The organism is Pseudomonas sp. GV071 (genome assembly GCF_003050835.1).
Classification (GTDB): Bacteria; Pseudomonadota; Gammaproteobacteria; order Pseudomonadales; family Pseudomonadaceae; genus Aquipseudomonas.
The window spans coordinates 1-57,671 of sequence record NZ_QAOJ01000002.1 but is presented as its reverse complement, the minus strand read 5'-3'; the positions used below and the strand labels follow the sequence as shown (position 1 = coordinate 57,671).

Annotated in this window: 44 protein-coding genes (1 of these 44 running past the window's edge); 23 read left to right on the top strand and 21 right to left on the bottom strand. The window is 62.5% G+C overall.

The annotated features are described in order from the left end of the window. Together yccS and C8K61_RS04175 are read right to left on the bottom strand one after the other, a co-directional pair. Positions 1-1,198, bottom strand: the 5' portion of a protein-coding gene (yccS, locus tag C8K61_RS04180) for a YccS family putative transporter (RefSeq protein WP_108094944.1). 998 nt of this gene lie to the left of the window's left edge; 1,198 of the gene's 2,196 nt are visible here — the first part of the coding sequence; it begins with the start codon at positions 1,196-1,198; its stop codon lies beyond the left edge, outside the window. A gap of 164 nt (positions 1,199-1,362) precedes the next feature. Then, entirely contained in the window at positions 1,363-2,559 is a 1,197-nt protein-coding gene (locus C8K61_RS04175; RefSeq protein WP_371919966.1) for an NAD(P)/FAD-dependent oxidoreductase, read from the bottom strand. Positions 2,560-2,696: 137 nt separating this feature from the next. On the opposite strand from C8K61_RS04175, the gene C8K61_RS04170 reads away from it, so the two are divergent. Then, positions 2,697-3,488 carry an ABC transporter substrate-binding protein gene (locus C8K61_RS04170; RefSeq protein ID WP_108094942.1) on the top strand — a complete coding sequence of 264 codons (792 nt, stop codon included), beginning with the start codon at positions 2,697-2,699 and terminating at the stop codon, positions 3,486-3,488. Here the strand turns inward: C8K61_RS04170 and C8K61_RS04165 are convergent, their stop codons facing one another. Further along, the gene (locus C8K61_RS04165; protein ID WP_108094941.1) at positions 3,489-4,724 is read right to left on the bottom strand and encodes a diguanylate cyclase; all 1,236 of its coding nucleotides are present in this window, start codon (positions 4,722-4,724) and stop codon (positions 3,489-3,491) included. A 172-nt stretch (positions 4,725-4,896) separates the two neighbouring features. Further along, on the bottom strand, positions 4,897-6,276 hold the full coding sequence (gene dbpA / locus C8K61_RS04160; protein ID WP_178086420.1) for an ATP-dependent RNA helicase DbpA: 1,380 nt from the start codon (positions 6,274-6,276) through the stop codon (positions 4,897-4,899). Between the two features lie 225 nt (positions 6,277-6,501). On the opposite strand from dbpA, the gene C8K61_RS04155 reads away from it, so the two are divergent. Further along, positions 6,502-7,758, top strand: coding sequence for an HD-GYP domain-containing protein (locus C8K61_RS04155; RefSeq protein WP_108095385.1), 1,257 nt, complete (start codon positions 6,502-6,504; stop codon positions 7,756-7,758). Positions 7,759-7,884: 126 nt separating this feature from the next. On the opposite strand, the gene mdtD is transcribed toward C8K61_RS04155, so the two are convergent. After that, on the bottom strand, positions 7,885-9,312 hold the full coding sequence (gene mdtD / locus C8K61_RS04150; protein ID WP_108094939.1) for a multidrug transporter subunit MdtD: 1,428 nt from the start codon (positions 9,310-9,312) through the stop codon (positions 7,885-7,887). Positions 9,313-9,468: 156 nt separating this feature from the next. Here mdtD and torT (C8K61_RS04145) point away from each other — a divergent pair, with 156 nt between their 5' ends. Together torT (C8K61_RS04145) and torT (C8K61_RS04140) are read left to right on the top strand one after the other, a co-directional pair. Beyond that, positions 9,469-10,500 carry a TMAO reductase system periplasmic protein TorT gene (torT, locus tag C8K61_RS04145; RefSeq protein WP_108094938.1) on the top strand — a complete coding sequence of 344 codons (1,032 nt, stop codon included), beginning with the start codon at positions 9,469-9,471 and terminating at the stop codon, positions 10,498-10,500. Positions 10,501-10,612: 112 nt separating this feature from the next. Continuing rightward, the gene (gene torT, locus C8K61_RS04140; protein ID WP_108094937.1) at positions 10,613-11,644 is read left to right on the top strand and encodes a TMAO reductase system periplasmic protein TorT; all 1,032 of its coding nucleotides are present in this window, start codon (positions 10,613-10,615) and stop codon (positions 11,642-11,644) included. Between the two features lie 395 nt (positions 11,645-12,039). Here torT (C8K61_RS04140) and betA read toward each other — a convergent pair whose 3' ends face one another. From betA to C8K61_RS04105, 7 genes are all read right to left on the bottom strand, one after another. Next, entirely contained in the window at positions 12,040-13,722 is a 1,683-nt protein-coding gene (betA, locus tag C8K61_RS04135) for a choline dehydrogenase (RefSeq protein ID WP_108094936.1), read from the bottom strand. A gap of 156 nt (positions 13,723-13,878) precedes the next feature. Next, positions 13,879-15,351: a betaine-aldehyde dehydrogenase gene (gene betB, locus C8K61_RS04130; RefSeq protein ID WP_108094935.1), complete on the bottom strand. Its 1,473-nt coding sequence runs from the start codon at positions 15,349-15,351 to the stop codon at positions 13,879-13,881. 38 nt (positions 15,352-15,389) lie between these two features. Continuing rightward, complete coding sequence (gene betI, locus C8K61_RS04125; RefSeq protein WP_108094934.1) at positions 15,390-15,980, bottom strand: transcriptional regulator BetI; 591 nt, start codon at positions 15,978-15,980, stop codon at positions 15,390-15,392. A 241-nt stretch (positions 15,981-16,221) separates the two neighbouring features. Then, positions 16,222-17,400, bottom strand: coding sequence for a choline ABC transporter ATP-binding protein (choV, locus tag C8K61_RS04120; RefSeq protein WP_108094933.1), 1,179 nt, complete (start codon positions 17,398-17,400; stop codon positions 16,222-16,224). Continuing rightward, entirely contained in the window at positions 17,397-18,242 is an 846-nt protein-coding gene (gene choW / locus C8K61_RS04115; protein WP_108094932.1) for a choline ABC transporter permease subunit, read from the bottom strand. Before choW ends, choV begins: the two co-directional genes overlap by 4 nt. A 102-nt stretch (positions 18,243-18,344) precedes the next feature. Further along, positions 18,345-19,286, bottom strand: a complete 942-nt coding sequence (locus C8K61_RS04110; RefSeq protein WP_108094931.1) for a choline ABC transporter substrate-binding protein — start codon at positions 19,284-19,286, stop codon at positions 18,345-18,347. Between the two features lie 265 nt (positions 19,287-19,551). Continuing rightward, positions 19,552-20,490, bottom strand: coding sequence for a choline ABC transporter substrate-binding protein (locus tag C8K61_RS04105; RefSeq protein ID WP_108094930.1), 939 nt, complete (start codon positions 20,488-20,490; stop codon positions 19,552-19,554). A 284-nt stretch (positions 20,491-20,774) separates the two neighbouring features. Here C8K61_RS04105 and C8K61_RS04100 point away from each other — a divergent pair, with 284 nt between their 5' ends. Both C8K61_RS04100 and C8K61_RS04095 read left to right on the top strand, forming a co-directional pair. Next, entirely contained in the window at positions 20,775-22,151 is a 1,377-nt protein-coding gene (locus tag C8K61_RS04100) for an L-serine ammonia-lyase (protein ID WP_108094929.1), read from the top strand. Positions 22,152-22,616: 465 nt separating this feature from the next. Continuing rightward, entirely contained in the window at positions 22,617-23,720 is a 1,104-nt protein-coding gene (locus C8K61_RS04095; RefSeq protein WP_108094928.1) for a GlxA family transcriptional regulator, read from the top strand. A 75-nt stretch (positions 23,721-23,795) separates the two neighbouring features. Here C8K61_RS04095 and C8K61_RS04090 read toward each other — a convergent pair whose 3' ends face one another. From C8K61_RS04090 to choX, 5 genes are all read right to left on the bottom strand, one after another. Further along, positions 23,796-24,059 (bottom strand): hypothetical protein, encoded by a 264-nt coding sequence (locus tag C8K61_RS04090; RefSeq protein WP_108094927.1) that lies wholly within the window; start codon positions 24,057-24,059, stop codon positions 23,796-23,798. A 689-nt stretch (positions 24,060-24,748) separates the two neighbouring features. Then, entirely contained in the window at positions 24,749-25,216 is a 468-nt protein-coding gene (locus tag C8K61_RS04085) for a thioesterase family protein (RefSeq protein ID WP_108094926.1), read from the bottom strand. A gap of 10 nt (positions 25,217-25,226) precedes the next feature. Continuing rightward, positions 25,227-26,192: an L-carnitine dehydrogenase gene (locus C8K61_RS04080; RefSeq protein ID WP_108094925.1), complete on the bottom strand. Its 966-nt coding sequence runs from the start codon at positions 26,190-26,192 to the stop codon at positions 25,227-25,229. Positions 26,193-26,205: 13 nt separating this feature from the next. Further along, positions 26,206-27,093, bottom strand: a complete 888-nt coding sequence (locus C8K61_RS04075) for a 3-keto-5-aminohexanoate cleavage protein (RefSeq protein ID WP_108094924.1) — start codon at positions 27,091-27,093, stop codon at positions 26,206-26,208. A 73-nt stretch (positions 27,094-27,166) separates the two neighbouring features. Next, complete coding sequence (choX, locus tag C8K61_RS04070) at positions 27,167-28,099, bottom strand: choline ABC transporter substrate-binding protein (RefSeq protein WP_108094923.1); 933 nt, start codon at positions 28,097-28,099, stop codon at positions 27,167-27,169. 227 nt (positions 28,100-28,326) lie between these two features. Here choX and C8K61_RS04065 point away from each other — a divergent pair, with 227 nt between their 5' ends. The 9 genes from C8K61_RS04065 to C8K61_RS04025 all read left to right on the top strand — a co-directional run bounded on the left by C8K61_RS04065 (position 28,327) and on the right by C8K61_RS04025 (position 41,154). After that, positions 28,327-29,295: a GlxA family transcriptional regulator gene (locus C8K61_RS04065; RefSeq protein ID WP_108094922.1), complete on the top strand. Its 969-nt coding sequence runs from the start codon at positions 28,327-28,329 to the stop codon at positions 29,293-29,295. A gap of 208 nt (positions 29,296-29,503) precedes the next feature. Continuing rightward, positions 29,504-30,481, top strand: a complete 978-nt coding sequence (locus C8K61_RS04060) for a dipeptidase (RefSeq protein ID WP_108094921.1) — start codon at positions 29,504-29,506, stop codon at positions 30,479-30,481. A gap of 158 nt (positions 30,482-30,639) precedes the next feature. Beyond that, positions 30,640-31,170, top strand: a complete 531-nt coding sequence (locus C8K61_RS04055) for a DUF5943 domain-containing protein (RefSeq protein WP_108094920.1) — start codon at positions 30,640-30,642, stop codon at positions 31,168-31,170. 61 nt (positions 31,171-31,231) lie between these two features. Next, positions 31,232-33,292, top strand: a complete 2,061-nt coding sequence (gene dgcA / locus C8K61_RS04050; RefSeq protein ID WP_108094919.1) for a dimethylglycine demethylation protein DgcA — start codon at positions 31,232-31,234, stop codon at positions 33,290-33,292. Between the two features lie 138 nt (positions 33,293-33,430). Next, positions 33,431-35,368, top strand: coding sequence for a dimethylglycine demethylation protein DgcB (gene dgcB / locus C8K61_RS04045; protein ID WP_108094918.1), 1,938 nt, complete (start codon positions 33,431-33,433; stop codon positions 35,366-35,368). A 144-nt stretch (positions 35,369-35,512) separates the two neighbouring features. Then, positions 35,513-36,736, top strand: coding sequence for an electron transfer flavoprotein subunit alpha/FixB family protein (locus C8K61_RS04040; RefSeq protein WP_108094917.1), 1,224 nt, complete (start codon positions 35,513-35,515; stop codon positions 36,734-36,736). Next, a complete protein-coding gene (locus C8K61_RS04035; RefSeq protein WP_108094916.1) occupies positions 36,726-37,505 on the top strand; it encodes an electron transfer flavoprotein subunit beta in 780 nt (259 codons plus the stop codon). The genes C8K61_RS04040 and C8K61_RS04035 overlap by 11 nt, the downstream gene beginning before the upstream one ends. Before the next feature lie 204 nt (positions 37,506-37,709). Next, positions 37,710-39,332, top strand: a complete 1,623-nt coding sequence (locus C8K61_RS04030; RefSeq protein ID WP_108094915.1) for a methyl-accepting chemotaxis protein — start codon at positions 37,710-37,712, stop codon at positions 39,330-39,332. A gap of 196 nt (positions 39,333-39,528) precedes the next feature. After that, entirely contained in the window at positions 39,529-41,154 is a 1,626-nt protein-coding gene (locus C8K61_RS04025) for a methyl-accepting chemotaxis protein (protein WP_108094914.1), read from the top strand. Between the two features lie 138 nt (positions 41,155-41,292). Here the strand turns inward: C8K61_RS04025 and gbcA are convergent, their stop codons facing one another. Next, entirely contained in the window at positions 41,293-42,582 is a 1,290-nt protein-coding gene (gbcA, locus tag C8K61_RS04020; RefSeq protein ID WP_108094913.1) for a glycine-betaine demethylase subunit GbcA, read from the bottom strand. Between the two features lie 310 nt (positions 42,583-42,892). Between gbcA and gbcB the strand changes: the two genes are divergently transcribed. Next, on the top strand, positions 42,893-43,993 hold the full coding sequence (gene gbcB, locus C8K61_RS04010) for a glycine-betaine demethylase subunit GbcB (protein ID WP_108094912.1): 1,101 nt from the start codon (positions 42,893-42,895) through the stop codon (positions 43,991-43,993). Positions 43,994-44,076: 83 nt separating this feature from the next. Here the strand turns inward: gbcB and C8K61_RS04005 are convergent, their stop codons facing one another. The 3 genes from C8K61_RS04005 to C8K61_RS03995 all read right to left on the bottom strand — a co-directional run bounded on the left by C8K61_RS04005 (position 44,077) and on the right by C8K61_RS03995 (position 47,944). Beyond that, positions 44,077-44,706: a glutathione S-transferase family protein gene (locus C8K61_RS04005; protein WP_108094911.1), complete on the bottom strand. Its 630-nt coding sequence runs from the start codon at positions 44,704-44,706 to the stop codon at positions 44,077-44,079. A gap of 140 nt (positions 44,707-44,846) precedes the next feature. Beyond that, positions 44,847-46,757, bottom strand: a complete 1,911-nt coding sequence (locus C8K61_RS04000) for a ferredoxin (RefSeq protein ID WP_108094910.1) — start codon at positions 46,755-46,757, stop codon at positions 44,847-44,849. Between the two features lie 146 nt (positions 46,758-46,903). Then, positions 46,904-47,944 carry a low specificity L-threonine aldolase gene (locus tag C8K61_RS03995; protein WP_108094909.1) on the bottom strand — a complete coding sequence of 347 codons (1,041 nt, stop codon included), beginning with the start codon at positions 47,942-47,944 and terminating at the stop codon, positions 46,904-46,906. A 281-nt stretch (positions 47,945-48,225) separates the two neighbouring features. On the opposite strand from C8K61_RS03995, the gene glyA reads away from it, so the two are divergent. From glyA to fdhA, 7 genes are all read left to right on the top strand, one after another. Continuing rightward, complete coding sequence (glyA, locus tag C8K61_RS03990; RefSeq protein WP_108094908.1) at positions 48,226-49,479, top strand: serine hydroxymethyltransferase; 1,254 nt, start codon at positions 48,226-48,228, stop codon at positions 49,477-49,479. Between the two features lie 60 nt (positions 49,480-49,539). Beyond that, positions 49,540-50,790 carry a sarcosine oxidase subunit beta family protein gene (locus C8K61_RS03985; RefSeq protein ID WP_108094907.1) on the top strand — a complete coding sequence of 417 codons (1,251 nt, stop codon included), beginning with the start codon at positions 49,540-49,542 and terminating at the stop codon, positions 50,788-50,790. Positions 50,791-50,947: 157 nt separating this feature from the next. Continuing rightward, a complete protein-coding gene (locus C8K61_RS03980) occupies positions 50,948-51,262 on the top strand; it encodes a sarcosine oxidase subunit delta (protein ID WP_108094906.1) in 315 nt (104 codons plus the stop codon). Next, positions 51,259-54,276, top strand: a complete 3,018-nt coding sequence (locus tag C8K61_RS03975) for a sarcosine oxidase subunit alpha (RefSeq protein WP_108094905.1) — start codon at positions 51,259-51,261, stop codon at positions 54,274-54,276. Before C8K61_RS03980 ends, C8K61_RS03975 begins: the two co-directional genes overlap by 4 nt. Before the next feature lie 36 nt (positions 54,277-54,312). Next, positions 54,313-54,942: a sarcosine oxidase subunit gamma gene (locus C8K61_RS03970; protein ID WP_108094904.1), complete on the top strand. Its 630-nt coding sequence runs from the start codon at positions 54,313-54,315 to the stop codon at positions 54,940-54,942. Positions 54,943-55,055: 113 nt separating this feature from the next. Further along, a complete protein-coding gene (purU, locus tag C8K61_RS03965) occupies positions 55,056-55,913 on the top strand; it encodes a formyltetrahydrofolate deformylase (protein ID WP_108094903.1) in 858 nt (285 codons plus the stop codon). Between the two features lie 226 nt (positions 55,914-56,139). Beyond that, a complete protein-coding gene (gene fdhA, locus C8K61_RS03960) occupies positions 56,140-57,339 on the top strand; it encodes a formaldehyde dehydrogenase, glutathione-independent (RefSeq protein WP_108094902.1) in 1,200 nt (399 codons plus the stop codon). Positions 57,340-57,671 lie beyond the last annotated feature (332 nt).

The window sequence follows — 57,671 nt, the reverse complement described above, 5'->3', positions numbered from 1 at the left end:
GGCGGAACAGCAACGAGGTCGGCGTCAGTTGCAGGCGAATGCGCCCGACGATGTCTTTGAACGAGCGCGGCGAGCGGTCGAGCAAGCTGCTGTCCTGCTCTTCGGCGAGGGCGTCGGGGTTGTTGGCGTTGCACAGCAGGTTGTTCAGGGTGCCGAGGTTGTTCGCCAGCGCCCGCAGCGAGCGCAGCAGGCTGCGCCAGGCCGGGTTGCTTTGAATGCGCAGGTGTTCCAGCGAGGCTTGCAGGTCGGTGAGGGCCTGGGCGGAGTGGCCGCCGTAGTCGAAGCTCTGGCGCAGCTGAATGGCCTCGCCCAGTTGCTGGCAGGCCCAGCCTTGCTGGCGCAGCAGGCGCTGGCAACGGAACAGCACGTCGCTGTGGAAAAACGCTTCGGCCAGTTCGTTGTACGGGTAGTGCGAGGAGCTGGCGCGTTCGTGGATGTCTTGCGCCATGAAGTACAGCTTCAGGTAGCGGCTGATTTTCTGCCCTGGGCGGGCGCTGTCCACGCGGTTGAGGATCATCTCTTTGCTGGCGTTGAGCGCCGCCACCACTTTGCCGTTCTGCTTGGCCAGGGCCAGGCGTTTGTCCTCCAGGTCGACGCCGCGAATCGGCTCGAACAGCGCTGACTTCAGCTTGAGGAACCGCCCCAGTTCACGGAACAGCACCGCCAGGCTCTGCTGCACCGGCTGGTGAGCGAACAGTGCCTGCCAGATCACCGACAGCAGGCCATACCAGGCAGCGCCGGCCACCAGCAGCATCGGCTCGTGCCAGAAGCTGACCTGGGCGCCGTCGCGCTGGTCCACGCCGATCATGGTGTACACCGAGAGAATCAACGTGGCCTGGGCAATTCGCGCATACCGTTCGCCCAAGGCGCCGAGCATGGTCAGGCAGAAACTCGCCAACGCCATCGAGGCGGCAAACACCCACGGCATCGGAAACAGCAACTCCACCGCCACCGAAGCCACGCTGAAACAGGCCAGGGTCACCAGCAGGGCATTGAGGCGACCCTGCCAACTGTCGTCGGTTTCGGCCAGGGCACTGGCAATAACCCCGAGGAACAGCGGGATCAGCTGGTGCATGGCGTCCTGCGTCCAGCACAGCGCCATGATCCCGGTGAGGGCGATAAACGCCCGCAGGCTGTAGCTGAATTTATCCAGCGCCCAAAGGCGACGCAGGGTTTGGCGAATGGTGGGAGCTGGCATCGGGGGCAGACAACCTGACTGGCGATACGTTGATTAGAGCGGATATGCCGCGTACTGCGAACCGCTGCCGTACAGTTTTAACAAAAACCGTGGGCGATCAGCGCGCGGCGCTTGGCGATTCAAGCCAGGTTGGACTGTCGCCGCGCCACTAAGTCACGTCGCGCTTACACGTATTGCGCCGCCGCATAGGCCGAGGCCCAGGCCCATTGGAAGTTGAAGCCGCCGAGGTGGCCGGTGACGTCCAGCACCTCGCCGACAAAATACAGCCCCGGCGATTTCAGCGACTCCATGGTTTTTGACGACACCTCTTTGGTGTCGACGCCGCCCAGGGTCACTTCTGCCGTGCGATAGCCTTCGGTGCCGGCCGGCACCAGCTGCCAGTTGGCCAACTGCTCGGCGATCTGCGCGAGCTCCGCCGGGGTGTACTGTTTCATCGGTTTGGAGACGAACCAGTGCTCGGCCAGCAGGTTGGCCATCTTCTTGGTGAACAGCTCACCCAGCAGGGTTTTCAGTTCGCTATTGGGGCGCTCGGCCTGTTGCTCGGCAAGCCAGGTCGGCACGTCGTGGTCGGGCAGCAGGTTGATCGACACGGCCTGGCCGGGCAGCCAGTACGAGGAAATCTGCAGAATCGCCGGGCCGCTCAGGCCGCGGTGGGTGAACAGAATGTTCTCGCGAAAACTCTCGTCGTTGCAGCTCACCAGGCAATCCACCGAAGTGCCCGACAGCTCGGTGCACAGCGCCTTGAGCTGGTCGGTGATGGTGAACGGCACCAGGCCCGCGCGGGTCGGCAGCACGCTGTGGCCGAACTGCTTGGCCACCTGGTAACCGAAGCCGGTGGCGCCCAAGGTGGGAATCGACAGACCGCCAGTGGCGATCACCAGCGAAGTGCAACTGAGCGCGCCAATGCCGGTTTGCAGCTGATAGCCGGCCTCGGTTTTGTCGATCTGGGTGACGGCGGTGTTCAGGTGCAGCTTTACCCCCGCCTGGTCACACTCGGTGAGGAGCATCTCGAGAATGTCGCTGGCCTTGTTATCGCAAAACAGCTGGCCGAGTTTTTTCTCGTGGTAGGGCACCGCGTGTTTGCTCACCAGTTCGATAAAGTCCCACTGGGTGTAGCGCGCCAGCGCCGATTTGCAGAAGTGCGGGTTTTGCGAAAGAAAGTTGGCGGGCTCCGTGTACATATTGGTGAAGTTGCAGCGGCCACCACCGGACATCAGGATTTTTTTCCCGGCCTTGTTGGCGTGATCCAGCAGCAATACCTGGCGGCCGCGCCCGGCGGCTTGCAGTGCACACATCAAACCGGCGGCGCCTGCGCCAATAATCACCACATCCGAACCTTGCACCGCACACCTCTGAGCCATTGAGCCGATCTTCCGGGGCGGCAGTTTAGCGCAGCCGTGTGCAAAACTTGGCGTTTCCCATCATCGGCTCTGGTGTTGTGGGCGCAGGCCTGACTAAGCTGTTTTATCCCGGAGCCGGATTTAAGAAGACGCCAGGCATGAAGTTTCTTCCGCGCCTTATGTTGTGGCTGGTCCTAGCCTGTAGTGCCTCGGTGCCTGCCGAGACATTGCGCCTGGTGGCCAACACCTGGCCGCCGTTCAACGATGTCAATTTGCTCAACAACGGCCTTTCCAGCGACCTGGTGATCACCGCGCTGAAGCGCGCCGGTTACTCCAGTTCGTACTTTCAGGTGCCCTGGGCGCGGGTGCTGTATGGCGTGCAGGTGGGCGACTACGACATCGTGGTCAGCGCCTGGTACGACGCCGAACGCGCCACCTATGGGGTGTTCTCCCAGCCGTACCTGATCAACCGCATTCGTTTTCTGCGACGCAAAGGCACCGACACCCAGTTCCGCAGCCTGAGCGACCTGGGCCCCGCCAGCATCGCCGTGGTCCGCGGTTATTCGTATCAGCCGGCATTCGATGCCGACCAACAGCTGCTCAAGGTCCCCGTGGTGGATTTCGCCATGGGCGCGCGCATGCTTGCCGCCGGGCGGGTGCAATTGACCCTCGAAGATGAGCTGGTGGCCCGCCATTACTTCCAGTACGAGCTGCAGGGCATTGAGCCACAGCTGGAGTTCCTGCCCAAGCCGCTAAGCGAAAACGGCCTGCACATTCTGGTGCGCAACAGCCACCCGCAGGCCAAGGAGATTGTTGAGCGCTTCAACCGGGCCATGCAGGCCATGCGTGACGACGGCACCTACGAAAAAATCTTCGCCGCCCATGGCTTTGCATCCGCCACTGAAGTCAGCGGGCCGACCGGGCAAGACCCTGGCCAGATCCCTGACTAGCTAGTTGCTGACAGTACGCCCGCGGCCCTGGTGCTTGGCCTGGTACAGGCGGGTGTCGGCCTGGTGCAGCAGGCTTTCCAGGTCTTCCGGTGCACCCTGGAACACCCCGGCACTGAAGTTCAGCGGCGGCGCATCGATGGCGTAGCGCAGGCCGGCAGACACCTGGCGCAGTTGTTCCAGCGCACCTTGCAGCGCCGGCGCGTCCTGACGGCTGAGCAGAGCAAACTCTTCCCCGCCCAAGCGGCCGAGCAAGGCATCCGGGAACACCTGCAACAGGGCGCGGGCGAACAGCACCAGGGCGGTGTCGCCGCTGGCGTGGCCGAACTCATCGTTGATGCTCTTGAAGAAATCCAGGTCGAGCATCGCCACGCTAAGGTCATGGCCACCACGTTGCGCCAGCTTGCACATCTGCGTGCCTTGCTCATAGAAAGCGCGGCGGTTGTACAGGTTGGTCAGCGAGTCGAACAAGGCCGCCTGCTTGAGCGCCTGCATCAGGTCGCGGCGCTCCAGGGTCGACATCACTCGGCAGTTGAGCTCTTCCGGGCAGAACGGTTTGCGCAGGAAGTCGTCGGCGCCGTGCTTGATGAACAGGGCGCTGAGCGAGCCCTTGGTGTCGGCGGAGAGGCCAAGAATGATCAGGTCGCTGCGCTTCATCTTTTGCCGCAGCAGCTTGACCAGGTCGAAGCCGCTGATGCCCGGCATGCTGTGGTCCACCAGCAGCAGATCGATGTCGGGCTGCTCCTTGAGAATCTGCAGTGCCTGGTTGCCGTCCACCGCGTCGATGATCTGGTACAGGTGCGAGGTGAGGATGCGGCGGATGAAGTGGCGGGTGGCGTCGGAGTCTTCGGCCACCAGAATCTTCACCTGGCTGTTGCTCTCCAGGCGGTGCAGCAGGCGGAAGGCGTATTCGTAAGAGTGCTGGCTTTCCTTGAGCACGTAATCGACCACGCCCTTGAGCAGCAACTCGTCGCGGCGCTGCTCGTTGTACGAGCCGCTGAGCACGATGCACGGCAGGCTGAAGCCGAGCACCAGGTCGACGATCTCACCGTCCATGGCATCGGGCAGATTGAGGTCGACGATGGCAGCGAAGAACAACCCGGCCGAGGTTTCCAGCATCACCTGGGCTTCACCGAGGGAGGCGCAGAACACCGGTTGCAGGTTGGGCTCCTGGCGGAACAGGTGCTCGAGGATTTTCAGAACGAGAGGGCTGTCCTCGACGACCAGGATGTTTTTCACCTACGTCTCCTTGTAACTGCGGTGCCTACGTCTCTTTTGGGCTGTGTGCGGCGGATAGATCGTTACTCAGCTTCACGACTCTGGACCCCAGCCTGCGCTGGGGAGACGGGGGCTTAACAACACCTCCGTCATCCCAGCGCAGGCTGGCAGAATCGCAAGGGCGAATGCGGGTTTAAAGCATCCGCACGCGAATCGACTTGCCTTTGATCTTGCCGCTATTCAAACGATTCAACGCCTGATTGACCACATTACGATCCACCGCCACATAAGCCTGGTAATCGAAAATAGCGATCTTGCCGACCTTGTCGCCAGCGATGCCAGCGTCGCCGGTCAGTGCGCCGAGGATATCGCCTGGGCGCACTTTGTCTTTACGTCCGGCCCCAATGCACAGGGTCACCATCGGTGGCTGCAGCGGGCCACCGGGCTGCGCCTTGAGATTGTCGATCTGGTCCCAGTGCAGGGGGGCCTGCTGGCGGGTTTCGATGGCCTGGGCGCGTTGGCCTTCGGCAGGCGCTACCAGGCTCACGGCCAGGCCTTTTTCGCCGGCACGACCGGTGCGGCCGACACGGTGAATGTGGATTTCCGAATCGCGCGCCAATTCGACGTTGATCACCATGTCCAGGGCGTCGATATCCAGCCCGCGCGCGGCCACGTCGGTGGCTACCAGAACGCTGCAGCTACGGTTGGCGAACATCGCCAGCACCTGGTCGCGGTCGCGTTGTTCCAGGTCGCCGTTGAGGGCCTGGGCGGAGAAGCCTTTGGCAATCAGGTGATCGACCACTTCCTGGCATTGCTGCTTGGTGAAGCAGAAGGCCACGCACGATTGCGGGCGGAAATGCGCCAACACCTTGGTGACGGCCTGCAGACGCTGGTCCGGGTCGATTTCGTAGAAGCGCTGTTCAATCTGGTTGTCAGCGTGAAGGTGCTCGGCACGCACCTGCTGCGGGTCGCGCATGATCGCGGCGGACAACTGCTTGATACCGCTCGGGTAGGTGGCGGAGAACAACAGGGTCTGCCGCCTGGCCGGGGTGTGGCTGATGATGTCGGTGATGGCGTCGTTAAAGCCCATGTCGAGCATACGGTCGGCTTCATCGAGCACCAAGGTGTTGAGGCCGTCGAGCTTCAGGGTGCCTTTGCGCAGGTGTTCCTGAATCCGCCCCGGGGTGCCGACGATGATGTGTGCGCCGTGCTCCAGCGAGCCGATCTGCGGCCCGAACGGCACGCCGCCACACAGGGTCAGTACTTTGATGTTGTCGGCGCTGCGCGCCAGCCGGCGGATTTCCTTGGCCACCTGGTCGGCGAGCTCCCGGGTGGGGCAGAGCACCAGCGCCTGGCAACCAAAGTAGCGCGGGTTGAGCGGGTTGAGCAGGCCGATGCCGAAGGCCGCGGTCTTGCCGCTACCAGTCTTGGCCTGGGCAATCAGGTCCATGCCCTTGAGAATCACCGGCAGGCTTTGTGCCTGAATCGGCGTCATTTCGGCGTAACCCAGGGACTCCAGGTTGGCCAACATGGCGGCGGACAGGGGCAACGAATTGAACGCGGTGGAAGTCACGGGGGCAGGCCTGCTAAACGGAAATGGCGTGCAGTGTAACAGGGGCACCCGCCGGCACGGCATGGACAGTGCAAGGGAGCGACGGGCTGCGGGTAGATTTATGCGCTGCCGCCGACGGATTGCGCGTAAACCGCTGCGCAAAAGTGGCTATTTGCTGGTATTACTTTCTTCACAGGTCGGCGCGTTCTCGCCTGACCGTATCCGCTGAATTTGCCGGGTTCTGCCGTGCTGAAACGAATCGCTGTTACTGACCTCTGTCTGGGCATGTTCATCCACGAATTTTGTGGTTCGTGGATGGAACACCCGTTCTGGAAAACCAAGTTTCTGCTCAACACTGCCAAAGACCTGCAGCGCATTCTCGACAGCGGCATCGAAGAGGTGTGGATCGACCCCACTAAAGGCCTTGATGTGCCCGATGGCAGCATCGCGCTCAGCGCGGCGGAGGTGGCGGCTGAGGTCGAGCAGTTATTGGTGGCAGAGGTCGCGATCGAGGTGCCGCATAAACCGATCAGCGTTGCCTTGGAAGAGGAAGTGAAACGCGCCCAGCAACTGTGCGCGCGGTCCAAGGATGCAGTGGTCGCCATGTTCGGCGAAGTGCGCATGGGCCAGGCCATCGACGCCGCACGAGTGACCGAACTGGTGGAGGAAATCACCGAGTCGGTGATCCGCAACCCCGATGCGATGATCAGCCTGGCGCGGCTGAAAACCTCTGACGAATACACCTACATGCACTCGGTGGCGGTGTGCGCGCTGATGATCGCCCTCGCACGCCAGCTCGGCTTGAGTGAGGACATGGTGCGCGATGCGGGGGTGGCCGGGCTGCTGCATGACATCGGCAAGATGATGATCCCCGATGCGATCCTGAACAAACCCGGCAAACTCACCGACGCCGAGTTCACCACCATGCGCGACCACCCGATGGCCGGGTTGAAGTTGCTTAAAGACAACCGCGACATCAACGCCATCGTCCTCGACGTGTGCTTGCACCACCACGAAAAGATCGACGGCAGCGGCTACCCGCACCGCCTGGCAGGCGACCAGATCAGCCTGTTCGCGAAGATGGGCGCGGTGTGTGACGTGTATGACGCGATCACCTCCAACCGCCCGTACAAGAGTGGCTGGGACCCGGCCGAGTCGATTCGCAAGATGGCCGAATGGAGCAAAGGCCATTTCGACCAGGTGATCTTCCAGGCCTTCGTCAAATCGGTTGGCATCTACCCCACGGGTTCGCTGGTGCGCTTGGAAAGCGGGCGCCTGGGCATCGTCATGGACCAGCACGCAACCTCATTGCTGACGCCACGGGTGAAAGTGTTCTTCATGGCCAAATCGAAAACGCCGATTCAGCAGCAGGTGATTGATCTGGCGAAGCTGGTCGGGCGCGAGAAGATCATTGGTCGTGAAGCGCCGGAGGATTGGAATTTTCCGCGGCTGGAAGAATTGTGGAGTGGGTTGCCTTCGAAAAACGGCAGCTATTTCGGCTGATAGCCCCATTCAATTCGGCACCTTCGTTCCCGGCGATATTCTGGGTCCCAGCCTGCGCTGGGACGACGGTGGTCTTATCAAAACCTCCGTCATCCCGGCGCAAGCCGGGATCCAGAATGCCGCGCCTTACTCCTGAATCTCTGTCGGCACCCGCTTCGCCGACCGCCCATCCTCACGCGACAGCTGCAAAAAGATCGCCGCCGCCAATAGCGTCAGCACGCCCACGCACAGAAACGTCAGCTGGAACGCGCCCAACACGCTGTCGATCTCGCCGCTGCCGATCTCGCTGGTAAACCCGCCCAGCAGCGCCGCGCCCGAGGCGATGCCCAGGCTGATCGCCAACTGCACCACCACCGACAGCAGGCTGTTGCCGCTGCTGGCGCTGCTGTCATCGAGGTCGATCAGGGTGACGGTGTTCATCGCCGTGAACTGCATCGAGTTGACCGCCCCCAACAACCCCAGTTGTACGAGCAGCATGGCGTATGGGGTGGTCGCGGTGACCAGGCCCAGGCTCGCCAGCAGGCCACCGAGCAACAGGGTGTTGCCCGTCAGCACGGTGCGGTAACCAAAACGGTCGATGATCGACTTGGCCAAGGGTTTGACCGCCATCGCCGCCAGCGCCAGGGGAATCATGCTCATGCCCGCCTCGGCCGGTGAATAACCCAGGGCCACCTGCAACAGCAGTGGCACCAGAAACGGCAACGAGCCGCTGCCCAGGCGCGCGAACAGGTTGCCTAGAATGCCCACGGCAAAGGTGCGGGTGCGAAACAGGCGCGGCGCGAACAGCGGTTCGGCCACTTGCCCGGCGCGCAGCCAGTACGCAGCCAGACAGGCCAGGCCGCCGAGCAACAGCAGCATCACGCGCATATGCGCCAGGTGCAGTTCGCCCAGGCCCTCAAGGGCGATGGTAATCAGCACCATGGCGCCACCAAACAGGATGAACCCCAGGGTGTCGAAGCGGCTGCGCTGCGGACCGCGCAGGTCGGGCATCACCCGGTACACGGCAATGCAGCCGATCAGGCCCACCGGAATATTGATCAGGAAGATCCAGTGCCAGCTGGCGTATTCCACCAGCCAGCCGCCCAGGGTCGGGCCAATCAGTGGGCCGAGCAGGCCGGGCAGGGTGATGAAACTCATGATCCGCACCAGCTCGGTTCGCGGGTAGGCCCGCAACACCACCAGGCGGCCAACCGGCATCATCAGTGCGCCGCCCAGGCCCTGCACGATGCGTGCGCCCACCAGTTGCGGCAGCGTGGTGCTGATGGCGCAGAGCAGCGAGCCGCAACTGAACAGCAGAATCGCGCCGAAGAAAATCCGCCGGGTGCCGAAGCGGTCGGCAATCCAGCCCGAAGCCGGAATCAGCAGTGCCACGGTGAGCATGTAAGCGATCACCACCGACTGCATGCGCAGCGGGTCTTCCAGCAGTTCGCGGGCCATCGCCGGCAAGGCGGTGTTGAGGATGGTGCCGTCCAGGGTCTGCATGAAGAAGGCAATGGCCACGATCCAGGGCAGCAGGCGGGCGGTGCGGGCGTCCAACGCGGGTTGTATCGGCATGAAAACTCTCTGGAACGGGCAATGGCCCCACGGACTTTAGGCTTCTGGCCGCCGCGTTGCCAACCTTGCCGGGCATTTGTAGCCGGCGATTGGCAAAAGCGCAGCGGCGCTGCCACGCTGTGGGGCGATGTGCACAACTGTCGAAGGCGCCGCTCCATGCGTGTGATCTGTCTGACCTTGCTCGCTCTCTGCGGTTGCCTGCCGGTGTACGGCGCTGACTGGTTTCCGACCGCCGTGGTCAGCGACGGCAACTTGCTTGATTACCAACCACAACCCAAAGCCAGCCAACCCTGGCGGGTCTGCGCGCTGCTGCCGCAAGGCAAGGACCGCTACTGGTGGGGCGTGTCCTGGGGATTGGCCGAGGAGGCCACGCGCCAGGGTATTCAACTGGGGATCTACGAAGCCGGCGGCTACCAGTACGCCGACGTGCAGGTGGCCCAATTGCAGCGCTGCATACAGCGCGGTGCCGACGCCGTGGTGATCGCCAGCATCAACACCACGGACCTCTGCCCGCAGATCGAAGCACTGCGCAACACCGCGGTGCCGGTGATCGACCTGGTCAACCGCCTGGAGTGTGCCGGAGTCACGGCCCACTCGCGGGTGGATTTCGCCGAGATGGCCAAGGTGACCGTGGCCTATATTCTCGATCGCCACCCAGGCAAACCCGCGCGCGTCGGCTGGTTGCCGGGGCCGCAGAACGCCGGCTGGGTGGCGGATGCCGAACGCGGGGTGCAGCAGGCGGTAGCCGGCTCCACGCTGAGCCTGATCAGCGGTGGTTATGGCCCGCCGGACCGCGCCAGCCAGGCCAAGCTGGTGCGCGACCTGCTGCAGCGCGAACCCGACCTCGACTACTTGCTCGGCAACGCCGAGGCGGCGGCGTTCGCTGCCCAACTCAAGCGCACCACCGGCACGCGTTACCACTACCAGGTGCTGTCCTTCTATGCCACCGAGCAACTGCTGGCGCTGATCAACAAAGGCGAGGTGCTGGCCGCACCCACCGATGCGCCGGTGATCCAGGCGCGCATCGCCATTGATCTGGCTGTGCGCGCGCTGGAGAAACAGCCGCTGCCCGAACGCATCGGCCCGCGCATCCGCATGCTCGACAAGGCCAGCCTGCAACGCTTCGACATGAGCCTGCTGATGCCGCCCAACGGCCAATGGATGATCCGCCAGGAAATGCCGGATTGAACCGCACAACAGCGGGAACTTTGTGCCGATCCTAGTGGCAATACTCTGAGCGGGCTGGCACGCTTTGCACTCGCGTACCGAATCGTTCCTGACATTGCATAAGGCCTTGCCGATGCGGGTGACTTTCCTCGTTGTGTTGTGCGTGTGTGTCTGTCCGTTGCTCCAGGCGCAGGAGTGGTTTCCGGTGCCGGTGGTGAGCGATGGCCAGGCGCTGGACTACCAACCCCAGGCCCGGGCCAGCAAGCCCTGGCGGATCTGCGCGGTGTTGCCGCAGGGGTTGGGCCGCTACTGGTGGGCGATGTCCTGGGGGCTGTCGCAGGAAGCCGAGCGCCAGGGTGTGCGCCTGGGCATTTATGACGCTGGCGGCTACCAGAACGCAGCGGTGCAGAGCGAGCAGTTCCAGCACTGCGCCGCGCATGGGGCGGACGCCTTTATCGTCGGTGGCATCAGCACCAATGGCCTGTGCCCGCAGATTCAGGCGGTGGCTGCGCGTGGCGTTCCGGTGATCGACCTGGCCAACCGCCTGGATTGCCCCGGCGTCAGCGCCCATGCACGGGTGGACTTTGCCGAGATGACCAAAGAGGCGGTGGGCTATTTGCTCAAGCATGCGCACGGCCGTGCGGTGCGTGTTGGCTGGTTTCCCGGGCCTGCGGGCGCGGGCTGGCTGAAGGATGCCGAGGCGGGTTTGCAGGAGGCGCTCGAGGGCAGTTCGGTGACCCTGATCCATGGCGGTTATGGCGCTGCCGATATCTCCGGGCAGGCTCCGTTGGTGCGCGCCCTGCTGGAGCGTGAACCCAATCTGGATTATGTGTTGGGCAATGCCGAGGCGGCGGCGTTTGCTTCGCGGCTGCGGCACAACAGTGCGCCGCGGTATCACTTTGAGGTGATTTCGTTTTATGCCAATGAGCGGTTGCTGGCGCCGATTGCCGATGGCCAGGTGTTGGCGGCGCCGACCGATTCGCCGGTGGTGCAGGCGCGGATAGCGGTGGATCTGGCGGTGCGGTTGTTGGAGAAACAGCCGGTGGCGAAGATGGTCAGTCCGCAGATCATCATGCTCGATCGGAGCAACGTGGGGCGGTTGAATGTGAGTTTGTTGGTGCCGCCGGATGGGCAGTGGATGATTCGGCAGAATCTGCCGGATTAGCGCGGTTTGCTTTTGTAGGGTGTGCTATGCGCACCAAGCGATCTACTGGCGGACGGTTTTCTTCTTCATTGACGCGTGTGCTGGAGGTTTTTGTTTCGCGCCTTACGCGCGAGTCACTTTGCCAGTCGCCGCAAAGTAACCAAAGGGCTTGCCCCTACCTCGGCCTTACGCTGCGCTTCAGGTCCCCTCACTCCGTCGTTGCTCCAGGGGCCGGCGCGACGGGCCATCCATGGCCCTTCGCGCCTCTCGCGGCTCCCGGCCGCTCGACCCCTTGCGCAACGACTCCGTTCGGCCTTCGCCCAAGGGGCGGGTAGATCAAGATCAAAAGCCAGATCCAGAGCAGATGCGCGTTCTCCTGTAAGAGCGGCTTCAGCCGCGATGCTTTTGATCTTTGCTTAACGCAGTGGTTTGACTCTCACCGGTGCGCCGTTGGCCACGTAATACGGTGCGGTGCTTTTGGGTAGTGGTGCCCGGCCGCGGATTTTGTCGGCGATTTTCTCGGCGATCATGATGGTCGGGGCGTTGAGGTTGCCGGTGGTGATCAGCGGCATGATCGAGGCGTCCACCACGCGCAAACCTTGCACGCCATGTACGCGACCTTCGCCATCCACTACGGCCATTTCGTCGCTCCCCATCTTGCAGGAGCAGGAGGGGTGGAAGGCGGTTTCGGCGTGTTCGCGGATGAATTGGTCGAGTTGTTCGTCGGTCTGCACCTCGGGGCCCGGGCTGATTTCGCGGCCGCGGAAGGGGTCGAGGGCGGGTTGGTTCATGATCTCGCGGGTCAGGCGGATGCCGTCGCGGAACTCTTGCCAGTCCTGTTCGGTGGCCATGTAGTTGAAGAGGATGCTCGGGTGCTGGCGCGGGTCTTTGGATTTCACCTGGATGCGTCCGCGACTCGGTGAGCGCATGGAGCCGACGTGGGCCTGGAAGCCGTGTTCCTGCACGCCGTTGCTGCCGTTGTAGTTAATCGCCACCGGCAGGAAGTGGTACTGGATATTCGGCCATTCGAATTCCGGACGGCTGCGGATAAAACCGCCGGCTTCGAACTGGTTGCTGGCGCCGATGCCTTTGCCGAGGAACAGCCATTTCGCGCCAATCGGCGGCTGGTTCCACCACAGCAGCGACGGGTACAGCGACACCGGTTGGGTGCAGGCGTATTGCAGGTACATCTCCAGGTGGTCCTGGAGGTTTTCGCCAACGCCGGGCAGGTCATGCACCAGTGGAATGCGCAGTTTTTTCAGCAGTTCTGCCGGGCCGACGCCGGAGCGTTGCAGCAACGCTGGTGAAGCGATGGCGCCGGAGCACACCAACACTTCGCGGCGGGCCATGGCCTCCACCGGAATCGAGCTGGTGCCTTTCAGGTAGGCGACGCCGACGGCGTGTTTGCCTTCGAACAGCACGCGGTCGGTGAGGGCATGGGTGACGATGGTCAGGTTCGGCCGTTTGCGGGCCTGGTCGAGGTAACCACGGGCGGTGCTGGAGCGCCGGCCTTGCGGGGTGACGGTGCGGTCCATCGGGCCGAAGCCTTCTTGCTGGTAACCGTTGAGATCCTCTGTACGCGGGTAGCCGGCCTGCACGCCGGCCTCGACCATGGCCTTGAACAGCGGATTATTGCCGGCTTTGGGGGTGGTCACGCTGACCGGGCCGTCGCCGCCGTGGTAGTCATTGGGGCCGATGTCGCGGGTTTCCGCCTTGCGAAAATACGGCAGGCAATCGAGGTAGCTCCAGTCTTCCAGGCCCGGGGTTTGCGCCCAGCCGTCGTAGTCCAGGGCGTTGCCGCGGATGTAGCACATGCCATTGATCAACGAGGAGCCGCCCAGGCCCTTGCCGCGCCCACATTCCATGCGGCGGTTGTTCATGTGCGGCTCGGGGTCGGTTTCGTAGGCCCAGTTGTAGCGTCGGCCTTGTAGCGGGAAGGCCAGGGCGGCGGGCATCTGGGTGCGGAAATCCAGGCGATAGTCCGGGCCGCCGGCCTCCAGCAGCAACACGGTCACGTTGGCATCTTCGGTCAGGCGGGTGGCCAGGGTGTTACCGGCCGAGCCGGCACCGACGATGATGTAATCGAATTCTGTGTTCATTTCTGTACCTGGATCAGAACTGAAAAACTATGTGGGAGAGGCGTAGGTTGGGTTGACGAAGGAAGCCCAACAGGCCGGCCAAAGGCCGGCGTTTATCGGTCTGCCCGTTGGGCTTCGCTGTGCTCAACCCAACCTACAAATCGGTGTATGAGCGGATCAAAACACCGACGTATACCCACCTAACTCCACCTGGACCGACTTGATGCGGGTGTATTGAGCCAGGGTGACCAAGCCGTTCTCGCGGCCGACGCCCGATTGTTTGTAGCCGCCCACCGGCATCTCGGCCGGCGATTCGCCCCAGGTGTTGATCCAGCAGATGCCGGCTTCCAGCTGGTGGATAACCCGGTGCGCGCGGTTCAAATCCTGAGTGATGATGCCGGCGGCCAGGCCGAACTCGGTGTCGTTGGCGCGGCGGATCACTTCGGCTTCGTCGTCGTACACCAGAATGCTCATCACCGGCCCGAAGATTTCTTCGCGCACGATGGTCATGTCATCGGTGCAATCGCTGAACACGGTCGGCGCCACAAAGGCGCCTTTGCCAAATTCGCCTTCCGTTACGCGCTCACCACCGATCAGCAACCGCGCGCCTTCTGCCTTGCCCTTGGCGATATAGCCGAGCACGTTTTCCATGTGGGCAAAGCTCACCAGCGGGCCGAAGTTGGTGGTGTCGTCGGTGGGGTCGCCGAGGCGAATGCGTTGCACACGCTCCAGCACCTTGGCTTCGAAGCGGGCCTGCAAACTGCGTGGCACAAATACGCGTGTGCCGTTGGTGCACACCTGGCCGGAGCTGTAGAAGTTGGCCATTACCGCAATGTCGGCGGCGCGGTTGAGGTTGGCGTCTTCGAAGATGATCAGTGGGCTCTTGCCGCCCAGCTCCATGGTCACTTCCTTGAGCGACGAACTGGAGGCGCTGGCCATGACTTTTTTGCCGGTGTCGGTGCCGCCGGTGAAGGAAATTTTTTCGATGCGCGGATGTTCGGTCAGCCAGGTGCCGACTTCACGGCCGCTGCCGGTCAGCACGTTGAACACGCCATCGGGCAAACCGGCTGCGGTGTAAATTTCTGCCAGCTTCAAGGTGGTCAGCGAGGTGACTTCGCTGGGCTTGAAAATCATCGCGTTGCCGGCGGCCAGGGCCGGGGCGGATTTCCACAGGGCAATCTGGATCGGGTAGTTCCAGGCGCCAATCCCGGCCACAACGCCCAGCGGTTCGCGGCGGGTGTAGACGAACGAGGTCTCACGCAGCGGAATCTGCTCGCCTTCAATGGCTGGCACCAGGCCGGCGTAGTACTCGAGTACGTCGGCCCCGGTAACGATGTCGACATAGCGGGTTTCCGAGAGCGCCTTGCCGGTGTCGAGGGTTTCCAGCTCGGCCAGCTCGTCGTTGCGCTCACGCAGAATATCCACGGCCTTGCGCAGGATGCGCGAGCGCTGCATGGCGGTCATCGCTGCCCAGACTTTCTGGCCCTTCTCGGCGCTTGCCACCGCGCGCTCCACATCGGCTTGCGAGGCGCGCTGCACCTCGGCCAGCACTTCGCCGTTGGCCGGGTTGATGGCCTCGAAGGTGGTGCCGCTGGTGGCGTCGACATAACCGCCGTCGATGTAGAGTTTTTGCAGGGGAAAACGGGCCATGGTGTCCTCGCGAAAGTCGGAATAGGGGAGGGCGAGCGTCAGCCCGCCTGCCTGGCCAATTGTTGGTCCAGGTAGTCGAAGGCAATCTGCAGGGCTTGCTGGGTGTCGAACGCTTCGCCACTGAGGGCGCCGCGCAGCCACAGGCCGTCAATCAAAGCGGCCAGACCACGGGCGGCCGTGCGCGCCTCGGCAATCGGCATCACCCGGCGAAATTCACAGCAGATGTTGGAATACAGACGGTGGTCGTTGATTCGCTGCAGGCGGCGCAACGAGGGCTGGTGCATGCTGCTGGCCCAGAATGCCAGCCAGGTTTTCATTGCCGGGCCATTGACCTGGCTGTCATCGAAGTTGCCCTCGATGATGGTGCGAATCTGTGCCCGTGGGCTGAGGTCTTCGAGCAGTAAACGACGGTCGCGCACCGACAGGCTGAGGGCCGTCATCAGGTGGCGCATGGTGGCTTCGAGCAGGCCGTTCTTGTCCTGGAAATAATGGCTGATGATGCCATTGGACACCCCGGCCAGACGCGCGATCAGGGCGATGCTGGCGTCCATGCCGACCTGGTCTACCGCTTCCAGGGTGGCGTGGATCAATTGCGAACGGCGGATGGGTTGCATCCCTACTTTGGGCATGTCGGACTCCTTGCAAACCAATCACTACGGGCGTTGCGCCAGTCTAGTAAGTTTTTATTGAACGAGGAATCAATAAAAACGACTGCCTGTAGCTCTGAGCGACACAGCGGCGTCGCTGTGGTCCGTTCACGACATGGGGAGCGTTCGTTGGGCTTCGCTGCGCTCAACCCAACCTACGGAATTGTAGGTTGGGTTGAGCGCAGCGAAGCCCAACGGGCCGGCCCAACATTACGATGGCAAATCAGCCGAGGTTTTTACCGAGCAACGCGTGATACAGCTCGGTATCGCCCAACACCCCCACCACCCGATTCTCATCGTGCAGCACCAGCTTGTGCCCGGTCTGGTAACGGATCTGCAGCGCATCGCGCATGCCGATATTGGAGTCCACCAGGGTCGGGCGGCGGGTCAGGCCTTCCACTGCATCGCCGGGTGCCCAGTTCTGCAGGGTGATGGCGTCCGCGCCTTGGCGTGCGCCTTTGAACAGGTTGCCGTCGGCCAGGCCGAGCCAGGAGTCGTTGCCCGGGTCGAGGCAGACTTCGCCATTCACTCGCGTGCATTTATCCAGGGTGCGCATCAGGCTGCGGCCACACAACACGTTGAGCGGGTTGGTGTGGGCGACGAAGGTGCGTACGTATTCATCGGCCGGGTTGAGGACGATCTCTTCGGGCTTGCTGTACTGGATGATGCGGCCGTCTTTCATGATGGCGATGCGGCTACCCAGCTTCAGTGCTTCGTCGAGATCGTGGCTGACGAACACGATGGTTTTGCTCAGCTTGCGTTGCAACTCCAGCAGCTCGTCCTGCAGGCCCTGGCGGATCAGCGGGTCGAGGGCCGAGAACGGTTCGTCCATCAGCAGGATGTCGGCATCCATCGCCAGTGCGCGGGCCAGGCCCACACGCTGCTGCATGCCGCCGGAAAGCTCGTCCGGGCGCTTGTTGCGCCATTGGGTGAGGCCTACCAATTCGATTTTTTCGTTCACCAGCTTGGTGCGCTCGGCACTCGGACGGCCCTGCATTTCCAGGCCGAAGCTGATGTTCTCGCGCACCGTCAGCCAGGGCATCAGGGCGAATTTCTGGAACACCATGGCGATGCGTTTGGTGCGCATGTCTTTGAGAGTCGCCGCCGAGCAGTTGGCGATATCCACTTCCTGGCCTTCATGCTCGATCAGCAGGCGACCACGGCTCACCGTGTTCAACCCGTTGATGCAGCGCAGCAGGCTGGATTTACCCGAACCGGACAGCCCCATCATCACGCAGATCTCGCCGCGCTCGACGTCCAGGCTGGCTTTCTCTACGCCGACCACCAGGCCGGTCTTTTTCAGAATCTGGTCGCGGGTCAGGCCCTGGTCCAGCAGCGCCAAGGCTTCCTTGGGGTACTTGGAGAAGATTACGTCGACGTTTTCGAAACGAATCATGCTCATTGTTCAACCCTCACTTTCGCTTCGGGCTGTTTGCATACCCGGTCGAGGATGATCGCCAGCAGCACGATGGCCAGGCCAGCTTCGAAGCCGAGCGCGATGTCGGCGGTGTTGAGTGCGTTGACCACCGGTTTGCCCAGGCCGTCAGCGCCAACCAGGGCGGCGATCACCACCATCGACAGCGACAGCATGATGCATTGGGTGATGCCGGCAGCGATGCTGGGCATGGCGTACGGCAATTCGATGCGGGTGAGCAGTTGGCGGCGCGAGCAGCCGAAGGCTTTGCCGGCGTCCATCAGTTCAGTGGGGACGTCGCGAATGCCCAGGTAGGTCAGGCGAATCGGCGCGGCCACCGCGAACACCACGGTGGAAATCAGCCCCGGCACAACGCCCAGGCCGAACAGAGTCAGGGTAGGAATCAGGTACACGAAGGTCGGTACGGTTTGCATCAGGTCGAGGATCGGTTGCATCACCGTGTAAAAGTGCGGGCGGTGCGCGGCCATGATGCCCAGCGGCACGCCAATCAACACACAGATAAAGGTGGCGAACAGCACCTGCGCCAGGGTTTCCATGGTTTCTTGCCAGTAGCCCAGGTTGAGAATCAGCAGGAACGACAACACGCAGAACAGGGTCAGGCCCCACTTGCGCTGGATCAGGTGGGTGAGCAAGCCGAACAGGCCAATCAGTACCAGCGGATTGAAAAAGGTCAGGCCATTGGTTACCCCGTGAATCATGAATTCCAGGGCAGAGGCGATGGCATCGAAGTACGCGGCGCCATGCTGGGTCAGCCACTCTACGAACTCGGCGATTTTCTCGCCCAGAGGGAGTTTTTCAAAAGTCGGCATGGTAGTGAGTGTCCACATGCGGGGGGATAGGTACAGCCTGCCGAGCGCGCCGCAGGGTTAGCTGCGAGCGCCCGGTTACTGCTTACAGTCGTGCTTCAGGTGTTACTTGGCGAGTGCAGCTTTGGCGGCTTCGACGCCAGGTTTGCCGTCGAGGGTGGTGACGCCCGCCAGCCAGGTGTCGAGCACCTGCGGGTTGGCTTTCAGCCAGGCCTTGGCGGCCACATCAGGCTTCTGGTTTTCGTTGAGCACGGCGTCCATCAGGTTGTTTTCCATCTCCAGGGTGAAGGAGAGGTTGGTCAACAACTTGCCGACGTTGCCGCACTCTTGCACGTAGCCTTTGCGCACGTTGGTGAGCACGGTGGCCTGGCCGTAGTTGGGGCCGAAGTACTCGTCGCCGCCAGTCAGGTACTTCATCTTGTTGCGGGTGTTCATCGGGTGCGGTTCCCAGCCGAGGAACACCATGTACTCGTTCTTGCGCGTGGAGCGTTTCAGCTGCGAGAGCATTGCCGCTTCGCTGGACTCCACCACCTTGAAGCCCTTCAGGCCGAAGGCGTCTTTGTCGATCATGCTCTGGATCAGACGGTTGCCGTCGTTGCCTGGCTCGATGCCGTAGATCTTGCCGTCGAGCTTGTCTTTGAACTTGGCGATGTCGGAGAAATCTTTCAGGCCGGCGTCGTAGGCGTAATCCGGAACGGCGAGGGTGTACTTGGCGCCTTCGAGGTTGGCGCGCACGGTTTCCACGGTGCCGGCATCACGGTAGGCCTTGATGTCGTTCTCCATGGTCGGCATCCAGTTGCCGAGGAACACATCGAGGTCTTTGCCTGCGGCCAGGGACTTGTAGGTCACCGGCACGGAAATCATGGTGGTCTTGGTTTTGTAACCCAGCGACTCCAGCACTGCACTGGTCACCGCAGTGGTGACAGTGATGTCGGTCCAACCCACATCGGAAAAGCGCACGGTGCTGCAAGACGCAGGTTCTGCGGCGCTCGCCAGCAACGGCAGGCCCAGCGATGCGACCAACAGCAAGGGGGTGAAAACTTTCATGGGACTGACTCCTTATGATTTTGTTTTGGCAGTGCAGTGCTGAACGCGTATTGCCGCTTCTTGTTTAGCCCCTGGCGTGAAGCCCCGGTTGAGCGCGCCATGTAGCGCTGCCGGTAAAGAGCCTAGCGGTCGTGTCGAGAACGATCATGGAACAGGGCAAAACAAACGAATACAGGGTGCGTCGCAACCAGTGCAGAGGGCGTCGTATCTGGCACCAGTGAGGTCGTTTACGACCTCTTCAGCCAATTTCGCCGCCCCTTTTGGCTCATAGGTCCAGCTTGCTTTTCACAATCGGCAGGGCCGCTTGCCCTTCACGGGTGGTCACACCCTGCAACCAGGCATCAAGCACTTGAGGGTGTGCCTGAATCCAGTTCTTGGCGGTCTGGCGCGGGTTGAGGCTCTGGTTGAGCACGCCATCCATGAGTTCGTTTTCCATCGACAGCTGGAATTCCAGGTTGCCCAGCAGCTTGCCGACGTTGGCGCATTCCTGGGCGTAGGCTTTGCGCGTATTGGTATAGACGGTGGCGCCGCCGTAGTCGGGGCCGAAGTAATCGTCGCCGCCTTCCAGGTATTTCATGCGGTAGTGGGTATTCATCGGGTGCGGTTCCCAGCCGAGGAACACGATCCACTGGTTGAGGTGCCCGGCGCGCTCGACGCTGGCGAGCATCTTCGCCTCGTTGCTTTCCACCAGCTTGAAGGTGCCGATGCCGTAGGCGTTCTCTTTGATCATCTTGTTGATCAGGGCATTGCCGTCGTTGCCCGGTTCGATGCCATAGATCTTGCCGTCCAGTTTGTCTTTGAACTTGGCCAGGTCCTGGAAGCTTTTCAGCCCGCCGTCATACACGTAGTCCGGCACCGCCAGGGTGTACTTGGCGCCATGCAGGTTGGCCCGCAGGGTTTCCACGCTGCCGGACTCGCGGTAGGCCTTGATGTCGTTTTCCATGCTCGGCATCCAGTTGCCGAGGAATACATCGAGCTGCTTGTCCTGCAGCGCTTTGTAGGTCTGTGGCACCGACATGCGTTTCACGCTGGTGACGTAACCGAGGTTGCCCAACAGCAGGCGGGTGACTGCGGTGGTGACGGTGATATCGGTCCAGCCGACATCGGCGAAACGCACCAGCTTGCAGCTTTCCGGTTCAGCGGCAGTGGCCAATACGGGCGTTGTCAGGCTCAGGGCCAGGCAAACAGAGGTCACGAATTTCATAAGCGTTCCTTGGCTAGGTGGCAATGCCCATACACTCGCAGGAAGCATGCCGGGCGCGGGGACTATGCGCGTGCTGTGTGATAGCGACCACGCCGGAAGTCGCGATTGGATGTGCCAATGTCGTATTCAGCACAAGGCTGTCGCCGGCAGATGTCAGGGGCAAAAGCCACGACGTTAGTGGGCATGATCAAGTCGGTATGGGACCCCGTGCTGCGCAATAAAAGCCGGATGATCCGCGCAACTGCGGGCGCTCTTCCCGCCCTGTACCGGTTGAGGAAAATCGCATGGCCATCAGCGTGTTCGACCTATTCAAAATAGGCATCGGCCCATCCAGCTCCCACACCGTCGGCCCCATGCGCGCCGCGGCGTTGTTCGTTCAGGGGCTGCGTGAGCGTGGGCACTTGCAGCAGGTGCGGCGGGTGGAAGTGCGCCTGTATGGCTCGCTGTCGGCCACCGGCGTCGGCCATGGCAGCGACAGTGCGGTGATCATGGGCCTGATGGGCGATTGGCCGGACGCCATCGACCCGGCGCAGATCGCCCCGCGCATTGCCGCCTTGCACGACAGCGGCTGCTTATTGCTCGATGGCCATTTCGAAGTGCCCTTCGAGTGGCAGCGCGACATGCTGTTGCTCGACGAAAACCTGCCCTATCACCCCAACGCCATGACCCTGATCGTGGAGGGCGACGGCGGTGAACTGCACCGCGATACCTACTATTCGGTCGGCGGCGGTTTTGTCGTCGATGCCGAGCAGGCCGCCAGCGGTGTGCTGGACCAGGACCGCACCGAGCTGCCCTACGATTTCTCCAGCGCCGAAGAACTGCTGCAGTTGTGCAAGACCCATAACCTGCGCGTGTCGGAACTGATGATGGCCAACGAAAAGGCCTGGCGCAGTGAAGCGGAAATTCGCCAGGGCCTGATGCGCCTGTGGAAGGCCATGCGCGACTGCGTGGATAACGGTCTCAAGCACGAAGGCATTCTGCCCGGCGGGCTCAACGTCAAGCGCCGTGCGGCCAAACTGCACCGCAGCCTGCAGGAGCTGGGAAAACCCAACGTGATCGGCTCGACCCTGAGCGGCATGGAGTGGGTCAACCTGTTCGCCCTGGCAGTGAACGAAGAAAACGCCGCCGGCGGGCGCATGGTCACCGCGCCCACCAATGGCGCGGCGGGCATCATTCCGGCCGTGCTGCACTACTTCGTGCGCTTCAGCCCGGCGGTGACCGAGGCGGATGTGTGCGAATACTTTCTGGCGGCAGCGGCCATCGGCATCCTGTGTAAAAAGAACGCCTCGATCTCAGGTGCCGAAGTCGGCTGTCAGGGCGAAGTCGGTTCGGCTTGCGCAATGGCTGCCGCGGGCTTGGCGGAGATTCTTGGCGCCACTCCGGGGCAGTTGGAAAACGCCGCAGAAATCGGCCTGGAACATAACCTCGGCCTCACCTGCGACCCGGTCGGTGGCCTGGTGCAAGTGCCCTGCATCGAGCGCAACGCGATTGCCGCAGTGAAAGCCATCAACGCCGCGCAGATGGCATTGCGCGGTGATGGCGAGCACTTCATCTCCCTCGACCGGGTGATCCGTACCATGCGCGACACCGGCGCCGACATGCATGACAAATACAAAGAAACCTCGCGCGGTGGGTTAGCGGTTAGCGCGATCGAGTGTTGATCGCGCTTTTGTAGGGTGTGCTGTGCGCACCAAGCGGTTTCCCATGAAATCGCAACGGTGCGCACAGCACACCCTACGGGACCGCATTCACCTGCACAGTTTTTGATCGTTTCCTGAAAAACACGCCATGTTTTGGCGCGAGCGATTAGCAACCCTTCCGCCGCCCGGCGGCCAGTGTTGTGCCAGCAGTGACAGTTTCCAAAGGCCCCGTGAGAAAGCTCCGGGAAGTGCTACGAAACTGCTCAGTCACCCGGCGTTATGCGGCCTGGTACGCCCGTTCTTCCCTTGTCGGCCGGTGGCTGGCTAGAGCCTCAGCGACGTCGTTTTTGGTTTTTTTTGAATGGTCGTTCAATTTAGGCATGGGCTTTGCGTTAGGCCTTGCCATAGCCCAACGCTGTGATCACACGTGGGCCAGAAAAATAAAGAGCTTCGACTGAAGCCACACCTGCGTGAGGAGATACCGTGATGTCGCCGTTCAACCAAGGGGCTCAACCCCAGAACCGTGCTCCACAATCCATCGGCTTTCTGCTTCTGGATAATTTCACTCTGATTTCCCTGGCTTCGGCCGTCGAACCGCTGCGCATGGCCAACCAGCTGTCTGGCCGCGAGCTCTACCGCTGGACCACCATGACCCTGGACGGCAACCAGGTATGGGCCAGCGACGGTCTGCAGATCACCCCCGACTGCGCCGCGGCCAAAGCACCGGCCCTGGACATGGTGATCGTCTGCGGCGGTATCGGTATTCAACGCAGTGTTACCCGCGAACACGTGTTGTGGCTGCAAACCCAGGCGCGTCAGTCGCGCAAACTGGGCGCCGTGTGCACCGGCAGCTGGGCGTTGGCCTGTGCTGGCCTGCTCGATGGTTTTGATTGCAGCGTGCACTGGGAATGCCTGGCGGCGATGCAGGAAGCCTTCCCCCGCGTGGTCATGAGCACCCGCCTGTTTACCCTCGACCGCAACCGTTTCACCAGCTCCGGCGGCACCGCGCCGCTGGACATGATGTTGCACGTGATCTCCCGTGAGCATGGCCGCGAGTTGTCGGCGGCGATCTCGGAAATGTTCGTCTACGAGCGCATCCGCAACGAGCAGGATCACCAGCGTGTGCCGCTCAAGCACATGCTCGGCACCAACCAGCCCAAGCTGCAGGAAATCGTGGTGCTGATGGAAGCCAACCTGGAAGAGCCAATCGATCTCGACGAGCTGGCGGTGTACGTCAATGTGTCGCGTCGTCAGCTCGAGCGCCTGTTCCAGAAATACCTGCACTGCTCGCCATCGCGTTACTACCTGAAGCTGCGCCTGGTGCGTGCACGGCAGCTGCTCAAGCAGACGCCGATGTCGATCATCGAAGTGGCGTCGGTGTGTGGGTTTGTCTCCACGCCGCACTTCTCCAAGTGCTACCGCGAGTACTTCGGCATTCCGCCGCGTGACGAGCGCATGGGTTCCAACACCGCGCAGCAAGTGGCGCTGATGCCGATTCCGCAGGCATTGGTATTGGCTTCTACGCCGGGGGCGATGTCGGCGCTTAGCCAGGCGCGCAGCGAATCGACCTTCGCCAGCGTACGCCTGTAAAAACAATCGCGGCTAAAGCCCCTCCCACAGGGAACGAGTTGTTGGTGGGAGGGGCTTCAGCCGCGAAGCTTTTAGTTAGCCGCCATGACTCTCTTTGTACTGCGCCAGCGCCGGCAGCAACTGCCGCGATATGGCTTCGCGCACGGCCGGTAGCATCACCGCGCCGCTGCCCAACATCTGTTCCACCAATTTGCGCAGTGCCAGTGCCCGTGGGCCGTCGAGGCCGACAACGGCGTGTTCGCATGCCTGCTCGGGCGTCGCGCCAGCGGGTACGGCGAAGCCCAGGGTTTGCAGGCGCTCGCGCAGGTCGTCCTGGTCGATCAGGTCAGCGTGCATCATGGCCGTGGTCCTTGTGCGGGGGAGGTGGGTTCGATTCTGGTGAGGGCGTGGCCTGGCTACAAGCGCGATGGCTGTTATATGCATGAGCAGGTCGTTTTCAAGCAATTTTCGGTCGTTCGCAATCGGCACAATGGCGACTAGAGCGTCAGCCTTGAGTGGCAATACGTTGGCTGTTTGGTTGGGTTTGGTCACCTGATCGAAGTGGTCGGCTTAGCGTGGACTCTCCCTGTTAGAAGCAAACTTAACCTCCCGCGCTGTGTCGGCTTTGCGGGAGGTTTTTTTTGCCTTTTTGAAAGGGGGCGAGATGTCCGTCGCACCACTGTCATCCCAGCGTAGGCTGGGATCCAGGTGCGGAGACTTAAGGGAGCCGAGCGGTCTTTGGGCGGGCGGTTTTCTTCTTCATTACCGCGTGTGCTGGGCGTTTTGTTTCGCGCCTTACGCGCGAGTTTCTTTTTTCAGTCGATAAAAAAGAAACCAAAAAATCTTGCCCCTACCTTGGGTTTTCACTGCGTGAAAACTTCCCTCGCTCCGTCGCTGCTCCAGGGGCCGGCGAGAAGGGCCATCCATGGCCCTCACGCCTCTGCGCGGCTCCCGGCCGCTACGACCCCTTACGCAACGACTCCGCTCGGCCTGCGCTAAAGGGGCGGGCAGATCACAAGCCAAATCAACAGCAGATCAAGCGCTCGGCGTTAGCCAGGCAACGCCATCACCCGCCCGGCATATTCAGGTTTTGGTAGCGCGCCTTGCGCGATTACCAATCCTTCAATCCGTGCTGCTGTCGTCTCGCTAAATGGCGCTGACTTCGGGCCGTTCATGTCGACGTGCAGCAGCATCTGTTCGCTCACGGCCGCGGCTTCTTCCTGCCCTTTGCGGTACAGGCTCAGGTACAGGTGAAGGCGTTTGTGGTCGTGGCCGAGTATCTGCAGGCGCACCTCCACGGCTTCGCCCTGTTTCACTTCGTGCAGGTAGTTGAGGTGCACTTCCAGGGTGAATAGGGAGTGGTTGCTGGCGGCGCGTGCTGCCGCGTCGAGGCCGATCTGGTCCATGAGGCTGTCGACGGCCTGGCTGAAAATCAGCAGGTAGTAGGCGTCGCGCAGGTGGCCGTTGTAGTCGACCCAGTCGGCGCTGACCTGGGTCTGGTAGAGGCGGTGCGGCATGGGGTGTCCTTCAGTCGGCAAAAGCGAAGCCGTGTTTGGCTTTGACGGTTTTGACCGCGTCGAGCACGGCCATCAGGCAGTCGTCGCGGTAGCGTTCCAGTTCGGAGATGCTGCGTTGGCCTTGCTGCTCGCGGGTGCCGGCGACTACGTCGTCGATCAGTTGGTCGGTCAGCTCGGGCGCGGGCAGGTAGGTCCAGGGCAATTGTAGCGCTGGGCCGAATTGGGCCATGAAGTGGCGCATGCCGGCGTCACCACCGGCCAGGGTGTAGGTGAGGAACGTGCCCATAAACGACCAGCGCAGCCCGGCACCGAAACGGATGGCGTCGTCGATTTCGCCGGTGGTCGCTACCCCGTCGTTTACCAGGTGCAGGGCCTCGCGCCAGAGGGCTTCGAGCAGGCGGTCGGCAATAAAACCGGGCACTTCCTTGCGCACGTGCAGCGGGCGCATGCCCAAGGTCTGATACACCTGAATGGCGGCCTGAACGGCTGCAGGCGCAGTGTTTACCCCGCCCACCACTTCCACCAGCGGCAGCAGGTACACCGGGTTGAACGGGTGGCCGACCACGCAGCGTTCAGGCTTAACCGCGTCGGCGTAGAAGTCGCTGGGCAGCAAGCCGGAGGTGGACGAGGCGATCAGTGCATTGGGTTTGGCGGCGGCGCTGATCTTGGCGTGCAGATCGAGCTTGAGGTCCAAACGCTCCGGGGCGCTTTCCTGGATAAAGTCGGCGTCGCGCACGCAGGCTTCAATGCTGTCGACAAAACGCAGGCGGTCCAACGCTGCCCCCGGCGCCAAGCCCTGTTTTTCCAGTGCCGGCCAGGCATTGGCGACCCGTTGGCGCAGTGCGGCCTCGGCGCCGGGCGCCGGGTCCCAGGCCACCACGTCGAGGCCGTGGGCCAGCGCCCGGGCGACCCAGCCGCTGCCGATAACGCCGCTGCCCAAGGCCGCAAAAATCTTGATCTCGGTGATAAAGCTCATAAGGACTCCTGGGTTACGCCGGACGCTTGAGGTTCATTTTTGCCCGGCCTTCTGCCGGGGTAAGAATGCGTGCGCCAAGGCGCGTAAGGATCTCGCTGACCCGCTCGACCAGCGCGCCATTGCTGGCCAGCACGCCTTTGTCCAGCCACAGGTTGTCTTCCAGGCCGACCCGCACGTTGCCGCCGAGCAGTACCGCCTGGGCGGCCATCGGCATCTGCATGCGGCCGATGCCAAAGCCGGCCCAGGTGCAGTCGGCGGGCAGGTTGTCGACCATGGCTTTCATGGTGGTGGTGTCGGCCGGCGCGCCCCAGGGAATGCCCAGGCACAGTTGGAACAACGGGTCGTCGAGCAGGCCTTCCTTGATCATCTGTTTGGCGAACCACAGGTGACCGGTGTCAAAAATTTCCAGCTCGGCTTTTACCCCCAGCTCGGTGATGCGTTTGGCCCCGGCGCGCAGTTGTGCCGGGGTGGACACATAGATGGTGTCGCCGTCGCCAAAGTTGAGGGTGCCGCAATCCAGGGTGCAGATTTCCGGCAGCAGGGCTTCCACATGGGCCAGGCGGGTAAGCGGGCCGACCAGGTCCGTGTTGGGGCCGAATTCCATCGGGTGTTCCCCGGCGCCAATCTCCAGGTCACCGCCCATGCCGGCGGTGAGGTTGACGATGATGTCGACGTCTGCCTCGCGGATGCGCTCCATCACTTCGCGGTACAGGGCTACATCACGGCTGAATTTGCCGGTGGCCGGGTCGCGCACATGGCAGTGCACCACGGTGGCGCCGGCTTTGGCCGCTTCCACGGCGGCGGCCGCGATCTGTTTTGGGGTGATGGGCACCAGGTGGCTTTTGCCGGTGGTGTCGCCGGCGCCGGTGAGGGCGCAGGTAATGATCACGTCGTGGTTCATGCGGGCAGTTCCTTACAGGCAGGGCTCACCGCTGCACAGCCACGGTTCAGGCTGCGCAGGGTGCTTTCGGTGTTTAAGGGTTGGTGGTCAGTTGCAGGTGTTCATTGGCCGGGCGGCCGTCGAGGGTGGTCACCCCTTCAAGCCAGCGTTGCTGGTCTTGCGGGTGCTCCTTGAGCCATTTTTTCGCCGACTCCAGTGGGTCCTGGTGGTCGAGTAACGGCTGCATCATGCGGCTCTCGTCGGCGGCGCTAAAGCTCAGGTTGGTGAGCAGTTTGTCGACGTTCGGGCAGCGGCTGGCGTAGTCCGGCGCGGTCACGGTCCACACCGTGGCGCGGCCTTCATCCGGGCCGAGGGCGTCCTGGCTGCCGGACAGGTAGGTCATGTCCTGGTTGACGTTCATTGGATGCGGCGCCCAGCCGAAGAAGACGATGGCTTCCTTGCGTTTCACCGCGCGGCTGACCGCCGAGAGCATGCCGGCTTCGCTGGACTCCACCAGCTGGAACTTGCCCAGGCCGAACTGGTTTTTCTCGATCATTTCCTTGATCTGGGTATTGGCCCCCGAGCCCGGTTCGATGCCGTAGATCTTGCCGCCCAGCTCCTTCTCGAATTTGCCAATGTCGGCAAAGGTTTTCAGGCCCTTGTCGGCCAGGTAAGTGGGCACCGCCAGGGTGGCGCGGGCGTCTTCCAGGCTGGGTTTGTCCAGCACGCGCACTTGCTTGGCGTCGATGAACGGGGTGATGGTGCGGGTCATGATCGGGTTCCAGTAACCCAGGAACAGGTCCAGACGTTTGTCGCGGATGCCGGCAAAAATGATCTGCTGCGAGGCGCTGGTTTGCTTGGTGTCATAACCCAGGCCGTCGAGCAGCACCTGGGTCATGGCGCTGGTGGCAATCACATCGGTCCAGTTGACCACGCCCAGGCGCACGTTCTTGCAGGACGCAGGGTCGGCGGCGAGGGCGGTCTGGCTGGCGAGCACTAACAAACAGCAACTGAGTAAGGTCTTCATCGGTGGTCCTCATGTGGCTGATTCCTCCGTGAGCCTAGCGACGCAGCGGGGAATACTTGTTGTCGAGTGTGGCCGGCGATGCCTTGCCAGCTGTTGGCCAAATTACGCAGCGCAGCGGCGGCAAAATCACACGGTAGCGACCAGCTTTTGTACGCAAGCGACCTGTTGCATTGCCAAAGCCTGCGCGGTGGCGTAAGCCTCGGACATTACCCTGGCCGAGCCCTGCCATGCCCCGTGAAGACTTCTGGTTTTTGCTGTTGCCCGGTTTTTCCATGCTGGGTTTTCTCTCCGCTGTGGAACCCCTGCGCGTGGCTAACCGCTTTCGCGACGGGCTCTACCATTGGCAGGTGATGAGCCTGGACGGCGGCCCGGTGCTGGCCAGCAACGGCATGTCGATCAACGCCGACAGCGGTCTTTTGCCGCTCACGCGCGGCGTGCGCTTGTTGGTGGTGGCCGGTTTCGAGCCGTTGCAGGCCTATAGCCCGGCCTTGGCGCGTTGGCTCAAACGACTGGACAGTGAGGGCGTCACCCTTGGTGGTATCGACACCGGTGCGGTGCTGCTGGCCGAGGCCGGGGTGCTCGACGGGCATACCGTAACCCTGCACTGGGAAGCCCTCGACGCCTTCAAGGAAAGTTACCCGCGCCTGCACGTGACCCAGGAGCTGTTCGAGGTCGACCGCTCGCGCATCACCTGCGCCGGCGGCACCGCCTCGATTGACCTGATGCTCGACCTGATCGCCCAGGCCCACGGCCCGGAGCTGGCGGTGCAGGTGTCCGAGCAGTTTGTGCTCAGCCGCATCCGCCCGCGCCAGGACCACCAGCGCATGGAAATCGCCAGCCGTTATGGCATCAGCAATCGCAAGCTGGTGCAGGTGATCGACGCCATGGAGCGCCACACCGAGCCGCCGCTGAGCACCCTGGTGCTGGCCGAGCGCATTCAGGTGACGCGCCGGCAGCTGGAGCGGCTGTTTCGTTTGTACCTGAACGACACGCCGTCGAACTTCTACCTCGGCCTGCGCCTGGACAAGGCCCGCCAGCTGCTGCGGCAGACCGACCTCAGCGTGCTGGAAGTGAGCCTGGCCTGCGGCTTTGAATCGCAGTCGTATTTTTCCCGCTGCTACCGCACGCGGTTTGCCTGCTGCCCCCGCGAAGATCGCCATCCGGTGCGCAAAGCGCTGCTGCCGGCGCTGGGCTGAAGGGCATCGCGGCTAAAGCCGCTCCTACGAGAATGTGCAATCCAGGAGCGGCCAGTCCGGCGCTCCCGTTAGCCGCGATGCTTTTGATTTGACGCTTTCGACAATTCCCCTGTCGTTTTTGCGCGATAGCGGCAAACCTCCAAGGAATATGCTGACCCAAAGCGCCGGCAAACGATTCGGCGCGACTCGCTACTAAGGGGACAGCCTGATGAGCCCAGCCGAATTGCACGCCGACAGCATCGTTATCGACGGTCTGATCATCGCCAAATGGAACCGTGAGCTGTTCGAGGACATGCGCAAAGGCGGTCTGACCATGGCCAACTGCACCGTGTCGGTATGGGAAGGCTTCCAGGCCACCGTCAACAGCATCGCCTCCAGCCAGAAGCTGATGCGCGAAAACAGCGACCTGGTGATGCCGGTGCGCACCACCGCCGATATCCGTAAAGCCAAGGAGCAGGGCAAGACTGGCATCCTCTTCGGCTTCCAGAATGCCCATGCCTATGAAGACCAGATCGGCTACGTCGAGGTCTTCAAGCAGCTCGGCGTGGGCATCGTGCAGATGTGCTACAACACCCAGAACCTGGTGGGCACCGGTTGCTACGAGCGTGACGGCGGCCTGTCCGGCTTCGGTCGTGAGATCGTTGCCGAAATGAACCGCGTCGGGGTGATGTGCGACCTCTCCCACGTCGGTTCCAAGACCTCCGAAGAAGTCATCCTCGAATCGAAAAAGCCGGTGTGCTACTCGCACTGCCTGCCGTCCGGGCTCAAAGAGCACCCGCGCAACAAGTCCGATGAAGAGCTCAAGTTCATTGCCGACCATGGCGGTTTTGTCGGCGTGACCATGTTCGCGCCGTTCCTGGCCAAGGGCATCGACTCCACCATCGACGACTACGCCGAAGCCATCGAGTACGTGATGAACATCGTTGGCGAAGACGCCATCGGCATCGGCACCGACTTCACCCAGGGCCACGGCCAGGACTTCTTCGAATACCTGACCCACGACAAGGGTTACGCCCGCCGCCTCACCAGCTTCGGCAAGATCATCAACCCGCTGGGCATCCGCACCGTGGGCGAATTCCCCAACCTCACCGAAACCTTGCTCAAACGCGGTCACCCTGAGCGGGTGGTGCGCAAAGTGATGGGTGAAAACTGGGTGCGTGTATTGGCCGACGTCTGGCACGAATAACGTCTTTTCCTTCGGCCCTCTCCCCCGGCCCCTCTCCCGCAAGCGGGCGAGGGGAGACCACCCCGATCAGCGCACCTTGCGCGGTCGGCCCCCTCTCCCGCTTGCGGGAGAGGGTTGGGGAGAGGGCAGCCAACTTATGAATTTTCCGGAGTAACACCATGGCCAAAATCGCCCCCCAACTGCCCATCGAAGTCGACAGCGAAACCGGTGTCTGGACCAGCGATGCGCTGCCGATGCTGTATGTGCCGCGCCACTTCTTCGTGAACAACCACATGGGCATCGAGGAAGTGCTGGGCGCCGATGCCTACGCCGACATCCTCTACAAGGCCGGCTACAAGTCGGCCTGGCACTGGTGCGAGAAAGAAGCCGAGTGCCATGGCATTGAAGGCGTGGCGGTGTTCGAGCACTACATGAAGCGCCTCTCCCAGCGCGGCTGGGGCCTGTTCAAGATCCAGGACATCGACCTCGACCAAGGCACCGCCAGCGTCAAGCTTGAGCACTCCTGCTTTGTGTATGTGTACGGCAAGGTCGGCCGCAAGGTGGATTACATGTTCACCGGCTGGTTCGCCGGCGCCATGGACCAGATCCTGGCCGCCAAAGGCAGCAGCGTCCGCACCGTCGCCGAGCAGGTGTATGGCGGGTCGGAAGAAGGGCATGACGATGGGTTGTTCGTTGTGAAGCCGCTGTAAGCAACGCCCAAAAAAAGAATCCACCCGTGCATCAAGGTCGCCCTTCCGTGAGGTTGCCGTAATGGCTTTTGAATCGATGTTCCAGCCAATTCAACTTGGCAAACTGACCATCCGCAACCGCGTGCTCAGCACTGCGCACGCCGAGGTGTATGCCACCGACGGCGGCATGACCACCGAGCGCTATATCAAGTACTACGAAGAGAAGGCCAAGGGCGGTATCGGCCTGGCGATCTGCGGTGGTTCTTCGGTGGTGGCGATCGACAGCCCGCAGGAGTGGTGGAGCTCGGTCAACCTCTCCACCGACCGCATCATCCCGCACTTCCAGAACCTGGCCGATGCCATGCACAAGCATGGCGCCAAGATCATGATCCAGATTACCCACATGGGCCGTCGCTCGCGTTGGGACGGCTTTAACTGGCCGACCCTGATGTCGCCGTCGGGCATCCGCGAACCGGTGCACCGCGCCACCTGTAAAACCATTGAAGTGGAAGAGATCTGGCGAGTGATCGGCAACTACTCCCAAGCCGCACGCCGGGCAATGGAAGGCGGCCTGGACGGCATCGAATTGTCGGCCGTGCACCAGCATATGGTCGACCAGTTCTGGAGCCCACGGGTCAACAAGCGCACCGATGAATGGGGCGGCGATTTCGAAGGGCGGATGAAATTCGGCCTGGAAGTGCTCAAGGCCATCCGCAAGGAAGTGGGCCCGGACTTCTGCGTGGGCATGCGCATCTGCGGTGACGAGTTTCACCCCGATGGCTTGAGCCACGAAGACATGAAGCAGATCGCCAAGTACTACGACGACACCGGCATGATCGACTTTATCGGTGTGGTGGGTTCCGGTTGCGACACCCACAACACCCTGGCCAACGTGATCCCCAACATGAGCTACCCGCCGGAGCCGTTCCTGCACCTGGCGGCGGGCATCAAGGAGGTGGTGAAGGTTCCGGTGCTGCACGCGCAGAACATCAAGGACCCGAACCAGGCCACGCGGATTCTCGACGGCGGCTACGTGGACATGGTCGGCATGACCCGTGCCCACATCGCCGACCCGCACTTTATCGCCAAGATCAAGATGGGCCAGGTCGACCAGATCAAACAATGCGTCGGCGCCAACTACTGCATCGACCGTCAGTACCAGGGCCTGGACGTGCTGTGCATCCAGAACGCCGCCACTTCCCGTGAATACATGGGCGTGCCCCACATCATCGAAAAAACCACCGGCGTTAAGCGCAAGGTAGTGGTGGTCGGTGGCGGCCCGGCCGGGATGGAAGCCGCTCGTGTGGCGGCCGAACGTGGCCACGACGTGACCTTGTTTGAAAAGAAAGACGCGCTCGGCGGGCAGATCACCACGGCCTCAAAAGCCCCGCAGCGTGACCAGATTGCCGGTATCACCCGCTGGTATCAGCTGGAACTGGCCCGCCTGAAAGTCGATTTGCGCCTGGGCACTGGCGCCGATGTGGCGACCATCCAAGACCTGCGTCCGGACGTGATCGTGCTGGCCAACGGCGGTCATCCGTACCTGGAGCAGAACGAACACTGGGGCTCGGCGGAAGGCCTGGTGGTCAGCAGTTGGGACGTGCTCGACGGCAAAGTGGCGCCAGCCAAGAATGTGCTGGTATACGACACCATCTGCGAATTCACCGGCATGTCGGTGGCCGACTTCATGGCCGACAAAGGCTCGCAGGTGGAAATCGTCACCGACGACACCAAGCCCGGCGTGGCTATGGGCGGCACCTCGTTCCCGACTTACTACCGCAGCATGTACCCCAAAGACGTGATCATGACCGGCGACATGATGCTGGAGAAGGTCTACCGCGAAGGCGACAAATTGGTGGCCGTGCTGGAAAACGAATACACCGGCGCCAAAGAGGAGCGGGTGGTTGACCAGGTGGTGGTGGAGAACGGCGTACGGCCGGACGAAACCCTGTACTACGCGCTGAAAGAAGGCTCGCGCAACAAGGGCCAGATCGACGTCGAGGCACTGTTTGCGATCAAGCCACAGCCCTGCCTGAGCGAAGCGGGGGACGGTTACCTGTTGTTCCGCATCGGCGACTGCGTGGCCCAACGCAACACCCACGCGGCGATTTATGACGCGTTGCGGTTGTGTAAGGACTTCTGATGCCGCTGGTCTCCCCTCGCCCGCTTGCGGGAGAGGGGCTGGGGGAGAGGGGCTTTTGTCGGTGATTCGCGTCGCCTGCACCCCTCTCCCTAACCCTCTCCCCGCAGGGGCGAGGGGTCTGAATTGTGGAGACCAACGATGTTGAACACCCTTCTGCCCATCCTGCTATTCGCTGCCCTGTTGCTGGCGGTGCTCGGTGCAGGCAAGCGCTTTTTCATGTGGCGCCGTGGCCGTCCGGCCCAGGTCGACTGGCTCGGTGGCCTGCTGGCCATGCCCAAGCGTTATATGGTCGATCTGCACCATGTGGTGGCTCGCGACAAATACATCGCCAACACCCACGTGGCCACGGCCGGAGGCTTTGTGCTGGCTGCCGTGTTGGCGATTCTGGTGCATGGCTTTGGCCTGCATAACCGCATCCTCGGCTTCGCCTTGCTGGCGGCCAGTGCGCTGATGTTTGTCGGTGCGCTGTTCGTCGCCAAGCGCCGTCTAGACCCCCCGTCACGGCTGTCGAAAGGGCCTTGGATGCGCCTGCCGAAAAGCCTGCTGATGTTTTCCGCGAGTTTTTTTATCGCCACCTTGCCGGTGGCCGGGATTCTGCCGGCAGGTTTCGGCGGTTGGATTCTCGCCCTGGTGCTGGCAATCGGTGTGGCCTGGGGCGTGTCGGAACTGTTCTTCGGCATGACCTGGGGCGGGCCGATGAAACACGCCTTCGCCGGTGCCCTGCACCTGGCCTGGCACCGCCGCGCCGAACGGTTTGGTGGTGGTCGTTCCACCGGTTTGAAAGCCCTCGACCTGAGCAACCCCAATGCACCACTGGGCGTGGAAAACCCCACCGACTTCACTTGGAACCAACTGCTGGGCTTCGACGCCTGCGTGCAGTGCGGCAAGTGCGAAGCGGCGTGCCCGGCCTTTGCCGCCGGCCAGCCGTTGAACCCGAAGAAGTTGATTCAGGACATGGTGGTCGGCCTGGCCGGCGGCACCGATGCCAAGTTCGCCGGTAGTCCTTACCCTGGCAAGCAGGTTGGCGAACACAGCGGCGGTCCGCATCAGCCCATCGTCAACGGCCTGGTCGATGCTGAAACCCTGTGGTCGTGCACCACCTGCCGCGCCTGCGTCGAGGAGTGCCCGATGATGATCGAGCACGTCGACGCCATCGTCGACATGCGCCGCCACCTGACCCTGGAAAAAGGCGCGACGCCGAACAAGGGCGCCGAGGTGCTGGAAAACCTGATCGCCACCGACAACCCCGGCGGCTTTAACCCCGGCGGCCGACTGAACTGGGCGGCGGATTTGAACCTCGATCTGCTCAGCGAAAAGAAAACCACCGATGTGCTGTTCTGGGTCGGCGACGGCGCCTTCGATATGCGCAACCAGCGCACCCTCCGCGCGTTCGTCAAAGTGCTGAAAGCGGCCAATGTCGACTTCGCCGTGCTCGGCCTGGAAGAGCGTGACAGCGGCGACGTCGCCCGCCGTCTGGGGGACGAAGCCACCTTCCAGAGCCTGGCCACCCGCAACATCGCCACCTTGGGCAAATACAGCTTCAAGCGCATCGTCAGCTGCGACCCGCACAGCTTCCACGTGCTGAAAAACGAATACGGCGCCTTGGGCGGCCACTACGAGGTACTGCACCACAGCACCTTTATTGCCGAGCTGATTGCCGGGCAAAAACTCAACCTCGGCCAGCACAAAGGCGGCTCGGTGACGTACCACGACCCCTGTTACCTCGGCCGCTACAACGGCGAGTACGAAGCGCCGCGTGATGTGTTGCGCGCGCTCGGCATTGAAGTGAGAGAGATGCAACGTTCGGGCTTCCGCTCCCGCTGCTGCGGCGGCGGTGGCGGCGCGCCGATCACCGATATTCTCGGCAAGCAGCGGATTCCGGATATGCGCATGGTGGATATCAAAGAGACCGGCGCCGAGCTGGTGGCCGTGGGTTGCCCGCAGTGCACGGCGATGCTTGAAGGCGTGGTGGAACCGCGGCCGCAGATCAAGGACATTGCCGAGTTGGTGGCCGACGTATTGCTGGAAGCGCCGGCTGCGGTGGCGGTGAAGCGTGTGGTGGAGGTGGTGGAATGATGGACCTTCGTTTGCTGCCACCCCCTCTCCCCGAGGGCAGCGAGGGGACGGACCCTACGCGGATCAACTCCCCTCGCCCGCTTGCGGGAGAGGGGCTGGGGGAGAGGGGCCCTTGGCCCTTGCTCCAAGGCCGGAGAACTACCCATGTCTGACATCATCCGCCGCGACCCCCGCGCCGAGCGCATCGCCCGCAACCGCCTGCACCCCTTGCACGCCACGTTGCAGCGCAGCGAAACCAACTGGATGGGCCCCAACGGCATCATCCGCAAGAACCCCCATGCCGTCGGCTTTATCGGCCCCAACGGGATCAAACGCATCGACCGCAGCGGCGCCCAACAGGGCGGCACAGCCAAGCGTTCTACCCAGACCGCTGCCGTACAACTGCCGATGCACACGGTCGCCGCGCCACGCTTCTACATCGTGGTAGTCCCCGACCTGGTCGGCGGCCGCCTGACCACCCACGACCGCGACCTGCTGGGCCTGGCCCACAAGCTGGCTGGCAGCGAGGGCGCAGTACTGGCGGTGGTATTCGGCGAGCATAAGGAAAGTAGCTTCGACACCGCAGGCGTTGACCGCCTGCTGCAGTTCGAAGGCGCGCTCTACAGCGGCTATGCGCCAGAGCAGCAGGTGCAGGCGCTGACCGCCATTGAGCGGCAATTCCAGCCCCGCCACTGGTTGCTGCCGGACAGCCGCAGCGGTGGCGGCGAACTCGGTCGGCGTCTGGCTGCACAGCTGGGCGAACGCCCGGCCACCCGCGTCTGGCAAGTCACCGACGAGCACTGTATTGGCCGCGCCGGCGCTGGCCAACAGGATCTGCAACGCCCATTGGCGCGGGTAATTCTGGCTGCCAGTGAATGCGCCGAGCCGGTCAGCGAAACCCGTCATGAAGCCTTGGCGATCAGCCTGGATAACGAAGTCGCCCGTTGCCTGCCTCGTATCGAAGACCTCGGTGCGGTGGCCGTCGACCCGGCGGCAACGCCGATGGCCGAAGCTGAATTTATTCTCTCCGGCGGCAACGGCGTCAAAGACTGGGACCTGTTCCACCGCACCGCCCAGGCCCTCGGTGCCACTGAAGGCGCCTCGCGGGTGGCGGTGGACGACGGCTATATGGCGCGCAACCGCCAGGTCGGCGCCACCGGTACCTGGGTCACGGCGCGGGTGTATCTGGCCGTGGGGATTTCCGGCGCCATCCAGCACCTGCAAGGCATTGGTGCCTGCGACAAGGTGGTGGCGGTGAACCTGGATGCCGGCTGCGACATGATCAAACGCGCCGATCTCTCGGTGATCGGCGACTCGGCGGCGATTCTTGCCGCGCTTATTGAACGCATGGCCGCGCACCGCGCCGGAGGCAATCGCGATGCAGCCTAAGCCATTCAACGTGTTGTGCCTGGTGTCAATCGGCGCCCACCCGACTTCCGGCCGCGCCCGTCGTGCCGAGCAGGACGCCCGCGCCGTCGAACTCGGCCTGCGCCTGGCCGGCGAGCAGCTGCAGGTGCTGCATGCCGGCAACGCTGAAGAAGAAGCGCTGCGCGCTTACCTCGGTATGGGCCTGAGCGAACTCAGCGTGTTACAGCAACCGGATGGCGCCGATGCGCTGCCGGCGCTGTTCGACTATCTCCAGGAGAGTGGTGCGCAACTGGTGCTCACCGGCAGCCAGGCGGAAACCGGCGAAGGCTCGGGCATGCTCCCTTACCTGTTGGCCGAGCGCCTGGGCTGGCCATTGGTGGTCGGCCTGGCCGAAGTGGAGAAGGTCGAGAATGGCGTGGCGCAGGTGCTGCAAGCCTTGCCGCGCGGCCAGCGGCGGCGCTTGCAGGTGCGTTTGCCGTTTCTTGCCAGTGTCGACAACGCCGCCCCTACGGCGCGGCAAAGCGCGTTCGGTCCGGCACGGCGAGGCACCTTGTGGGCCGATGAAGTCGAAGTGCTGGAAGACGATTTGCTGACCAGCGCCAACTTTCAACCGGCGCGGCCACGGCCCAAACGCCTGAAGGTGATCAAGGCCAAAACCGGCGCCGAGCGGATGAAAGCGGCCACCGCCAAAGCGGCGGGCGGTGGCGGCCAGGTGCTCAAGGATGTGAGTGCCGAGGAGGGCGCCGAGGCGATCTTCAAGCTTCTGCTGGAAGAAGGCGTGATTCGCTAGGCCACTGCGCTTCGCGCTTCACACCCGCCGGGCGGCGCTGCCAACCCGGCCAATCAACGCTATGTTTTCCTTACGGCCGCCGTGCGTGCCGTACGCGAACCCATGGCTTCCCCTGCGGGCGCACCTGCCCGGAATTTCTGGCTCGCCATCGGTCTTGTGCCGGGCTGGCGGCTGCCGTCCGGCTTACTTACCTGGACGACAGCCATGTTGCGAAAGCTCGATATTGCCCCCCGTGCCAGCCTTGGGTTCGGCCTGTTGGCCTTGATGGTGCTGTTTCTTGGCGGCTTCGCGCTGCTGAAAATGTCGGCCATGCGCGATGACGCGCTGGAGGTCAGTGACAACTGGCTGCCGAGCATCCTGGCGCTGGACTCCATGGCGCAGAACACCCTGCGCCTGCGCTCCCTCAGCCTGCGCCTGGTGGTCAACCGCAGCGATGCCGAACAAAAAATCAACGTTGAACGGGCGCAAAAGCTCAAGCAAACCCTGGCCGACGACCAGCGCCGCTACGAGCCGCTGATCTCCAGTCCCGAGGAGCGCGCCGCTTATCAGCGTTTTGCCGCGGCCATGCAGGGCTACGAGGTTGCGCAGGAAAAACTGCTGCAATTTGCCCAACAAAAACAATTCGACGAGGCCACGGCGATTGCTAACGGAGCCTTGGTGCAGTTTGGCGACGCCATGGCCGCCGAGCTGGACAGCCTGACGGCGATCAACACCCAGGGCGCGCAGAGTGCCAAAGAGCGTTCCAGCGTGGTGTTTTCCAGTGCGCGGGCGAGCATGGTGGTCACCATGGTGTTGGCTGGCGTGGTGACCGTAGTGCTGGCGCTGTTGCTGACGCGCAGCATTGTCGAACCTTTGTTGCGCGCCCTGGGCATCGCCCAGGTAGTGGCCTCGGGCGACCTTACCGAGCGTATCGAGGTCGACGGTACCGACGAGCCGGCACGCTTGCTGGAAGCCCTGAAAACCATGCAGCAGAACCTGCGCAGCACCATCCAGAGCATTGCCGACTCTTCCAACCAGTTGGCCTCAGCAGCCGAAGAGCTGCATGTGGTGACCGAAGACTCCACCCGTGGCCTGAACCAGCAGAACGATGAAATCGAACAGGCGGCCACTGCCGTCAACGAGATGACCACCGCGGTGGAGGAGGTGGCGCGTAATGCGGTGATCACCTCCGAAGCTTCGCGCGAATCCGACCGCACCACCCAGCATGGCCGCGAGCAGGTGCGCCAAACGGTCAACTCCATCAGCAGCCTGGCCGATGACGTCACCAGCTCCTCCAACCAGGTGGAACAACTGGCGGACAAAGTGCGCGACATCAGCAAGGTGCTCGACGTGATCCGCTCCATCGCCGAGCAGACCAACCTCTTGGCGCTCAACGCCGCCATCGAAGCGGCGCGGGCTGGTGAGGCTGGACGCGGCTTTGCCGTGGTCGCCGATGAGGTGCGCGCCCTGGCCCATCGCACCCAACAGTCGACCCAGGAAATCGAACAGATGGTTGGCGGCATTCGCCTGGGCACCGACCAGGCGGTGAGCGCCATGCACACCAGCAACCAACGCGCCCGGGCGACGCTGGACGTGGCCAAGGCCGCCGGCAGCGCGCTGGATGAAATCGCCGTGGCGATCTCTGCTATCAACGAACGCAACCTGGTGATTGCCAGCGCCTCGGAAGAACAGGCGCAAGTGGCGCGGGAAGTGGACCGCAACCTGACCAACATCCGCGACCTGTCCCTGCAGTCCTCAACCGGTGCCAACCAGACGGCGGTTGCCAGTCAGGAATTGTCGCGCCTGGCGGTGGGCTTGAACGGCATGGTGGCGCGCTTCAAGGTGTAAAACGCCGGAAATATCCTGTTACTAATCGAGAGTCGCCGAAAAGCCCAAGTGCCGCAGGGACTTGGGTTTTTGTTAGGGCGTCGCTTCAAGTAGTGGCAGTTTGCCGCCGATAGGCAGTTAGGCTGCAATAGCTGATGTGCGCGGCCTTCGGTACGTACTCACGTGTTACCCATCGGTTTTAAAGGACGGACTCTTCATGAACCTTCGCAGTCTCAATATCGCTCCGCGTGCCGGCATCGGCTTTGCTTTGGTGGCCTTGCTGGTGTTTTTCCTCGGCTCTTTCGCCTTGCTGCAAATGGCGAGCATGCGTGAGGAGGCCGCCGAGGTAGACCAGGAGTGGATGCCCAGCGTGCTGGCGCTGGGCAACCTGAGTGAAAGTGCCTTGCGGCTGCGCACCATCACCCTGCGCTTGTTGCTGATTCGTGAGCCGCAGGCGCTGAAGGACAACGAAGCCCGCGCCGAGCAGTTGAAGCGCGACATGCAAGAAGCCCAGGCGCGCTACGAAGCGATGATTGATGGCGGCGAAGAAACCACGCTCTATCAAGCCTTCAAGACCGCCCAAAGCGCTTACCTGCAAGAGCAGGCAAAGGTCATGGAGCTGTCGCGACAGAACAAGCTGGATGAAGCCCTGGTAGTGGTCAGCGGGGTGATGAACGCCCAGGCCGACGCCATGGCCAAGGCCTTGCGCGCGCTGAGCGAATACAACACCAAGGGCGTCAACGCGGCGGCCGCGTCCTCCAGTGCGACGTTCTACAGCGCCCGCACCTGGGTGATCATCACCATGGTCGTGGCGGCCATCGCCACCGTGTTGCTGGCCCTGCTGCTGACCCGCAGCATCGTCAACCCGCTGAACCGCGCGCTGCGCAGTGCCGAAATCGTCGCCGCAGGCGACCTCACCGAACGTATCCAGGTGGATGGCTCTGATGAGCCGGCACGTTTGCTCGCCGCGTTGCACACCATGCAGCAAAGCCTGCGCACCACCATTCAGAGCATTGCCGATTCCTCCAACCAGTTGGCGTCCGCATCGGAAGAACTCAGTGCGGTCACCGAAGATTCCACCCGTGGCCTGCACCAGCAAAACGATGAAATCGAGCAGGCCGCCACTGCCGTCAACGAGATGACCACGGCGGTGGAAGAGGTGGCGCGCAACGCGGTGATCACCTCCGAAGCCTCGCGCGAATCCGACCGCACCACCCAACGTGGCCGCGAGCAGGTGCAGCAGACGGTGAACTCGATTTCCAGCCTGGCCGACGATGTCACTACCTCCGCCGATCAGGTGCTGCAACTGGCCGACAAGGTGCGCGACATCAGCCAGGTGCTCGATGTGATTCGTTCGATTGCCGAGCAAACCAACCTGCTCGCCCTGAACGCCGCCATCGAAGCCGCGCGTGCCGGTGAGGCAGGGCGCGGATTTGCCGTGGTGGCCGATGAAGTGCGGGCATTGGCCCATCGCACGCAGCAGTCGACGCAAGAGATCGAGCAGATGGTCGGTGGCATTCGCCACGGCACTGATCAGGCGGTGAGCGCCATGCAGAACAGCAATGAGCGGGCGCGCTCGACCCTGGAGGTGGCCAAGGCGGCAGGTGGTGCGCTGGATGAAATCGCTGTGGCGATTTCCGCCATCAACGAACGCAACCTGGTGATCGCCAGCGCCTCGGAAGAGCAGGCGCAGGTGGCGCGAGAGGTGGACCGTAACCTGACCAATATCCGCGACCTGTCCCTGCAGTCATCGGCCGGGGCCAATGAGACCGCGGCGGCGAGCCAGGATCTGTCGCGCTTGGCGGTGGAATTGAATGGGATGGTGGCGCGGTTCAGGGTGTAGCGCTGAATGTGCGTTGGACCCAACCCTCTCCCCCCGCCCTCTCCCGCAGGCGGGCGAGGGAGCCTAACCGAGCAAGTCGCGAGTTAGGCGATGGATTCCCCTCTCCCGTCTACGGGAGAGGGGAGAGGGCAACGGCCATCACTGGGTCTTGATGCCGTACAGGTAGGGCGCTGGCGCCGCGCCGAGGTTGCTCAACAACCGCTCGCTGTACCAGTCGATAAAGTTCACCACGCCAAACTCATAGGTCTTCGAGTACGGCCCGGGCTGGTACGCGGTGGAGTTGATCCCGCGCTGGTTTTCTTCGGCCAGACGACGGTCCTGGTCGTTGGTGGCATCCCACACTTCACGCATGCGCACCGGGTCGTAGTCGACGCCTTCAACGGCGTCTTTGTGCACGATCCATTTGGTGGTGACCATGGTTTCCTGGGCGCTGATCGGCCACACGGTGAACACGATGATGTGGTCGCCCATGCAGTGGTTCCACGAGTGCGGCAGGTGCAGGATGCGCATGGAGCCGAGGTCGGGGTTTTTGATCCGCCCCATCAATTTTTGGCAGCCCTGTTTGCCGTCCAGGGTCATCGACACGGTGCCTTTGAGCAGCGGCATACGCACGATGCGGTTACGCAGGCCGAAGCTGGCGTGGGCGTAGGGAATCTTCTCGGCATCCCAGGCGGCAGCGGACGCGGCCACGTGGTCTTTGAAGGCCTGGTCGGCGCGGGGGTCGGTGACGTCGTCCCACTCCAGCAGGGTTTTCAGCAGCTCGGGGTGCGAACCATTGCAGTGGTAGCACTCGCGGTTGTTCTCGATCACCAGCTTCCAGTTGGCTTTTTCCATCAAGGTGGTTTGCACCGCCACCTTGGTGTTCTCCATGTCGTAGGGCTCCATGTAATGAGCCAGGGTGGAGAGGAATTCGTCGATGGCGGGCGGGTTTTCGGCCAGCGACACGAAGATGTAGCCGCCCGCCACTTTCACATGCACGGGTTTGAGGCCGAACTTCTTCATGTCGAAGTCGTCGCCCATTTCGGTGCCGGCATACAGCAGGCGACCGTCGAGTTCATACGTCCACTGGTGGTACGGGCACACCAGCTTGGCGACCTTGCCTTTCTCGCCGGTGCACAGGCGCGAGCCACGGTGGCGGCAGACGTTATGGAAGGCGTTGATCACACCATCGGCGCCACGAATAACCACGATCGGGTTCTTGCCCAATTGGAAGGTCAGGTAGTTGCCCTTGGCCGGGATCTCGCAGGTCATGCCGGCGATCAGCCATTCCTTGTGGAAGATCTCCTGCATGTCGATATCGAACAGGCGCTCGTCGCTGTAGAACGGCTGCGGCAGCGAATAGGTGCGCTCGCGTTTTTGCAGCATGTCGGCGGTGGCCTTGCGTGCCGGTTCCAGCGGGTCGCCCAAACTCAGGGTAGTGGTGTCCATCTCGTTGTCCTCATGGCTGATCGCGGTGTGCGCGCAGCGAAAAATGGCGGTTGGTGTTCACGCAAGGCGCTTGTACAGCGCTCTCTAGAATGAGGTGGAGTGTGGGGTCGGGCGTGTAGATGGCCTTATCCATGGGCGACACGGCCAATTCCGTTTCCGACGCGCTAGCCCCTATGGTTGGGGGCTGGTCGCGGTGAGCATGCCGATGTCGCAGATAGGTAAGTGGCCCACTAGGCGCGTGCCCACAATCGCCTCCATAGTGCTTGGCATCACAGGTCAGGCGTCACTAGGCGTCAGCGCGGGAGCGAACATGTCCAACACCTTCCTCAATCCGGTCAACACCCAGACCTGGGCCAATGGCCGTCATCTGGTGCGTTGCGTCAAGGTGATCCAGGAAACCTGGGATGTGCGCACCTTCTGCTTTATGGCCGACCAGCCGATCATGTTCTTCTTCAAACCAGGGCAATTCGTCACCCTGGAACTGGAGATCGACGGCCAGCCGATCATGCGTTCGTACACCATTTCCAGCTCGCCTTCGGTGCCCTACAGCTTCTCGCTGACCATCAAGCGCGTGCCTGGCGGCAAGGTGTCGAACTGGCTGCACGACAATATGAAAGAGGGCGATGAGCTGCCGGTGCACGGCCCGGTCGGCCTGTTCAACGCCATCGATTTCCCCAACGACAAAGTGCTGTATCTGAGCGGCGGCGTCGGCATCACGCCGGTGATGTCGATGGCGCGCTGGTACTTCGACACCAATGCCAATGTCGACATGGTGTTCGTCCACAGCGCCCGCTCGCCGCGCGATGTGATCTACCGCCGCGAGCTCGACCACATGGCCTCGCGCATCCGCAACTTTGCCTTGCACATCATCTGCGAGAAGCACGGTGAAGGTGAGCCCTGGGCCGGTTACCGCGGTTACCTGAACCAGCCGATGCTGGAACTGATTGCCCCGGATTTCCGCGAGCGGGAGATTTTCTGCTGCGGCCCGACGCCGTATATGAGCGCGGTGAAGCGTCTGTTGGAAGCCAATGGCTTCGACATGAGCCGCTACCACGAAGAGTCCTTTGGCGCGACGCCGGCCGAGGACAAAGCCGAAGCCATCGTGCACGCCGAGCAGGCCGCCGATGCACCCGCGCCGGATGCGGCCGACCTCAATCAGGTGGAGTTCACCGCCACCGGCAAAAGCATTCGCGTGGCACCGGGCGAGACCGTGCACGCGGCCGCTGCCAAGCTCGGGCTGCATATTCCCAAAGCGTGCGGCATGGGTATTTGCGGCACCTGCAAGGTGATGAAAACGTCCGGTGAAGTGGAGATGGAACACAACGGCGGGATCACCGACGAAGACGTGGATGAAGGCTACATCCTGTCGTGCTGCAGTGTGCCCAAAGGGGATGTGGTCATCGACTACTAGGATTACACCATCCTTGTAGGAGCGGCTTCAGCCGCGATGCGGTTGACCTCTGACGTTTGCAGGGGGCGCGGCTGAAGCCACTCCTACGACCCCTCTTCTTGTCTGGCCAACAACTCCGCATCCTTCGCTGTCGCCTGCTTATACGCCGGGCGGCTGGTGACGCGATCGATATAGGCTTTGAACGCCGGCAACAGCGGCACCACGCCAAAGTGCGTGGTCCAGTTCAACGCCGAGGCCCACAACACGTCCGCCGCGCTAAAGCGTTCCCCCAGCAGATACGGCCCTTTGGCCAACTGCGCCGCGACTACCGCCAATACCTCGTCATAGCTGCCATAGGGCGAACGCCGCTTGGGTGCGGGTTCGCGCTGCAGCGAGTGGTCTACCACGGCAGGTTCGAAGCACGACCCATAGAACACCATCCAGCGCAGGTACGGCCCGCGCAACGGGTCGTCGATTGCGGGTGCCAGGGCCGCCTGGGCGAACAGATCGGCGAGGTAGATAAAGATCGCGGCTTGCTCGGTAATCAGCGCGCCGTTGTGGACGATGGCGGGCACCTTGCCCATCGGGTTGATCGCCAGGTAGGCCGGCTGGCGCTGGTCGCCGTCGTTCAAGCTCATGACATGCAGGTCATAGGGTGCGCCGAGTTCTTCCAGCAACACCAGGGAACCCAGGGAGCGGCTTTGCGGGGCGTAATGGAGAATAAGGCTGGCCATGCGGGTGCTCCGGCTGAGGTTCAGGAGCAACAACATAGTTCAGATGGTGGGGGCGGCCAGGTATTTGGTCAGGTTCTGCCGTTTGCAGGGATCGCGGTTGAAACCGCTCCTACAGAATTGCGCTGTCCGTAGGAGCGGCTTCAGCCGCGATGCGCTTGTAGCCGCCACGCGCCTTGTTCGAGGCTGGCATGCTGCTGCCGGTAAAACAGCCGCCAATCACCGTCGCGCTGCGCAAACTCATAGGCCAGCCCCGGCGCCGGGGCGGGTTGTTCAAATTGACTTTCCCGCTCGGGATTGCCCTGGTCGGGCCCGGTAACCGGCACATACCGATTGCGTCCCAGCAACCGCAGCAGGTGCAGTTGGCCGTGGATAAAACCCTGCAGATGAACATCGAGAATATCGTCGGCCAGCCAATGCAGGCTTTCGCTACGCGGCTCGGCAATCGCCACGCGGTGCAGCACCGCCGGTGCGTCGGCGAAGGCGATCAGGGCAATAAAGTGGCCGCAGTCGGACACCCGATGTTCCAGCACCCAGTCGCCCGGCACCTGCCAGGTTCCGATCTGGCATTGGTAGGCGCTCAGGTCGCCTTTCTTGCTGTCGCGCAGCGGTTGCCAGGTCATGCGTTCACCATTTTTCAGCGGCGCGCTTTGCAGCAACAGTGGCGCGTCGTTCAGCGGCAACAGCAAGTCCACTTCCGGCATGTTGGCATAACCCAGCTGCGGTTTGCCGCGCCGCGTCTGGCCGACTTCCAGCTCCAGCTGGCTGTAGGTGTACGAGGTCACGGGGCCGTGGTCGCCGTACTCCAGACTCGGCTGCGCCCACTCCATGCGCAGGCGGATGTGCTCGGCTTCCAGGGCGATCAGATCGGGCGAGGTGCTGTGGGGTTCGCGGTCGAGGCGTTGCCAGAGGTTATCCAGCAAGCGCCACGCCTGGCCGCGTTGCCATAACCAGTAGCCGCTGTGCTCGCCGCGCGTGGCCGCACAGACAAAGGCCGAGCCGTTATCGCTGAACACCATTTCGGGATCGGGCTGACGCAACATCAGGCCGGTGGCCGCGCCGTCCAGCCACAGCTCGCCGACGGGATAGCGCAGCGGTGCCAGTGGATCTTCCATCGGCATCAGGCTGTCGGGAATCCAGGTATGCAGTTCCAGCTTCGGTGCGCCGTTGGGCGCCGGCAGCGTGCGGGATTGGTGGTCGGCTTGCAGGTGCTGCCAGAACGCGTCCGGCAGCCACAGATCGCGCACGGCGACCATCGTTTGCACCTGGGCATTGGCGAGCAGGTCGCTCAACGACAGGCGATACGCCGCGTCCGAGGTCAGCGGGCTGACCCGGCCGACCACTTCGGTATCGGTGACTTCATCCAGCTCCCAGAACTGGTCGATGTTGCAGTGATGCAGCAGACGCTCCTGGCGGTCGTAAATCAGCAAGCCCCAGCGGCCCCGGCTGGGCATGGGCGAGACAAAATAGCGCCCGTTGGTTGAGAACTGCGCCGAGGGGCTGGCGTTGAAGACCACGCTGCCGTCGGGCAGCAGGTAGTCGCAGACCAGCGGGCCGCCCATGGCGATTTCGCAGACGTCCAAGAGGCGAATCGGCTCGCCCTCGGGCGTCACCTCGGGCTCGCCGCCACCCCAGGCACTGGCGCCGCGCCATTCGCTCGTGGTGGGAGTGGGTTCCAGTGCGTCGGGCGTGGCAGGCTTTTGTTCTTCCAGGGTCCAGCCCAGGCGTTTGGGGAGTTTGATCAGCAAAACCAGGCCGCCAATCATCACCGCTGCGCCCACGCAGAACGCCAACCAGAACGCAGGAATTGAGCGGCCGATGCCAATCCCCAAACCGATTAGCCAGAAGAATTGCAGCTGTTGTAGGCGGTAGGGCACCTGGCCGCGGAAGCGGTTGAACAGGGCGCAGGCGGGGAACAGCGTGAGCCAGAAAAGGGCGCCCAGGCTTAATGGCAGGAATACGGGGGAAAGCAGGGTGAGGGCAATCCAGCTGAGTTCCAGGGGGAGCAGCATCAGCAGTTGCGGCAGTGATTTATTGGGGTGTCGATCTTCCATGAAAAACTCAGTGAGTGGTGGTTGGCTAAAGATTCTGGGTCCCAGCCTGCGCTGGGACGACCGGAGATTTTGTTAAGCCCACCGTCGTCCCGAATCGTCGGACCGCAGCGAAGGCTGGGACCCAGGCTTTTGGAGGGGACGCCGGCCTACGCCTGCATCACCAACCGAATATCCGCCGCCAACTCACGTACCCGCGCTTCTTCCGTATCCCACGAGCACATAAACCGCGCCCCGCCGGCCCCGATAAACGTATAGAACCGCCAATTCCGCGCCCGCAGCGCTTCAATGGCTGGTTCCGAGAGCTGCAGAAACACGCCGTTGGCCTCCACTGGGAACATCAGACTGACCCCCGGAATATCGCTGACCAGTTCGGCCAGCAAGCGCGCGCAGTGGTTGGCGTGGCGGGCGTATTTCATCCAGGCGTCGTTTTCCAGCAAGCCGACCCAGGGGGCGGAGAGGAAACGCATTTTCGAGGCCAACTGGCCGGCCTGTTTGCAGCGGTAGTCGAAGTCTTCGGCCAGGTCTTTGTTGAAGAACAGAATCGCCTCACCGACGGCCATGCCGTTTTTGGTGCCGCCAAAGCACAGCACGTCGATGCCGGCTTTCCAGGTCAGTTCGGCCGGCGAGCAGTCGAGGAAGGCACAGGCGTTGGCGAAGCGGGCGCCGTCCATGTGCAGGTTGAGGCCCAGTTCGTGGCAGGTGTCGCTGATGGCTTTGAGCTCTTCGGGGCGGTACACGCTGCCGATTTCGGTGGCCTGGGTGAGGGTCACTACACGCGGTTTGGGGTAGTGGATGTCCTGACGTTTGAGGGCGATTTCGCGGATGGTCGCCGGCGTCAGCTTGCCGTTTTCAGTGCGAGCGGTGAGCAGTTTGGAACCGTTGGAAAAGAACTCCGGGGCGCCACACTCGTCGGTTTCGACGTGGGCGGTCTCCGAGCAGATCACGCTGTGGTAGCTCTGGCACAACTGCGACAAGGCCAGGGAGTTGGCGGCGGTGCCGTTGAAGGCGAAGTACACCTCGCAGTCGGTTTCGAACAGGCGCCGGAAGTGGTCGGAAGCGCGGGCGGTCCATTGGTCTTCGCCGTAGGCGCGCTCATGGCCCTGGTTGGCCTGCGCCATGGCGGCCCAGGCTTCCGGGCAGATGCCGGAGTAGTTGTCGCTGGCGAATTGCTGGGTGTTGTCGGTCATGGCGGACTTCCTGGGAACGGCGATGGGCAACACTTTAGCTGGTGTTGTGGGCTAAAGGCATCGCGGCTGAAGCCGCTCCTACAGGATTGTGTGAACCGTAGGAGCGGCTTTAGCCGCGATTTGCGGTTTTGAAGGCTTGGTCAGTTTGAGCATTTTGACGTCGCAAACAGGCATATGGCTGCGCTGGCTATTTCGCAGAATCGCTAACAACGCAGAACCGCCCCGCAGTCCGGGCGGGCGCCCTAACAACAATGCGGCAACCGCTGTCGCTGGAGACCGAGATGTTCAGCAAAAACGACCAGATCAAAGGCTATGACGATGCACTGCTGGCAGCCATGGATGCCGAGGAAGCCCGTCAGGAGCACCACATCGAGCTGATCGCCTCGGAGAACTACACCAGCAAACGCGTGATGCAAGCTCAGGGCAGTGGCCTGACCAACAAGTACGCCGAAGGGTATCCGGGCAAGCGTTACTACGGCGGCTGCGAGCATGTGGATAAAGTCGAGCAGCTGGCCATCGATCGCGCCAAAGAGCTGTTCGGCGCCGATTACGCCAACGTCCAGCCGCACTCCGGCAGTCAGGCCAACGCCGCTGTCTACCTGGCCCTTCTGCAAGCCGGCGACACCGTGCTGGGTATGAGCCTGGCCCACGGCGGCCACCTGACCCACGGCGCCAAAGTGAGCTTTTCCGGCAAGCTGTACAACGCCGTGCAGTACGGCATCGACACCAAAACCGGCCTGATCGATTACGACGAAGTCGAGCGCCTGGCCGTCGAGCACAAGCCGAAGATGATCATCGCCGGCTTCTCGGCCTACTCGAAAACCCTCGACTTCCCACGCTTCCGTGAGATCGCCGACAAGGTTGGCGCCTACTTCTTCGTCGACATGGCCCACGTTGCCGGCCTGGTGGCGGCTGGTCTGTACCCGAACCCGCTGCCCTATGCCGATGTGGTCACTACCACCACCCACAAAACCCTGCGTGGCCCGCGCGGTGGTCTGATTCTGGCCAAGGCCAATCCGGACCTGGAGAAGAAATTCCAGGCCGCGGTATTCCCCGGCGGCCAGGGCGGCCCGCTGATGCACGTGATCGCCGCCAAGGCGGTGTGCTTCAAGGAAGCGCTGGAGCCTGGTTTCAAGGTCTATCAACAGCAAGTCATCGACAACGCCCAGGCCATGGCTAAGGTATTTATCGAGCGCGGTTACGACGTGGTGTCCGGCGGTACCGACAACCACCTGTTCCTGGTCAGCCTGATTCGCCAGGGCCTCACCGGCAAAGACGCCGACGCCGCCCTTGGCCGTGCCGGTATCACCGTGAACAAGAACGCCGTGCCCAACGACCCGCAGTCGCCGTTCGTGACCTCGGGCCTGCGCATTGGCACCCCGGCCATCACCACCCGTGGTTTCAAAGTGGCGCAGAGCGTGGCACTGGCCGGTTGGATCTGCGACATCCTCGACCACCTCGGCGATGCCGATGTCGAGGCGCAGGTGGCCAAGCAAGCGGCTGCCCTGTGCGCGGATTTCCCGGTTTACCAATGATCTGATCTCTTGAGCCTCGCGCCAGCAGTCGGCGCGGGGACGCAGCGAGGAGCACCTCTGATGCAACGTTATTCCGGCTTCGGCCTGTTCAAGCACTCGCTCAGCCATAACGAAAACTGGCAGCGCATGTGGCGCAACCCCACACCCAAACCGGTGTACGACGTGATCATCGTCGGCGGTGGCGGCCATGGCCTGGCCACGGCGTACTACCTGGCCAAAGTGCACGGCATCACCAACGTGGCGGTGATCGAAAAGGGCTACCTGGGCGGCGGCAACACCGCGCGCAACACCACCATCGTGCGCTCCAACTACCTGTGGGATGAATCGGCCCACCTGTACGAACACGCGATGAAACTGTGGGAAGGGCTGTCGCAAGACATCAACTACAACGTGATGTTCTCGCCCCGTGGTGTCTACAACCTGTGCCACACCCTGCAAGACATGCGCGATTCTGAACGCCGCGTGAGCGCCAACCGCCTCAACGGCATCGACGGCGAATTGCTGGATGCCAAGCAGACCGCGGCCGAAATTCCGTACCTCGATTGTTCAAAAAACACCCGCTACCCGGTAATGGGCGCCACCGTGCAACGCCGCGCTGGCGTAGCCCGTCACGACGCCGTGGCCTGGGGCTATGCCCGTGCCGCCGACGCCCTGGGTGTGGACCTGATTCAGCAAACCGAAGTGATCGGCTTCCGTAAGGAAAACGGCGTGGTCATCGGGGTCGAAACCAGCAAAGGTTTTATCGGTGGCAAACGTGTGGGTGTGGTCACGGCCGGTAACTCCGGGCACATGGCCAAGCTCGCCGGTTTCCGCCTGCCGCTGGAATCGCACCCGTTGCAGGCGCTGGTGTCCGAGCCGATCAAGCCGATTATCGACAGCGTGATCATGTCCAACGCCGTGCACGGTTACATCAGCCAGTCCGACAAGGGCGACCTGGTGATCGGCGCCGGTATCGACGGTTATGTCGGCTACGGCCAGCGCGGTTCCTACCCGACCATCGAACACACCCTGCAGGCCATCGTCGAGATGTTCCCGGTGCTCAGCCGCGTGCGGATGAACCGCCAGTGGGGCGGCATCGTCGACACCTCGCCGGACGCCTGCCCGATCATCAGCAAAACCCCGGTGCCTAACCTGTTCTTCAACTGCGGTTGGGGCACCGGTGGCTTCAAGGCCACGCCGGGTTCGGGCCATGTGTTTGCCGCCAGCCTGGCCACTGGCGAGATGCACCCGCTGGCCAAGCCGTTCTCGATGGACCGCTTCCACAGCGGCGCGTTGATCGACGAACACGGCGCTGCGGCGGTAGCGCACTAAAAGGTCGCCAACGGCGACGGCTGATGCCCCTCTCCCGCCTGCGGGAGAGGGTGCCCGAAGGGCGGGAGAGGGTAGCTGCAACACAAAACCCTCTCCCCCAGCCCCTCTCCCACAAGTGGGCAGAGGGGGGCAAAACACGAATTCTGGAGGTACGGCCATGCTGCAAATTTTCTGCCCTCACTGTGGCGAGTTACGCGCTGAAGAGGAATTCCACGCGGCCGGCCAGGCCCACATTCCTCGCCCGCTCGACCCGAACGCCTGCACCGATGCGGAGTGGGGTGACTACCTGTTCTTCCGTGACAACCCCCGTGGCCTTCACCACGAGCTGTGGATTCACGCCGCCGGTTGCCGCCAGTACTTCAACGCGACGCGCGACACCATCAGCTACGAGATTTTCGAAACCTACAAGATTGGCGAGAAACCCTCAGTGACCGCCAAACCGAAAGCCAGCGCTGCAGGAGAACAGGCATGAGCCAGATCAACCGCCTGAGTAACGGTGGCCGGATCAACCGTAACCAGCCGCTGACCTTCACCTTCAATGGCACCACCTATCAGGGTTTTGCCGGCGACACCCTGGCCGCCGCCCTGCTGGCCAACGGTGTCGACATCATCGGCCGCAGTTTCAAGTACTCGCGCCCACGCGGCATCGTTGCCGCCGGTGCCGAAGAGCCGAACGCGGTGCTGCAGATCGGTTCCCGTGAAGCCACCCAGATCCCCAACGTGCGGGCCACTCAGCAGGCGCTGTACAGCGGCCTGGTCGCCACCAGCACCAACGGCTGGCCGAGTGTGAACAACGACATCATGGGCATTCTGGGTAAGGTCGGCGGCGACATGATGGCGCCCGGCTTCTACTACAAGACGTTCATGTATCCACAGTCGATGTGGATGACCTACGAGAAATACATTCGTAAAGCCGCGGGCCTCGGCCGTGCGCCGAAAGAGAATGACCCGGACCGTTACGACCACATGAACCAGCACTGCGACGTGCTGGTGGTGGGCGGTGGTGCGGCCGGTCTGGCAGCAGCGCTGGCCGCTGGCCGTGCCGGTGCCCGGGTGATTCTGGCGGACGAGCAGGAAGAGTTCGGCGGCCAGTTGCTGGACAGCCGCGAAAGCCTCGACGGTCGCCCGGCGGCCGACTGGGTGGCCAAGGCCCTGGTTGAACTGAAGAGCATGCCGGAGGTGCTGCTGTTGCCGCGCTCGACGGTCAACGGTTACCACGACCACAACTTCCTGACCATTCACGAGCGCCGCTTTGACCATGTCAGCGACGTCGCGCCAATGGGCGAGACGCGTCAGCGTATGCACCGTGTACGCGCCAAACGGGTGGTGCTGGCCACCGGCGCCCACGAGCGGCCGCTGGTGTACGGCAACAACGATGTGCCGGGCAATATGCTGGCCGGCGCCGTCTCCACCTATGTGCGCCGTTATGGCGTGGCACCGGGCAAACAGCTGGTGCTGTCGACCACCAACGACTTCGCCTACCGCGTGGCCCTGGATTGGCTGGAAGCCGGGCTGACGGTGGTCGCTATTGCCGACGCCCGCCCGAACCCTCGCGGCGCCTGGGTGGAAGAAGCCCGCGCCAAAGGCGTGCGTGTGTTGACCAGCAGCGCGGTGATCGAAACCCGTGGCAGCAAACGCGTCAGCGCGGCACGTATTGCCGCCATCGACCCGGTTGGTCATAAAGTCACCAGCCCCGGCGAGTGGCTGGACTGCGACACCGTGGCCAGCTCCGGCGGCTACAGCCCGGTTGTGCACCTGGCATCGCACCTGGGCGGCAAGCCGACCTGGCGGGAAGACCTGCTGGCCTTTGTGCCGGGCGAAGGCTTCCAGAAACGCGTGTGCGCCGGTGCCGTGAATGGCGTGTTCCAACTCGGCGACGTGCTCGCCGATGGTTTCGAAGCCGGGGTAAAAGCCGCTGGTGAAGCCGGTTTTGCCCCGGTCAGCGGCGAAGTGCCAAGCGTCGCGGCGCGTAGCGAAGAAGCCAGCATTGCGCTGTTCCAGGTGCCCCACGAGAAATCCACCGCCCGTGGCCCGAAACAGTTCGTCGACCTGCAGAACGATGTCACCAGCGCCGGTATCGAGCTGGCCACCCGTGAAGGCTTCGAGTCGGTCGAACACGTGAAACGCTACACCGCCCTCGGTTTCGGTACCGACCAGGGCAAGCTCGGCAACATCAACGGCCTGGCGATTGCCGCCCGTTCGCTGAACATCAGCATTGCGCAGATGGGCACCACCATGTTCCGTCCCAACTACACCCCGGTAACCTTTGGTTCCGTGGCCGGGCGCAACTGCGGGGCGCTGTTCGACCCGGTGCGCTACACCGCGCTGCACGCCTGGCACCTGGCGCAAGGCGCCGAGTTCGAGGACGTCGGCCAGTGGAAACGCCCGTGGTACTTCCCGAAAAACGGTGAAGACCTGCACGCCGCCGTCGGCCGCGAATGCAAAGCCGTGCGCGACAGCGTCGGCCTGCTGGACGCCTCCACCCTCGGCAAAATCGACATTCAAGGCCCGGATGCCCGCGAGTTCCTCAACCGCGTGTACACCAACGCCTGGACCAAGCTGGACGTGGGCAAGGCCCGTTATGGCCTGATGTGCAAAGAAGACGGCATGGTGTTCGACGACGGCGTGACCGCCTGCCTGGCCGACAACCACTTCCTGATGACCACCACCACCGGCGGCGCGGCGCGCGTCATGCAGTGGCTGGAGATTTACCACCAGACCGAGTGGCCAGAGCTGAAGGTGTACTTCACCTCGGTCACCGATCACTGGGCCACCATGACCCTGTCCGGCCCCAACAGCCGCAAGCTGTTGAGCGAAGTCACCGATATCGACCTGGACCGTGAAGGCTTCCCCTTTATGACCTGGAAAGAAGGTTTGGTGGGCGGCGTGCCGGCGCGGGTGTTCCGCATCTCGTTTACCGGTGAGCTGTCGTACGAAATCAACGTGCAGGCCGACTACGCCATGGGCGTGCTGGAAAAAATCGTCGAGGCCGGCAAGCAGTACAACCTCACGCCATACGGCACCGAAACCATGCACGTGCTGCGCGCCGAGAAGGGCTTCATCATCGTTGGCCAGGACACCGATGGCTCGGTGACCCCGGACGATCTGAACATGGGCTGGTGCGTTGGCCGTACCAAGCCGTTCTCGTGGATCGGCTGGCGTGGCATGAACCGCGAAGACTGCGTGCGGGAAAACCGCAAGCAGCTGGTCGGCCTCAAACCGGTGGACCCCAAGTTCGTGCTGCCTGAGGGCGCACAACTGGTGTTCGACACCCAGCAGCAGATTCCAATGGCCATGGTCGGCCACGTCACCTCCAGCTACTTCAGCGCCAGCCTGGGTTACAGCTTTGCCCTGGCGATGGTCAAAGGCGGCCTCAAGCGCATGGGCGAGAAGGTCTTTGCACCGCTGGCCGATGGCCGTTTTGTCGAAGCGGAAATCTGCAGCTCGGTGTTCTTCGACCCGAAAGGGGAGCAGCAGAATGTGTGATCTCCACTCTCTCCACGGTTTGCCAGTGAGGTTCGTATGACGGCTATCAACGTTTATCAGCAGCGTCCCGAGGGCGGTCAGGCCGAGTCTCCGCTGTTCCACGCCGGCCTGGCCGATGCCGCCGGCAAGGGCAAAAGCAGCGCCGGTATTCAGCTGCGCGAACGCAAATTGCTCGGCCACCTGACCATCCGTGGCGATGGCCATGACGCCGCGTTTGCCGGCGCCATCCACAAAGCCACCGGCCTGGAATTGCCGGGCGCTCTGGCGGTGGTCAGCTCGGGTGAAAGCTCGCTGCAATGGATGGGCCCGGACGAGTGGCTGCTGGTCGTCCCCGGCGGCACTGAATTCGACGCCGAGAAAAAACTGCGTGAAGCGCTGGATGGTCAGCACATTCAGGTGGTGAACGTCAGCGGCGGCCAGACCATTCTGGAACTCACCGGCAACAAGGTGCGTGAGTTGCTGATGAAGTCCACCAGCTATGACGTGCACCCGAAGAACTTCCCGGTTGGCAAGGCGGTGGGCACCACCTTCGCCAAGTCGCAGCTGGTGATTCGCCACACGGCTGAAGACACCTGGGAGCTGCTGGTACGCCGCAGCTTCTCCGACTACTTCTGGCTGTGGTTGCAGGATGCCAGTCAGGAATATGGGCTGGCAGTGAAAGCCTAAGCGCTCAAGGCCCGCTTTTGTGGGAGGGGCTTTAGCCGCGATGCTTTTAAGATCAAGAGCTCGCGGCTGAAGCCCCTCCCACAAGGGTCCCCCAACTCTTTGTGGAGTACCCCATGAGCCGCACCCCCGATACCTGGATTCTCACCGCCTCCTGCCCGAGCATTCTCGGCACTGTGGATGCGGTGACGCGTTATCTGTTCGAGCAGGGCTGCTACGTCACCGAGCACCACAGCTTCGATGATCGGCTGTCGGCGCGGTTCTTTATTCGCATCGAATTCCGCCAGCCGGAAACCTTCGCCGAGCTGGATTTCCGCGACGGCCTGGCCGCGCGGGTGGCGAGTTTCGGCATGGACTTCGAGCTGACCCCGCCGAACTACCGCAGCAAGGTGGTGATCATGGTCTCCAAGGCCGACCACTGCCTGAACGACCTGCTCTACCGCCAACGCATCGGCCAGTTGCCGATGGACGTGGTCGCCGTGGTCTCCAACCACCCCGACCTCGAACCGCTGGCGCGCTGGCACGGCATTCCCTACCACCACTTCGCCCTCGACCCGGCCGACAAGCCGGCGCAAGAGCGCAAGGTGATGCAGGTGATCGCCGACACCGGTGCCGAACTGGTGATTCTCGCCCGTTACATGCAAGTGCTGTCGCCGGAGCTGTGCCGCAAGCTCGACGGCTGGGCGATCAACATTCACCACTCGCTGCTGCCCGGTTTCAAAGGCGCCAAGCCGTATCACCAGGCCTACGAGAAAGGCGTGAAGCTGGTCGGTGCCACCGCCCACTACATCAACAACGACCTCGACGAAGGCCCGATCATCGCCCAGGGCGTAGAGCCGGTGGACCACAGCCACTACCCCGAAGACCTGATCGCCAAAGGCCGCGACATCGAATGCCTGACGTTGGCCAAGGCCGTGGGTTTCCACATTGAACGGCGCGTGTTCCTCAACGCCAGCCGGACTGTGGTGCTTTAAGCCTTTTGATCTTGCTCTATGTGGGAGGGGCTTCAGCCGCGAGCTGTTGGTCTTAAAAGCATCGCGGCTAAAGCCCCTCCCACAAGGATTGAGTTTCACCCTGAAGAGGGCATTGCGCTCTGCCATTAAGCGGCCTCTTCCGTTCCACACATAACTCCAGTGCAGAACCGCGCGGCACTGTTTGGCTGCGCTTTTGTAACCACAAAAACAAAACGGAGAATCACCTATGTCTGGTAATCGTGGCGTCGTTTATCTCGGCGCCGGTAAGGTCGAAGTTCAGAAGATCGACTATCCGAAAATGCAGGACCCGCGCGGGCGCAAGATCGAGCACGGGGTCATCCTCAAAGTGGTATCCACCAATATCTGCGGCTCCGACCAGCACATGGTTCGTGGCCGTACCACTGCGCAGGTCGGGCTGGTGCTCGGCCATGAAATCACCGGTGAGGTCATTGAGAAGGGCAGTGATGTCGAGCACCTGAAGATCGGTGATCTGGTGTCGGTGCCGTTCAACGTCGCGTGCGGGCGTTGCCGTTCGTGCAAGGAGCAACACACCGGTGTGTGCCTGACCGTAAACCCAGCCCGCCCGGGCGGTGCTTATGGCTATGTCGACATGGGCGACTGGGTCGGCGGCCAGGCGGAATACGTGCTGGTGCCGTATGCCGACTTCAACCTGTTGAAACTGCCGGACCGTGACAAGGCGATGGAGAAGATCCGCGACCTGACTTGCCTGTCGGACATTCTGCCCACCGGCTACCACGGTGCGGTGACGGCTGGCGTTGGTCCCGGTAGCACGGTGTACGTGGCCGGTGCCGGGCCGGTAGGTTTGGCGGCTGCGGCGTCGGCACGTTTGCTGGGTGCTGCGGTGGTGATCATCGGCGACGTCAACCCGGTGCGTTTGGCCCATGCCAAGGCGCAGGGGTTTGAGATTGCCGACCTGTCTACGGACACGCCGTTGCATGAGCAGATTGCTGCGCTGCTGGGTGAGCCGGAAGTGGATTGTGCGGTCGATGCGGTGGGGTTTGAGGCTCGCGGTCATGGCCATGCCGGGGCGCAGCATGAAGCGCCGGCGACCGTACTCAACTCGTTGATGGGTGTGGTGCGGGTGGCGGGCAAGATCGGCATTCCGGGGTTGTATGTGACCGAAGACCCGGGTGCGATTGATCAGGCGGCGAAGATGGGCAGCCTGAGTATTCGTTTTGGGTTGGGCTGGGCGAAGTCGCACAGTTTCCATACCGGGCAGACGCCGACCATGAAGTACAACCGGCAGTTGATGCAGGCGATCATGTGGGATCGGATCAATATTGCCGAGGTGGTGGGGGTGCAGGTGATCAGTCTGGACGACGCGCCGCGTGGGTATGGGGAGTTCGATGCCGGGGTGCCGAAGAAGTTTGTGATTGATCCGCACAAGACGTTTAGTGCGGCGTGAATGAAGGGGCAGCCTACGGGCTGCCTTTTTTGTGTGCGGTGCTGCGGGGGGGCGGTGATTGGCCCCCTCTGCCCGCTTGCGGGAGAGGGCTGGGGAGAGGGTTTTGCTTTGCTCTTTTGTCTAGGTGACCGCGTGCGCTGAGCGTTTTGTTTCGCGCCTTACGCGCGAGTTTCTTTTGTCAGTCGCCACAAAAGAAACCAAAAGGGCTTGCCCCTACCTGGGCCCTGCGCTGCGCTCCGGGTCCCCTTGTAAGCTAAATTCAACCTGCTTCAGACCGTGGTTCCCTTTGGTTACGAGACCGTGAGGGAGCATGGGTCGAAGCAGGTTTCTCT

Bases quoted from the DNA above. Each gene is read 5' to 3' on its own strand.
- C8K61_RS04175 (WP_371919966.1), bottom strand. From the start codon at position 2,559: ATGGCTCAGAGGTGTGCGGTGCAAGGTTCGGATGTGGTGATTATTGGC.
- C8K61_RS04170 (WP_108094942.1), top strand. From the start codon at position 2,697: ATGAAGTTTCTTCCGCGCCTTATGTTGTGGCTGGTCCTAGCCTGTAGT.
- mdtD (WP_108094939.1), bottom strand. From the start codon at position 9,312: ATGCCGATACAACCCGCGTTGGACGCCCGCACCGCCCGCCTGCTGCCC.
- torT (WP_108094938.1), top strand. From the start codon at position 9,469: ATGCGTGTGATCTGTCTGACCTTGCTCGCTCTCTGCGGTTGCCTGCCG.
- torT (WP_108094937.1), top strand. From the start codon at position 10,613: ATGCGGGTGACTTTCCTCGTTGTGTTGTGCGTGTGTGTCTGTCCGTTG.
- betA (WP_108094936.1), bottom strand. From the start codon at position 13,722: ATGAACACAGAATTCGATTACATCATCGTCGGTGCCGGCTCGGCCGGT.
- betB (WP_108094935.1), bottom strand. From the start codon at position 15,351: ATGGCCCGTTTTCCCCTGCAAAAACTCTACATCGACGGCGGTTATGTC.
- betI (WP_108094934.1), bottom strand. From the start codon at position 15,980: ATGCCCAAAGTAGGGATGCAACCCATCCGCCGTTCGCAATTGATCCAC.
- choV (WP_108094933.1), bottom strand. From the start codon at position 17,400: ATGAGCATGATTCGTTTCGAAAACGTCGACGTAATCTTCTCCAAGTAC.
- choW (WP_108094932.1), bottom strand. From the start codon at position 18,242: ATGCCGACTTTTGAAAAACTCCCTCTGGGCGAGAAAATCGCCGAGTTC.
- C8K61_RS04110 (WP_108094931.1), bottom strand. From the start codon at position 19,286: ATGAAAGTTTTCACCCCCTTGCTGTTGGTCGCATCGCTGGGCCTGCCG.
- C8K61_RS04105 (WP_108094930.1), bottom strand. From the start codon at position 20,490: ATGAAATTCGTGACCTCTGTTTGCCTGGCCCTGAGCCTGACAACGCCC.
- C8K61_RS04100 (WP_108094929.1), top strand. From the start codon at position 20,775: ATGGCCATCAGCGTGTTCGACCTATTCAAAATAGGCATCGGCCCATCC.
- C8K61_RS04095 (WP_108094928.1), top strand. From the start codon at position 22,617: ATGTCGCCGTTCAACCAAGGGGCTCAACCCCAGAACCGTGCTCCACAA.
- C8K61_RS04090 (WP_108094927.1), bottom strand. From the start codon at position 24,059: ATGATGCACGCTGACCTGATCGACCAGGACGACCTGCGCGAGCGCCTG.
- C8K61_RS04085 (WP_108094926.1), bottom strand. From the start codon at position 25,216: ATGCCGCACCGCCTCTACCAGACCCAGGTCAGCGCCGACTGGGTCGAC.
- C8K61_RS04080 (WP_108094925.1), bottom strand. From the start codon at position 26,192: ATGAGCTTTATCACCGAGATCAAGATTTTTGCGGCCTTGGGCAGCGGC.
- C8K61_RS04075 (WP_108094924.1), bottom strand. From the start codon at position 27,093: ATGAACCACGACGTGATCATTACCTGCGCCCTCACCGGCGCCGGCGAC.
- choX (WP_108094923.1), bottom strand. From the start codon at position 28,099: ATGAAGACCTTACTCAGTTGCTGTTTGTTAGTGCTCGCCAGCCAGACC.
- C8K61_RS04065 (WP_108094922.1), top strand. From the start codon at position 28,327: ATGCCCCGTGAAGACTTCTGGTTTTTGCTGTTGCCCGGTTTTTCCATG.
- C8K61_RS04060 (WP_108094921.1), top strand. From the start codon at position 29,504: ATGAGCCCAGCCGAATTGCACGCCGACAGCATCGTTATCGACGGTCTG.
- C8K61_RS04055 (WP_108094920.1), top strand. From the start codon at position 30,640: ATGGCCAAAATCGCCCCCCAACTGCCCATCGAAGTCGACAGCGAAACC.
- dgcA (WP_108094919.1), top strand. From the start codon at position 31,232: ATGGCTTTTGAATCGATGTTCCAGCCAATTCAACTTGGCAAACTGACC.
- dgcB (WP_108094918.1), top strand. From the start codon at position 33,431: ATGTTGAACACCCTTCTGCCCATCCTGCTATTCGCTGCCCTGTTGCTG.
- C8K61_RS04040 (WP_108094917.1), top strand. From the start codon at position 35,513: ATGTCTGACATCATCCGCCGCGACCCCCGCGCCGAGCGCATCGCCCGC.
- C8K61_RS04035 (WP_108094916.1), top strand. From the start codon at position 36,726: ATGCAGCCTAAGCCATTCAACGTGTTGTGCCTGGTGTCAATCGGCGCC.
- C8K61_RS04030 (WP_108094915.1), top strand. From the start codon at position 37,710: ATGTTGCGAAAGCTCGATATTGCCCCCCGTGCCAGCCTTGGGTTCGGC.
- C8K61_RS04025 (WP_108094914.1), top strand. From the start codon at position 39,529: ATGAACCTTCGCAGTCTCAATATCGCTCCGCGTGCCGGCATCGGCTTT.
- gbcA (WP_108094913.1), bottom strand. From the start codon at position 42,582: ATGGACACCACTACCCTGAGTTTGGGCGACCCGCTGGAACCGGCACGC.
- gbcB (WP_108094912.1), top strand. From the start codon at position 42,893: ATGTCCAACACCTTCCTCAATCCGGTCAACACCCAGACCTGGGCCAAT.
- C8K61_RS04005 (WP_108094911.1), bottom strand. From the start codon at position 44,706: ATGGCCAGCCTTATTCTCCATTACGCCCCGCAAAGCCGCTCCCTGGGT.
- C8K61_RS04000 (WP_108094910.1), bottom strand. From the start codon at position 46,757: ATGGAAGATCGACACCCCAATAAATCACTGCCGCAACTGCTGATGCTG.
- C8K61_RS03995 (WP_108094909.1), bottom strand. From the start codon at position 47,944: ATGACCGACAACACCCAGCAATTCGCCAGCGACAACTACTCCGGCATC.
- glyA (WP_108094908.1), top strand. From the start codon at position 48,226: ATGTTCAGCAAAAACGACCAGATCAAAGGCTATGACGATGCACTGCTG.
- C8K61_RS03985 (WP_108094907.1), top strand. From the start codon at position 49,540: ATGCAACGTTATTCCGGCTTCGGCCTGTTCAAGCACTCGCTCAGCCAT.
- C8K61_RS03980 (WP_108094906.1), top strand. From the start codon at position 50,948: ATGCTGCAAATTTTCTGCCCTCACTGTGGCGAGTTACGCGCTGAAGAG.
- C8K61_RS03975 (WP_108094905.1), top strand. From the start codon at position 51,259: ATGAGCCAGATCAACCGCCTGAGTAACGGTGGCCGGATCAACCGTAAC.
- C8K61_RS03970 (WP_108094904.1), top strand. From the start codon at position 54,313: ATGACGGCTATCAACGTTTATCAGCAGCGTCCCGAGGGCGGTCAGGCC.
- purU (WP_108094903.1), top strand. From the start codon at position 55,056: ATGAGCCGCACCCCCGATACCTGGATTCTCACCGCCTCCTGCCCGAGC.
- fdhA (WP_108094902.1), top strand. From the start codon at position 56,140: ATGTCTGGTAATCGTGGCGTCGTTTATCTCGGCGCCGGTAAGGTCGAA.